The following is a 57,671-nucleotide window of genomic DNA, read 5'->3' as shown; positions in this document are numbered from 1 at the left end:
TTTTATTGTGGGTCCTTTATTACCAAACACGCGAATGTCACTCGTTATACGGCAATCCTCGCATCACGGGGAGGGGTTGCCGACCTGTGAACCTGTGGATGCACACACTGTGCCGGATAAACCGGGCCGATCCGCCTCTTTATCGACTGCTGCGAATCATAGCCGAGGCTGTCGGAGTTGTTGGCGACAGGACTTGAGGGCATTTGCGACAGAATCTGACATCCCGCCGAGCAGCGCTCACAATAATTTTCTTTTGCGGCCTCAATTTCCCTCACGCGCGGCCGAATTCATTTGAGGCAGAGGAATTTGTCCGACAATCGTTTCAAAAAAATCTTCGATGTCGCACTCAAGGAAACGGGTGAGAAATACGTTTTTCGGCTGCCAATAAACCGCGAGTCATCTGCACTGCGTGGGCCTACAAGAAAATCTGGAGCGCGGATGAACATCAAACAGAAGTTGACCTGGGCGTTTGCAATCATCGCCTGCTTGCCCGTGGTACTGGTCGCCACGCTGGTGGTACTGAACCTGCGCAGCGATGCCCGGGAAGGCTTTGTCGACAGCAGCGGACGCGAGATCCGACAGGTCAGCAACGCCATGCAGCTGTTTTTCGACGGCATCAGCCAGAACGTCGATTACCTGGCGGCGCAGCCCCTGGTCAAAAACGCCGACGGCACCGTACGCAGCCGCATGAGCGCGAACGCCGCCGATACCTCCGACGGAGAAATCGACAAGCAACTGTTTGCCCTGTTCGAAGGGCTGGCAAAATCTCACCCGGCCTACTCCTATGTTTCCTATGGTCTGAGCAGCGGCGGCTACGCCTTCTGGCCGGGCGACCCGAAAATGGCCAACTACGACCCGCGTACCCGCCCGTGGTACAAGACCGCCATGGCCAACCCGGGCAAGACCCTGCGCACCGAAGCCTATTATTGGGCCGGCGATGACGCGGTACTGGTCAGCACCGTGCGGGCAGTGGCCAACCAGTTGGGCGCCCAGGGTGGCGTGGTCAACATTGACGTGTCGCTCAAGCAACTGACCGAGATCGTCAAACAGATCAAGCTCGGTGAAAGCGGTTACCTGATGCTGATGGAAAACACCGGCACGGTGCTGGTCGATCCGAAGCAACCGGAGCACAACTTCAAGAAGCTCGACAGCCTCGGCGACGGTTACGCACAACTGGCCAAGGCCGGCAAAGGCCTGGTGGAAGTCGAGCTCAACGGCGAACGCTACATGGCCAACGTCTGGCCGTCGGAGCAATTGGGCTGGACCTTCATCGGCCTGATCAAACAGAACGAAGTGATGAGTTCCGCCACTCAACTGACCTGGCTGATCGCGATCATCGCGGCCGTGCTGGCAGCATTTTTCGCCGTCGTCGGCGCCAGTTTCGCCAGCCTGATCGTGCGGCCGATCCGCAGCGTGGCCAGCGGTCTGGAAGGTATCGCCCAGGGCGAAGGCGACCTGACCAAGAGCCTCGACATCCGTGGCAGCGACGAAACCGCGCAACTGGCCAACTGGTTCAACCAGTTCCTCACCGCGATCCGCAGCCTGATCCAGCACATCGGCGGCGCGGCCGGAAAAATCCTCGCCACTTCGCAGAGCTCGACCCGGGTCTCCGGCGACATGGCCGAAGCCGCCGGACGCCAGCGCGAAGCGGTGGATATGGTCTCGACCGCGTTCCACGAAATGGTCGCCACCGCCAACGAAGTCGCCCGCTCGTGCAGCCAGGCAGCCGAGTCGGCCGACAGCGGCCAGCGCCAGGCCCGCGAAGGTCAGCAGCAGATCGATGCGGCGGTGCACAGTGTCGACCAACTGAGCCAGGAACTGGAGCAATCGGCGCAGTCGATGCAGCAACTGGAACGCGACAGCAACGACATCCAGTCGATCCTCGGCACCATCCGCTCCATCGCCGAACAGACCAACCTGCTGGCGCTCAACGCGGCTATCGAAGCAGCGCGGGCCGGTGAACAGGGGCGTGGATTTGCGGTGGTCGCCGATGAGGTTCGCGCATTGGCCAAGCGCACGGCGGATTCGACGGCGGAAATCGACGGGCTGCTGGGCAATCTGGCGAAGCGCACCAGCGCGGTGACCCAGCAGATGCGTGCCAGTCTTGATGTGTCGCAGCAATCGGTGGCACGGATTGGTGAGGCGCGGGAGAGCTTTGGGCAAATTCGTGAGTCGGTGGATGTGATTCGTGACATGAACACTCAGATCGCGACTGCGGCGGAAGAGCAGCATCAGGTGGCCGAGGACATCAATCGGCATATCAGCCAGATTCATGGTGATGCGCAGCTGGTGGCGGAGCTGGCGAATTCGGCGCGGCTGGATTCGCAGAGTCTGGCGGGGTTGTCGAATGAGCTGGATGGGTTAGTGCGCAGGTTCCGTACCTGAATAACCTTTGGAGGCCCCTCTCCTTTTGGGGAGGGGCGTCTTGTTCTTTCAGCGCTCGATGATCGCTGTCACACCCTGTCCGCCAGCCGCACAAATCGAAATCAACCCCCGCCCCTGCCCTGCCGCATCCAGCAACTTCGCCAGATTGGCAACGATCCGCCCGCCCGTCGCGGCAAACGGGTGCCCCGCCGCCAGCGAGCTGCCCTTGACGTTCAAGCGGCTGCGATCAATCGAACCCAACGGTGCATCAAGCCCGAGCCGGGATTTGCAGTACTCCGGATCTTCCCAGGCCTTGAGCGTGCACAACACCTGAGCGGCAAATGCCTCGTGGATTTCGTAGTAGTCGAAATCCTGCAAGGTCAGACCATTGCGCGCCAGCAAGCGCGGCACCGCGTACACCGGGGCCATCAGCAGCCCTTCGGCGCCATTGACGAAATCCACCGCCGCCGCTTCACCGTCGCGCAGATACGCGAGGATCGGCAAACCACGTTCTTTCGCCCACTCTTCGCTGCCCAGCAACACCACCGACGCGCCATCGGTCAGTGGCGTGGAGTTGCCGGCGGTCAGCGTGCCCTTGGCGCTTTTCTCGAAGGCCGGTTTCAGGGTCGCGAGTTTTTCCAGGGTCAGGTCCGGGCGCAGGTTGTTGTCGCGGGTCAGGCCGAGGAACGGCGTCATCAGGTCGTTGTGCCAGCCTTCGCTGTAGGACGCCGCCAGTTTGTGGTGACTTTCGAGGGCCAGTTGATCCTGCTCTTCGCGAGGAATGTTCCAGGTCTGTGCCATCAGTTCACAGTGCTGGCCCATCGACAGGCCGGTGCGCGGTTCGCCGTTGCGCGGGAACTCGGGGATCAGGTGTTTCGGACGCAGTTGCAGGAAGGTCTTGAGCTTGTCGCCGGTGGTCTTGGCGCGGTTGGCTTGCAGGAGGATCTTGCGCAGGCCTTCACTGACGCTGATCGGCGCGTCCGACGTGGTGTCGACACCGCCGGCAATGCCGCAATCGATCTGGCCGAGGGCGATCTTGTTCGCCACCAGCAACGCGGCTTCCAGACCGGTGCCGCAGGCCTGCTGGATGTCATAGGCCGGAGTGGCCGGTGACAGACGCGAGCCGAGCACGCATTCGCGGGTCAGGTTCATATCCCGTGACAATTTCAGCACCGCCCCCGCGACCACTTCACCCATGCGCTGGCCGTGCAGGTTGTAGCGTTCGATCAGGCCTTCCAAGGCAGCGGTGAGCATCACCTGATTGCTCGCGGTGGCGTACGGGCCGTTGGAACGGGCGAACGGAATGCGGTTGCCACCAATGATCGCGACGCGGCGCAGCTGACTCATGAAAAGCTCCTTGTGAAATATCCAGTCTGAAAATCGGGCACTGAAAATCCCGTCGGGCCCCAAAAACACCGGGGGCAAACTACTCTGCTGTTCTAGCGTAGGCCTTATTGCGTGGATCGAACGATTGATTGCCCTTCGCAGTCCACACTTTGAACCCCATCTTCTGGAGAGCGTTCCATGTCTGACCGCTATATCGACTTCGCCAACTCGTCCATCGGCCACCGTCTGGTCGGGGCTTTGGGCCTGCCGTCGCCGGTGCGGCTGGAACGCTGGCAGGCCGGGCGCCTGCGACCGGTGGAGGGCGCGCTGCTGATCGGCGGCGGGGCGCTGGCTGAACGGGTCAGCGCCTTTGCCAACCGACTGACCGATGCCATTTATCGCTACGGCGATCAGCCTGCGGCCGCCACCCAATGGATTCCCGGCCATGGCCCGAAACTCAAGGCCGTGGTGTTCGACGCCAGCGATTTGCAGCACACCGACCAGCTCAAGCAACTGCGCGAGTTTTTCCAGCCATTGATGAAAAACCTCGATAGCAGCGCGCACCTGGTGATCCTTGGCCGCGCCCCGGAAACCCTGCGCGAACCGTTCGCCGCCAGTGCCCAGCGCGCACTTGAAGGTTTCTCCCGTTCGCTGGCCAAGGAGCTGCGCAGCGGCGGCACACTGCAATTGATTTACGTGGGCGAAGGCGCCGAGGATCAGCTCGAGGGGCCGCTGCGGTTTTTCCTCTCGCCGAAAAGTGCATTCGTCTCCGGGCAAGTGATTCGCCTGAACCCTTGCGCCACACCGGTAACCGACTGGACACGCCCGCTGGCCGGGCGAAAGGCGCTGGTCACCGGCGCGGCTCGCGGCATCGGCGCCTCCATCGCCGAAACCCTGGCCCGTGACGGCGCCGAGGTGATTCTGCTCGACGTACCGCCAGCCAAGACTGATTTGGAAGCCTTGGCCGCACGCCTCGGTGGGCGCGCCATCATCCTAGACATCTGTGCCGAAGACGCTGCCGCGCAACTGATCGAACAGTTGCCGGACGGCCTCGACATTCTGGTGCACAACGCCGGCATCACCCGCGACAAGACCCTGGCCAACATGACGCCCGAGTTCTGGGACGCGGTGCTCGCGGTCAATCTCAACGCACCGCAAGTGCTGACCAAGGCCCTGCTCGACAGCGGCACCCTGCGCGATAACGCGCGGGTGATTCTGCTGGCCTCGATCAGCGGCATCGCCGGCAATCGCGGGCAGACCAATTACGCGGCGAGCAAGGCCGGGCTGATCGGGCTGGCCCAGGCCTGGGCGCCGACCCTGCTGGAACGCGGCATCAGCATCAACGCCGTGGCGCCGGGGTTTATCGAGACCCAGATGACCGCGCACATTCCTTTTGGTCTGCGTGAGGCCGGGCGACGCATGAGTTCGCTGGGCCAGGGCGGTCTGCCGCAAGATGTCGCCGAAGCAGTGGCATGGCTCGCACAACCGGGCACCGGCGCGTTCACCGGGCAGGCGCTGCGGGTCTGTGGACAAAGCGTTCTGGGGGCTTAGGCATGAGCATCGAATGGCATACGCTGCACCGCGAACCAAGTCTGCCGGGGCTGTATGCCCGGGCTGCGACCCGGCGCAAAATCACCGGCACCCGTTTGCCCGACAGCGGCTTGCGCTGCGCGGTCGACATCGACGGCAAGCGTCTGGCGGCTTATCGCAAGGTCTGCGGTTTTGCCGATGACGGTCTGCTGCCGCCGACGTATCCACACGTCCTGGCGTTTGCGTTGCAGATGCAATTGCTCACGGCCAAAGACTTTCCATTCCCGCTGTTGGGGCTGATTCACCTGAGCAACCGCATCCGCATTCTGCGGCCAATGGGCGGCATCAGTCGGGCGCAGATCAGCGTTCGGGTGCACAACCTGCAACCGCATCCGAAAGGCGCGACCTTCGATCTGCTGACCACCCTCGACGATCAACTCGGCCCGTTGTGGGAGGCCGAAAGCCAGATGCTCTGTCGAGGCGTGAAACTTGAGGGCGAGGCGCTCGAACAAGCGTGGGAACCTGCGCTGCCCTTGATGCAGGTCGCGCAATGGAAAGCCCCGACAGACATTGGTCGGCAGTACGCCAAAATATCCGGCGACTACAACCCTATCCACCTGAGCGCGGCAAGTGCAAAGTTGTTCGGGTTCCCCACGGCCATTGCCCACGGTTTGTGGAACAAGGCACGTACGTTGGCGGCGCTGGCAGATCATCTGCCACGGGCCAATCTGGAAATTGCCGTGTACTTTCGCAAGCCGGTGCGTCTGCCGAGCGAAGTATCGCTGTTCGCCAGCGCTGCGGGATCCAGCGGTGAATTGCGCCTGATCGGTGCCGGGGATCTGGAGCACATGGTCGGCCACTGGCAACCGGTTGCCTGAATCGATCCACCGCTTCAGTCGCTACCCCGCTCCTGGCGGGGTACGATCCCCACGCGCGAAACATGATTAATTGTGTGTATATAACTTAAGTTTTTTCTCCCGCCATCCACTTCCTTGCCAAACACCAGGCCTTGATTCTCAAGGCTTTTTTTGGCGTGTCTATATCCTCGGCATTAGTCGTTAAGCACCAGGTTCACCGATCTATATAAAGGCGTTAATACCAAGTCGAGAATGGTGTGGATCCAGCCTTGCGATTGATATGGGCACAACGGGCGAAGGCATTGCCGGCAACAGAACCGGCGGGCCATCGAAGACAACGAACGTTGTGACAGGTGCAAGGAATTACCATCATGAAAACTCAAGTGTGGTGCAAATCGGCAACAGCGCTGGCATTGATTCTTTCTCTCGGTCTCTCCGGTTGCAGCAGCGGCGGTGGCGGCCATCACAGCAGCTCCGGCAGTTCCTCGCCGGACAGTTCCACCGCAGGCACTGGTGGAACATCGGGCACCGGTGCCGGGACCGGCACGGCGGGCACTGACACTGGAACCGGCACTGGCGGGACAGCAGGCACCGGTGGAACCGGGGGCACTGGCACCACCAATCCGACGAACCCGACCAACCCGACGAATCCCACTAACCCAACTGATCCAACTGATCCAACAAACCCGAGCACCCCTTCGCCCTTGGTCACTTCGACGCTGGTGCAGGATGTTGGCACCACCGTTGCCGGCGTCGGCAGCGGCGTAGGTCAGGTGGGTGACTCACTCAGTGGTGTGCCCGTGGTCGGCGGCGTTGTGCAAAGTGCAGCCAAGACCGCCGGCAACGTCGTGACCACTCTGGGTGACGGCGTAGCTAACGGTATCGGCAAATTGGGTACGACCGATAATGGCCTGGGTGTGACAGCCTCGGCGGTCGGCGGCGTGGTACAAGATGTCGGCAACGGCGTGTCCGATCTGAGCGGCAAACTGGCCACGGGCACAGGCAGCGTTCCGGTAGTCGGCGGCGTGGTCACCAAGGTCGCGCCGCTGCTCGATGGTGTCGGTGAAAAAGTCACCATGATCGGCGACACCCTCAGCACAGCTACGACCACCGGTCCCCTCGGATCGGTGACCAAAAACGTCGGCAACAGCCTGGTGCCAGTGATCGCCATGGTAGAAAGCACCACCGACAAACTCGGCAGCGCCACCGGCCTGGGTGCACCGCTGAACGGGATCGTTCAGAAAGTCGGCAGCACCGTCAACGGCGTGGGCAACAACGTCACCGCGGCCGGCAATGGCAATGCCCTCACCAACACCGTCGGCGGTGCACTGAGCAACGTCGGCACGACTGTCGGCAAGGTCGGCGGGGTGGTGGACAACGGCACCGGCTCGGGAACCGGCACCGGTAGCGGACTGGGCAACAATGGCCTGCTGCAGACCGTCGGCGGCGCGGTAGCCAATGTCGGCACCGGGCTGGCGGCCGGCAACGGCGCGCTCGGCGCACCCGGTGGCGTACTGGCATCGGCCGGTAATACCGTGGCTTCGCTCAACACCGTGCTTGGCGGTTCGGGCACACCAATCACTGCACCCACCACACCCCTGGCAACCCTGGGCACCAACGTCGGCGGCGGGATCGCTCCCGTCACCACCGCCGTCACCGGTCTGACCCAGAACGTCGGCAGTGCCACCGGTCTCGGAGCTCCGGTTGCCAGCGTCACCAGTCAGGTTGGCGGTGCGGTCGGCAATCTGGGTAGCACCCTTACGAGCACCAACAGCAACCCGGTTGTGACCGCTGTCGGCAACACCGTCACCGCCGTCGGTGGGCTGGTCAACGGCGGCACTGCGACCGGCGGCACCGGCGTCGGCGTCGGCGGAGGTCTGGGCGGTGTTCTGGGTGGCCTGACCGGCGCCCTGGGCGGCAACAATCGCTGAATTGCACCTGGCCGATTCGACGGCCTAACCTACAGCGCCTACGCTTGGTTGAGGGCGGAAGATTCCCACGAGTCTTCCGCTTTTTTCTTAGGAGAAACCCTGCCCGGTGCTGCGGTTTGAACATGGAGTGTCCTATGCGCGTTATGGCATCCCTGCTGTTCCTCAGTCTCAGTTCCACTGCTCTCGCCGACACCCTGCCCAGCTTTCTCAACAGCAACGAAACGATCCGCAACCTGCCGGTGCCGAACCTGCCTGCCGACGCCTACCGTCCGGGCGCCGCGCCACTGCAGGTTCCGGAACCCGGTGCCGCAGCTACCGAGCCGCTGATGATGAGCACGAAGCTCAACCTGAAAACCGTACAGATCGAAGGCGGCACGATCTACCCGCTCAACGAACTGGCAGAGATCTACAAACCCCTGATCGGCCATGAGTCCAGCCTCGCCGACCTGATCGAAGCCACCCGCAATATCACCCGACGCTATCAGAATGACGGCTACCTGCTGTCCTATGCGTTCCTGCCGCAACAGACCTTCGATGACGGCGCGGCGCGGGTAGTTCTGGTGGAAGGTTACGTGCGGGATGTTCAGGTCCAGGGTGATATTGGTCGAGTCAAAGGCCTGCTCGACAAACTGACGGCAAAGATCCAGGCCGAACGCCCATTGACCCGCAAGACCTTCGAGCGCTACACCACACTGATGACGCGTATTCCCGGCGTGACGATCCAGGCCCAGGTGCCACCGCCAGGCACCACCGACGGCGCAACCACACTGGTTGCCCAGGCCAGTCGCAAGCCGTTCACCAGCAACCTGAGCACCACCGAAGACAACCGCAACGGCACCCAGGCCTTGCTGGGTGTCAGCAGCAATTCACAGACCTCGATGGGCGAACAGTTGAGCCTCAGCGGTCTGTTTCCGCCTGGCGATGATCACGAGCATTACTATCGACTGGACTACAACCAGTTCCTCGGCGACGAGGGCACGCAACTGAGTCTGTCCGCCTCGCGCTATCGCGCCGACCCAGGCACCAATGTGCGGCTGAACAACGGTCTGGAACTCAAGCCGCACCGCGAAAACGACCGGTACTCGATCGGCTTCAGCGTGCCACTGATTGCTGCCTCCAGCGAACTGTTGACGGCCGGACCACGTCTCTACGCGGTCAACGACAAGACCCGCTACAACGTCATTGGCTACCCGCTCAGCGTCGAAGAACGCACCGACATCCGCGCCCTCGCCTTCGAAAGCGACTGGCGCAAGGCCGACGCCCGGCAACTGCGGATTCTCAGCGGTGGTGTGTATCAAGGGCTGGACAGCATGGGGGCGCACACCAACAACAGCGCCATCGATCTCAACTTCCTGCGCCTGCGGCTTTCCGGGGTGCAGAGCGACAAGTTCTTCGACAATTGGCAAGGTGTGCTGTCGGGCGCGCTCTACTGGAGCGACGACACCCTGCCCGACAGCGAGCGTGCGGTGTTTGGCGGGCAAAATTTCGGTCGCGGCTACCCCGACGATCAGGCATCCGGCGACAAGGGTTGGGGGGTGGCTTACGAGGTCAACTACAGCTTCAACCGCGACGGCAACTGGGTGCGCATCCTGCAACCCTATGTCGTGCTCGATCGTTCGCGCAGCTGGTTCAACCAGTTGCCGGTGCAGGCCAACAGTCTGTCTTCGGCAGCGGTGGGCCTGCGGTTCGGTGATGCCAAGTACTACAACATTGCGCTGGAGGCGGCCAAACCGATGTCGGATGAAGCACTGGATACCTACAACCGCCGGCCGCGCTACAGCATCAGCTTCAGCTATCAGTTGTAGCCATCGGGCGTCGGGGTGAAGTTCTTTCGCAGTGACCGTCAGCCTTGAGACCGCTGACGGTCACCGCAGCGGTCTCAGGATTCAGGAAACATTGACCCTGGGTTTGGGAAACAGGTTGTCGAGGGTTTCCAGCAGCCGCACGTGATAGATCGGCTTGCGGAACAGGTCCAGCACCTGCAGGCGCAGCATGTCACTGACGTCTTCCATGTCCGCATGCCCCGAGGTCACGATCACCGGCAGATGCTGACGCGAGGTGTGTTCGCGCAGGCGCTTGATCAGCGACATGCCGCTCTCTTCGGGCATGCGCAGATCGGTGATCACCAGGGCGATGTCGGGATGACGGGTCAGATGATGAAGGGCGAGCTTCACCGAGGTCGCGGTATGACAGACGAAGCCCTCGCCCTCCAGCAACTCCGCCAACTCCAGCAATGCGTCCTCTTCATCGTCAACCAGAAGCAACTGTTGGCGGGGCAGTGAAGAAGCAGTCATTGGTCAATCCCTGAGAAGCTGAAGGTGGAACCGAGTGTAGTGCGAGATTCGCCACCCATCGAGTCAGGGCAACTGCGTCGGCGCAGTCTGTGCCGTACCGCCCAGGGCCACGAGGATGTTGTTGAAGATCGCCAGCACCTTGGTGCCTACCGGCGTCACGAACACCACAACCACAATGGCGACCATCGCCACGACAATTGCGTACTCGATGGCCGACGCGGCTTCAGTGCTTGCCAGGAACGACCGGGCACGCATCATCAGGTAATCGAAGAGCATGGACATTCTCCTTCATGCCCGGGATTTACCGGGCACCGGAAAGCCAATGATCGGGGCAATGCCTGAACGCTCCTGCTCGGCAGCAGACAGGCATCGACAGAGGAAGAGAGCGTTCGGTCAAGGTATGCCGGGCTTGGTCGGAGCAGTGCCGCCGAGCGAGGTCAGGATCGCGCTGAAAATATTGAAGACCTTGGTGCCCATCGGCGTCACGAACACGACGACCACCACCGCCACCATCGCTACCACGATCGCGTACTCGATAGCCGAAGCCCCTTCCTCACTCTTGAAAAACAAACGGGCCCTGGCCAACAGATAATCGAGAATCATACGTTCACTCCTTTGCGCTCCCGGCGCCGATGTCGCTACAGCGGCAATGCTTCCACCGTGCCATCTGAGCATTGTCAACAAACCACCCGTCAACAACTGTAAGAACGGATTAATCCCAAAGCATTAATCGCTTCGTCTTTCTACCCATTTCGACTGCTAATTGGCCACCCCCCATACTTTCGTAGGTTATTTGCCGGCCAGTAATGGCGTTTTGGCTTGTTTCAGCTAGCGTGGAAATAGCGAAATAGTTGGATGTTCATAGCTGCCTGATTGCGATGTTCCCTTGGTTGGAAGTGCGGGCTGGTAGTGCAGCAGGAAAGGGAGAGCCGTCATGAACAGTCGTGTCACCATGGGTCTTGCCGCCGTGCTTCTGTTGGGGGCCATTGTCGTCGGCTACTGGGGCCTGGTGCTCAGCCGGCAACCGACACCGGTTGCCGAGGCACCCGCGCCTGCGGTGGTCACCGTGGAAAAGACCGTCGCCGCCGCCGAAGACCAGACCCGCCAGCCTGTGGTGGTGCTGGTGCATGACGTTCCGCCGTTCACCCCCCTCACCGCTGCCGACCTGGCCATCGAAAAACTGCGCAGCGCCCCCGCCGGCAGCCTGAGCGCCATCGATCAGGCCGTGGGCCGCACACCGTGGCGCCACCTGAGCGCCGGCACCTGGCTCAACGCTGAAAGCTTCGAAGCGGGCGGTGCGCTGGCACGCATGATCCACAGCGACGAGCGCGCGCTGGCGGTGTCGGTGGATGAAGTGATCGGTGCCGCCGGACAACTGATGCCCGGCGACTACGTCGATGTGTTGCTGTACCTGCGCCAGGACGCCAGCAACCCACAACAGTCGGCGCAGATCGCGGTGCCGGCGATGCGCGTACTCGGCGTCGGCGAACAGTACGGCCTGACCAACGATGGTCAGCCAGCCTCCCCTGCGCTGAGTGCCGATGACAAGCTCAAACAGGATCAGCGCCGGATCGCTGCGCGCACCGTGGTGCTGGCGGTACCGGAACAACTGCTGAGCCGGATGATGCTCGCCACCCAGGTCGGCACCTTGCGTCTGGCAGTGCGCAGCAGTGAGGAACAGCGCCTGGCCAAATACTGGGCCGGCGAAAACCAGGCACCGGACAAACTGGTCGCCGCCAACAGCCAGCTCTTCCAGTTCACCCAGCTTGCCCTCGGCACTGCGCCGAAAATCCCGTCCAGTGGCGAGCACACTGGGGCAGCGCGGCCGGCGGTGGAAGTGATTCGCGGCAATCAGATCACCCAACAGAATCCATGACAGAGCAAGGATCCAAGTGCATGCAGAGTCGTTTCTGGCCGACCTTCAATCCCCTGCTCCGGGCCTTGTTGTTGACGGGACTGTCGATCAGCGCCGCGCAGGCGGCCACCGGTAACTGTTCGGCCCTGAGCCGTTTGCCGCCGGTAATCGAAGTCAATGAAGGCTGGCAAAAGGATCTGCAATCGCCGGTTGCAATCACCCGCCTGGCCATCGGCGATCCGAAAATCGCCGATGTGCACGCCACCGGCAACTCGTCGTTCCTGCTCACGGGTGTAGCCCCCGGCGCCACCAGCCTGATGGTCTGGACCGGCTGCTCCAGCGAGCCGCGCCAGAGCATGGTGTTTGTCCAGGGTGCCGCCACGAACGCCCTCACCGGCGCCGGCCCGTTGCCTTCAGATGATGCGCAGCTGCCTTCGCAGGTACAGACCGATATTCGTTTCGTTGAAGTCAGCCGCACCAAACTCAAGCAGGCCTCGGCCAAACTGATCGGCACCCGTGGCAACTTCCTGTTCGGCTCCCCCGGAACACTGCCACCCATCGATGGTGTGCCGCAGCCGCGACTGCCGGTGGACAACTCGCTGTTCAACTTCTCGTGGATCGGCGGCAATACCATGGCGATCATCAACGCCCTTGAAGGCAGCGGTTTCGCCTACACCCTGGCACGGCCCAGTCTGGTGGCGCTGAACGGGCAAAGCGCGAGCTTCCTCGCGGGCGGGCAGATCCCGATTCCGGTTCCCAGCGCTGGCAGCGACAGCGTGTCCATCGAATACAAGGAGTTCGGCATCCGCCTGACCCTGACGCCCACGATCATCAGCCACGACCGCATCGCCCTGAAAGTCGCACCGGAAGTCAGCGAGCTGGACTTCAGCAATTCCGTGCAAATCGCCGGCACCACGGTGCCGGCGCTGACCATCCGCCGCACCGACACCAGCATTTCCCTCGCTGACGGCGAGAGTTTTGTCATCAGCGGTTTGATCAGCACCACCAACAGTTCCCAGGTCGACAAGTTTCCGGGGCTGGGCGATATCCCGGTGCTCGGGGCGTTTTTCAAAAGCTCGCAGATCAAGCGCGAAGAGCGTGAGCTGCTGATGATCGTCACCCCGCATCTGGTGCGTCCACTGTCGGCGGAAGCGCAGTTGCCGTCGTTGCCGGGCGAAAAACTGCGCAACTACGACCCGAATTTCTACCGCATGTTCTTCCTGGAAAATGGCAACTTCGACAAGCGCAGCGGGTTGTCCCAATGAGCCAGAACCTGAGTCAGACCTTTCTCGCCATCACCCGCAACAGCACCGATCTGGAGTGGCTGCAAAGCGCCCTCGCGCCCTTGGGCCAAGTGGTCAGCGCCGGCGCCGGCAGCCTCGATGAATTGCTCGCATTGGTGGATGTCACCTTCGCCAGCCTGGTGTTCGTCGGCCTCGATCGCGAACACGTGGTAGCCCAAAGCGCGCTGATCGAAGGCGCGCTGGAGGCCAAGCCGATGCTGGCGATCGTGGCCCTCGGCGACGGTATGGATAACCAGCTGGTGCTCAACGCCATGCGCGCCGGGGCTCGGGATTTTGTCGCCTACGGTTCACGCTCCAGCGAAGTGGCCGGGCTGGTGCGCCGTTTGAGCAAACGCATGCCGCCGGTAACCCACAACACGCAACTGGGTGGTCTGACGGTCTTGTACGGCGTGCAGAGCAGTTCCGACGGCGCATTACTGTCCAATCACATGGCGCTGGTGGTGCAAAAGAGCGGGCAGCAGACGCTGCTGCTGGACCTTGGCCTGCCCCGTGGCGACAGCCTGGCGCTGTTGGGGCTGGAGAGTTCGTTCCACTTCGGCGATGCCTTGCGTCACTTGCGCAGACTCGATGCGACGCTGATCGACAGCGCGTTCACCAGCACCGAAGCGGGGTTGCGGATTCTGGCGTACGCCGACAATGACGAACCGCTGGAGAGCACCAGTGCCGCCGAGCTGTTCATGTTGCTCAGCGCCTTGCGCCAGCACTTCCAGCACATTGTCGTGAACCTCACCGGCCAGCCTGACAGCGAAGCCCTGCGCACCTTCGTCAGCCATTGCGACAAGCTGATCTGGTACACCGACCAGAGCGTTCTGGATTGCCGGCGCAACCTGGCAGTGTTCAATCTGTGGCGGGAAAAAGGCATGAAGCTCGATCACGGACGGCTGTTGGTCGACCGCTATCTGAGCAACGTCGCGCCGGATGCGGACACCCTGGGCAAAACCTTCAATCTGGAAGTGATCGCGGTGCTGGCCTTGAGTCCGGAACTGCGCATGAACGCCAAGAACCAAGGCGTCAGCCTGTTTGATCTGGCCCCCCGGGAAAAACTCACCCAGAGCCTGCGGGCACTTGGCGAACGCCTGGCAAAACGTTCCGAAAACATGACCAATCGTTCCGAAAGCCTGGCCAAACCCAAGGCCACCTGGTTCGACCGGTTGCGAGGCACCTCATGAGTCCGGAAAAACTCTTCGGCGCCCCCGCGCAAGGCCAGTCGGGCAACGGAGATCACGAAGGCCTGAAACTGGTCCTGCATCGCTACATCATCGATGCCATCGAGGAGTCCGGGAAAAACCTGCTGGAAGGTTCGCGGCAGTTGCTCGCGCAATTCGTCACCGACAAGGTCGCCGAATACATTGCCCGTTTGCACCTGGCGATTTCACGTTACGAGATGGAACGGCTGGCGGAAGAAATCGTCGATGAACTGACCGGCTTCGGCCCGTTGGAAGTGTTGCTGCGCGACAGCGCCGTGACCGAAATCCTGGTCAACGGCCCGCACCGGGTGTTCATCGAACGCGACGGCGTGCTGCACCAGAGTGACCTGCGCTTCATCGATGCGCATCACGTCGAACGGGTCATGCAGCGTATTCTGGCGCCGCTCGGGCGACGTCTGGACGAGTCCTCGCCAATGGTCGATGCGCGCCTGCCCGACGGCAGCCGGGTCAACGCGATCATTCCGCCAATCGCCCTCGACGGTCCCTGCCTGTCCATTCGAAAATTCCGCAAGGACATGCTCAAGAGCAGCGACCTGATCGCCATGCAGACCATCGATCTGGCGATCTTCGATTGCTTCCAGGAAGCGGTGGGCAAGCGCTGCAACATCCTGATCAGTGGCGGCACGGGCACCGGGAAGACCACGTTGCTGAACATCCTCAGTCAATTGATCAACCCCCACGAACGGCTGGTGACCATTGAAGACGTTGCCGAACTGCAGCTCGGCCACCCGCACGTGGTGCGCCTGGAAACCCGGCCGCCAAACGCTGAAGGTCATGGCGAGGTCAAGGCCAGCGACCTGATTCGCAATGCCCTGCGGATGCGTCCGGACCGGATCATTCTCGGCGAAATCCGTGGCGTCGAAGTGCTCGACGTGCTTACGGCGATGAACACCGGCCACGATGGTTCGATGAGCACGGTGCACGCCAACAACGCCCAGGATGCGTTGCTGCGTCTGGAAACCCTGGTCGGCCTGACCGGTCGCACGGTGGCCGAGCGCACGTTGCGGCAAATGATCTGTGCCGCGCTCGACATGATCATCCAGTTGACCCGCATGCCGGACGGCCGCCGCTGCGTGAGCGAGGTGGTGGAAGTGGTCGGCGTGCGCGAAGACATCTACGTCACCAACACTTTGTTCCGCCTCGATCGACGCACCGGGTTCGGCTTCCTGCGCGAAGCGGTCAATCCGGCCGGCGACAAGTTGCGGCACGAGTCGAGCCTGGGCTGAGCGCATGGAGCTTTCGTCATGATGGGGCCGGTGATTCTCATCGTCATTTGCCTGATGCTGCTGGGGCTGTCGATTCGCCTGTTCCTGCATGGCGTGCGCAAGACCGCCAACGAACGGGTGCTCACGCGACTGGCTGCCGGGCAACCGCAGACAGCACCCGGCAAAACTTCGTGGACGGGGCTTGAACGCATGTTCCTGCGGGCCGGCCTGGGCCGCCCTGGCGAGCGTCTGGGGTTGTGGCTGGCGTTATGTGCCATCGCGATGTTGCTGGGTTACCTGACCGCCGAGTGGATCGGCCTGTTGATCATGATGCTGGCACCTCCCCTGGTGTTGCGCCTGTACATCGCGTGGCTCTATCGCCGCCGGCTCAACCGTATGATCGAGCAACTGCCGCAACTGCTGGACCACACGGTGCGCAGCCTCAAATCGGGGCGCACCCTGAACGACGCCGTGCTGGGTGGTATCGACTCCAGCGAGGATCCGTTGAAAACCGCAATGGGCCGGGTCCAGCGCAACGTGCAGTTGGGCGTGAACCTGCCGGATGCGGTGAGCGACTTTGCCGAGCTCTACGAACAGGATGAACTGCGCATGTTTGCTCTGGGGCTGAAGGTCAATCACCGCTACGGCGGCAATGCGAGCGAACTGCTGGAAAACCTGATCAAGCTGATCCGCGAACGCGATCAGGGCGCCCGCCAGCTACGCGCCCTGACCGGAGAAACCCGCTTGACCGCGTGGGTGCTGGGATCGCTGCCGATGATCATCGTCAGCTACTTCATGCTGACCAATCCCGGTTACATGCTCGGCATGTGGAAAGACCCCGGCGGCCAGACCATGCTGATCATCGCGGTGGTGTTGCAGGTCATCGGCAGCCTGGCGCTGTGGCGCATGTTGAGGAGCGTCTGAGATGGTGATCCTGGCCAGTCTCATGCTGCTCGGGGCGCTGTTGCTGGTAGGCAATCATTTGCTGACCGAACGTCGCCGGGTGCGTCAGGTCAACCAGCGCCTGCTGGGCCATCTGGTGCGCGAGAGCCGCTTGCGTACCTTGTTGCGAGCGCTGGGCAACAGCCGGTTCGGCCAGCGTTCGGTGAGCATGGACAGCGAAACCCAGACCCTGCTCAACCGCCTCGGCTGGCGCCGGGCCAGCGAGCGCTCGCTGTTTGCCGCGTGCCAGATCGGCACGCCGTTACTGGCACTGGGCATCGGTTTGTTTCTGCAGGAAGTGTTCTTTCCCCAGACGCCCAAGGGCTGGCTGGTGCCGATGTTCGCCACCGGCACCGGTTACCTGCTGCCCAAGCGCCTGCTGGCCTATGCCGCCGCCCGGCGGCAGAAAATCATTTCGGTGGAGGTTTCGACGTTCATTCCTCTGCTGCGCATCTTGTTCGAGTCCGGCATGGCGGTCGAACAGGCATTGCGCGTGTTGAGCATCGAGGGGCAGAAACTGCTGCCGGAACTGACCAGCGAATTGCGCCTGATCCTCGCCCGTGTCGATTCGGGGCTGGAGTTGGGCCAGGAGTTGAACAAGGCAGCGGTGATGCTGGCGGTGGATGAGTTCACCGACACCTGCGTGATCCTGCAACAACTGATTCAACAGGGCGGCGGCGCGATGAAATCGCTGCTGGCGCTCAAGCAACTTCTGGATGACCGGCGCCTTACACGCTTGCAGGAATACATCTCGAAGATGTCGGCGAAGATGTCGGTGGTCATGATGCTGTTCCTGTTCCCAGCCTTGCTGATCGTACTGGCGGGCCCCGGATTTACCGCAATCACCCGGGCGTTTGCGTCCTGACATGGAGAGGGTTTGATGAAAACACTGATGGTGGTGGCGAGCCTGTTGCTGCTGGGCGGTTGCGCAACCGATGGTCAGGCGCCGTGGACGGCCATGCTTGCGCCCACCAGTTGCAGCAAGCTGAGCGCCGAGCAGGAGTTGTCGTTGAATCTGGTGGACGATCTGGCCAATGACGGCAAGCTGCACGCCAGCCTGGCCAACCTGCAGGGCCTGCCCGACAACCTTGTAGAGGTGCGTTTGCGCAAGGCCAGGGTCTATCGCCTGCTGGGGCGCAGCGAAGCCGAACCGCTGTATCGCGGCCTGCTCGGCACTTGCCTGAGCGCCGACGCCGAACACGGTCTGGGTCAGCTGTATGCCGCCCGTGGCGATAACGGCCAGGCCCAGGCTCATCTGCAACGGGCCGTTCGACTGGCGCCGACCAATGAAAACATCCACAACGATCTGGGCGTGGTGTACCTCAATCAGCTGCGGCTCGAAGACGCGCGCTTCGAGTTCCTCACGGCCATCGAACTCAAGCAGAACAATCAATTGGCGACGCTGAACCTGATCACCTTGCTGATCTACCAGAACAACTGGCAGCAGGCCGCCGAAATCGTCAGTCGCGCGCACCTGACCCCGGAACAGTTCACCGACGCTCAGGAGCGGGCGGAAAAACTAAAGTCCCCGATCAAGGCAAAACCTGCCACCGACAATCAGGTCGCGGTGGCGGCCGACCCGCAACCGGCGACGATCAAGTGAACCTCAGGGAGGCCACATGAACATCTGCAAAACACTGTGCTGCATGAGCCTGTTGAGCCTGCCGCTCGGCGCGCTGGCCATCGACGCCGGTCCCGCCTCGGCCCAGCAGCAGGAAACCGAAGGCTGGCTGTTGCTGCAAAGCCGCAACAAGGCCGCCTCCCCCGATCCACAGGCGGCCACGGCCACCGAACGAGAGCTGGCCATGCAGCGCTGGCTGAAGAAATACAAATATGACATTCCCGACTTCTATGACCCCGACGCCGGGGGCAAGATCGAGAGGAAGAACTGATTGAAGGTGTCGACGCCCCTGGCCGCACAATGGCGACCAGGAACAAAGAACTAGTGCGCGGTAACCCGCTGCCGCAAAGCTGCGGCACTCGGCGAAAGCGCCAGCGCCAGTTGGGTGCGGTTGTGCATGTGGGTCAGGCGCAGCACCTGCGAGACGTAAAGCTTGACGGTGTTTTCGGTGATGCCCAGCTCGCAGGCGATCTGGTAATTGGTCTGCCCCTTGCCCACCAGACGCGCCACGTCCAGTTGCCGCGGCGACAGCTGATTGAAGATGGCCGGGATCTCCAGCGCATCGGTGTCACCCGATGCCTGCTCACTGACGGGAGCCGGCCCACGACGCACCTTGTCCAGATCCTGATACAGATCATCGATGGACGACGACAGGTCTTGCAGCTTCTGGTTCAGGTGCCCCAGCTGCAGGGTTTTCTGCCGTTCCTGCAGCACGGCCTCCTGACGCTGCAGGCCTTCGAGGAGTTCGTCCAGGTTGACCGGTTTCTGATAGTAGTCGGCAATCCCGGCGCGCAACGCCTTGATCACATCCTGCTTGTCGGCGCGGCCGGTGAGCATGATCGCCTCGAACACCCGCGCCTTGCCGGCCTGTCGCTGCAGTTCCTGCACCAGCTGGATGCCGTCGAGGTCCGGCATGTGCAGATCGCACAGCACCAGACCGATCGCCGGATCCTCGGCAAAACGCTCGACGGCCTCTTTGCCGGACCCGCAGGGGACACAGCGATAGCCGCTGCTCTCGAGAAACTCACAGAGCTCCTCGACGATCAGCGCCTGATCATCGACAACGAGGACTTTTACCGCAGATGTAAGCTTGTTCACGTGCCACTCCATGCCCGGGCCAAAACTGACCGTTCCTGTACTGTCAGCCGTTGGCTGTATAACCAGTTCATTAGAAAGTAGACGCACTTTCCGACTATGTACATAAGACTAGTGGCGTTTGGCGACTAATGGATCCAAGGTAGTACGAGCAGGAAACCGATCAGCACGAACGGCGCAAATGGCAGCTTTTTTGACATGGATGGCGCCATATATCGAAGACGATGCCTAAGCCCTTGACTCATATGCAGCCAGACTCTTGGCGCCAGCAGGATCCAGACGACGCTTGCGACACCGGCGCCGATAAAAATCCCGAGCAACGACAGACCGTCTGTCGCAAGGCCAAGGGCTGTCATTAATTTCACATCGCCGGCCCCCATGCGTCCCATGAAATACCCCGGCAGGGTGAACGCCAGCGCCACCAGACAGGCCCAGCCGCCCTGCTCCGCTGCGGCCCCCGTCCAGGTCGTTCCGAAATACAGCAGATAAACCAGTGCCAGGGCGCCAACGCCCAATGTCATGGCGTTGGTGATCCTTCGCTGCCGGGCATCCTGGGCCGCACACAAGGTCAACCAGATCAGAAGAACAAAGCTTTGCATCCGGTAAAAACCGTCCGTTTTGGCTGAATGATTCTATGCTGATACTACGCAGTGACTGTCAGGGTAGACGCACGGATGAAAACCGGCTCTCGGAAGGCGCAAAAAGGCGCGGTGGCGATCGAATTCGCCGTGGTGTTCGTGATCTTCTTCGCGGTGTTTTACGGCCTGGTCAGCTATGCCCTGCCGTTCGTGCTGATGCAGACGTTCAATCAGGCCACCGCTGAAGCGGTACGTCGCAGTGTGGCGGTCGACCCCACGACGCCCAACTACTCGACAGTTGTCGTCAACACCGCCAATGCCGCCCTGACGCAGCAGTTTTCAGGCCTGCCCAGCGCCCTGAACGTCGTGGTCGGCGTGGACACTTCAGCGATCTATGACACGACGCAGGGTACGCTTACCGTCAGCGTCAACTACCCCGTCAGCAAGCTCAATCAGGTCATTCCGTTTCTGGTGTTACCGGGCGTCGGCGCCGTCCCCAGCCTGCCCACCAACCTGACCGCCAGCTCGAGCCTGAAATTTTGACGTCCGGGGACAATCTGTTCGGCCGCCTGCTCAAGCGCGCGCCGCTGGCCGGCGACCTGCCGGACGTGCTCGGCTCGCCCGCGACGGGCCTGCACCTGTACCTCGATGGCGAAGGCGCCGTATTGCAGATGGCCGGCCCCTTGCGCCTGTTGCTGGCACAGCAGATTCCCTATGACAAACCGTTGCCACTGCACGATTTACTGCTACCCCACAGCACCCTGGCGATCGAAGGCCGGCCACAGGAATGGCAAGGGCTACTGCTGGACCTGGACTTCCCCGGTCTGGGCGAACAGACCCTGCACCTGCGCGGCTGGGCCCAGCCTCTGGGCAACGGCTGGCTGCTGCAACTGATCGACATTGCCGACCTCTTGTCCGAACGCCGGCAAGCCCATCAGCGCGAGGCGTGCCACAGGATCGCCGAGCAGATCAGCAAGCAGTTGCGCAGTTGCAGCCTGGGACGACTGCCGGTGGTCGTCAGCGATCAACTGCAGATCATCGCCCAGCTCTGGCAGATCCCGTGTGTGGCGCTCGCACTGCTCGATGAACAGGAACTGGGCTGGCAGATTCACTGCCAGTTCCACGCCCACGACGCGCCTGCGCTATGGCACGACGGCCAACGCCTGGGCACGCCGCTGGACAGCCTCAATGGCACCGGCCCGCAACGCCTCGGCGCGCATTATGGCCAGTATGAACACACACGGGTGCAGGGGCTGTTCGGCAATGCCGAGGGTTTCGCCGTGCCCTACAGCGACGATAGAGGCGTGATGGCGTGGCTACTCTGCGGTTTTTACGCCGTCGACAAGACCGCGCCCTATCTGACCGACAGTGACTGGTTGATGCTGGCCGGCGCTCTGGCAGGCCCGTTGCTCGGGCGTTTGCGTGAGCAGCAGCATCAACTGCAACTGGAGCGCCTCGAGTCGTTGCAGACATTGCTGGGCACCGGCTGGTGGGAAATCGGCAGCATTGGCGAACACATTCAGCTGGCCCCGACGCTGGCCGTCACCCTGCAACAGGACAGCTCGACGCTGCCCCTGGAACACTGGCTGAACCTGATCCACCCCGCTGACCGCGAAGAGGTGCGCAGCCGACTGCAAGCCCTGCAGATACATGGGGAAATCCTCGATCTGTGCGTGCGTCTGCATCGACCCGATGCCAGTCAGACGCCCGCGTGGTATCGCCTTCAGGGGCAGGTCAGCGGCACCGGCGATCACCGCCGGCTGGCGGGCTTCATGCTGGACATCAGCGACATCAAGAACCAGCAGCAACTGGCCGCTGCGGCCCATGCGCGGCTGGACAATCTGATCGCCAGCTCGCCGGCGGTCATCTATGTCCAGCACTACGTCGAAGGGGCCTTGCTGCCGGCGTTTTTCAGCGCCAGTCTGCAACCGCTGCTGGGCTGGAGCCTGGAAGACTGCGATGCCGGTGCGTTGGTGGAGCGGATACACCCGGATGATCGGCCCCTGTATTTCGAACGCACCCGCCAACTGTTGCGCGAAGGTTCGGTACGCGCCCGCTATCGCCTTCGCGACAGTCGCGGCGATTACCACTGGCTGCTCGACGAAGCCCGCCTGCTGCGCAATGACCTCGGGCTGCCGGTGGAAGCCGTTGGGCTCTGGCTGGATGTCACCGAAGCAACGTTGGCCGCCGAACAAGTCAGACAGAGTGAAGAACGCTACCGGATTCTGGTGGAAGACTCGCCAGCGATGATCTGCCGTTATCGTCCGGACCTGATCCTGACCTTCGGCAACCGTCCTTTGGCGAAGTATCTGGAATGCGCGCCCGAAGATTTACCCGGGGTCAATCTGGGCAGCTGGATGTCGGACGTACAACGTGCAGACTTCGTCGAGCGTCTGGCGTTGTTGACCCCGGAGTCCCCCGTCAGCACCGCCGAAATCAACCTGCAATTGCCGGGGCGCGAGCATGCGTGGTGGGTGTGGTCGGATCGCGGCGTGTTCGATGAGCACGGCAAACTGATCGAAGTGCAAGCCGTTGGCCGCGACAACACCGAAGTGCGCCGCTCCCAACAACAACTCACGCAAAGCGCAAAAATGGCCACCCTCGGCGAAATGGCCACAGGTCTCGCCCATGAAATCAATCAGCCGTTGAACGTCATGCGCATGGCCATCGTCAACGTGCAGAAGCGCCTGAGCAACGGCGATGTGCAGATCGACTACCTGACCGACAAACTCAACCGCATCGACGCCCAGGTCCAGCGCGCCGCGAAAGTAGTGGACCACATGCGAGTGTTCGGCCGTCGCTCGGAGATCGAACAACAGCTGTTCAACCCGGCCAGCGCCATCGAAGGCACTCTGTCGTTGTTGGCCGAAGGCATGCGCGGCAAAGGCGTGGATTTGCGCATCAGTGAAACCCCGTTCGAGGTTCAGGTGCGCGGTTACGTCGATCAGCTGGAGCAGGTGTTGATCAACCTGATGGTCAACGCCCGGGATGCGTTGCTGGGCAAGCGCGAGTCTGACTCAGGGTTCAAACCCTGGATCTCGATCTATGCCGAGCACGACGAGCAGAAGGTGCGGCTGTGGGTCGAGGACAATGGTGGCGGTATCGATCCGCGTCTGCTTGAGCGGATATTCGAGCCGTTCTTCACCACCAAACCGGTGGGTGTCGGCACCGGTCTGGGGTTGTCGGTGAGTTACGGGATCATTGAAAACATGGGCGGTCACCTCAGTGTGCGCAACTCGGTGGACGGCGCACGCTTCTGCATCGAACTGCCGATCGCCCCCGACGACTAGATCACCAAATAAGCCTTGCCGGTCTGGCCGCAGGTCATGTTGGCGCCGACGTCCACGTCCATCAGATTGATCCCCAGTCCACTGAGCAAATTGTTGAGCAGCGGATCCAGCAGAGGGCTGACCAGATTGGTGATCAGCGGTTGCAGGATCGTCGTCACATCGCTGATCAGGCTGGCAACGCCGGTGATGATCGCCCCCAGCGGGTTGCTGCCCTGCGGCTTGTAAACGATCAGATTGATCCCGGCCAAGGTGCTCGCCAGGCTGTTGACGATGTTGCTGGTGGGTGCGACGGAAATCACGCTCGGCGGCAGCTTCAGGTTGGGCGGCGTGGCAAACGGCGTGCCGCTGGAAAACACCAGATCCTGGGTGTTTTTCGCCACTTGGGTATCGACCATGATCGCAATGCCGCCGGCGCCGTATTGCACGTGGGTGCTCGGGTCGCAGGTGCCGATTCCAAGGATTTTGTGGCACGTCACGATGCCCAGATCCACCAACGGCAGCGGGGTGACCGTGGGCTCGGCAGAAGAAGAAAAGGCGTTGGTCGGGTCGATCTTGCCCAGTTTGAGATCGGCGACGGAGGTGATGGTGTGGGCCGTCAGGCTCTTGGTCCCGGTGTTACCGGTGGGGCAGCTGTAGTCGGTGACGTAACTGATGGCGCCCCCGGCATCGAGGCTGATGTCGATTTCCGGCGAGGGCAGCAGCAGTGGGTCCAATTGCTGGCAACCTGCACCGAGCAGGCAGCCCACCGAGTTCAGGGTGGCGACCAGATTCAGGCTGAGCAGTGCATTTAGTGTCGGGGTCAGGGTTCCGACCAGTCCCAGCACGGCGTTGGTCAGCCCGGCAACCCCGGACAACACCGGCAGATTCACCGAAAGCATCGTGCGGATCTGCGCGGTGCGCACGTAAATCCGGTTCGGCCCGGTGGGGTTGGCCTTGGCCAGCGCCGGATCACCGATAGCGGAGAACTGCGGCGGCTCGATGACCTTGACCCGCACCGTGACATTCGCCAGCCCCAGCACGCTGATCGGCAGGGTGGCAGCCACCGCGCTGTTGCTGTTGGCCAGCTGGATCACGCCCTGGATCAGTTGCAGCAGTTGCAGATTGGCGTCGAGCCCGGCCGCCGTGGTGCCGGTCTGCAATTGCAGGATATCGCCCAGCTTGAGTGGCGCGGCATTGATCGCCGCGACTTGCAGTTGCCCCAGCGCGGTAATCACGTCGGCGGTTGCGCCATTGAGCTGGACCACCGTAATCGCGGCCTGGATCAATTGCGTCACGGTGGTCTGGGTATTGAGCAACTGAGTGTAGTTGCCGGCGGCGACGTTGAGGTTGATCGCCAGTTGATTCAGATAACTGAGCAGATTGATGTCGGTGTTGAGCAGGCCGTTCCAGCCCACAGCCGTCAGATTCACACTGCCGCCCAGCAAGCCGGAGACCAGCGGGTTGAGAATGCTCGACTGAGCGGTGCTGATGTTGGCCAGGTTGCTGCGGATATTCAGTTGGGCCACGGTGGGCTGGGGTTGCGCGGCCACGGCCGAGGCATAGAGCACGGTGTTGAGGCTCAGCGGTGTGCCGCTGAAGAGTGACTGCACACCACCGGCGAAACTGGTGGTCACGGTGTGGTTGGCCGCGACCTTGACCGCCACCGCCTGAGTGGCGTCCACGCTGAACGCGCGCAAACCGCTGGAGGCCGTTACCAGTATGCCGCAGTCGACCACCAGCACGTTATTCGCGTCCGTGACAAAACCGTTGCGTGTCGCACTTTGCCCCGCGTAACTGGCCGCCGTGAGGCCCGGCAGGCAGTTGCCGCCACGGCTGACCGCCTCCAGCGCCGCGTTATCCACCAGACGCTGCAACTTGCGCTGTTCCATGTACAGACGGCCGGTGTCCACCACCAGCAACATCAGGATCAGCGCGAGGCTGAGGGTCGCCGCCGCCATCAAACCGATGGCCCCGCGCTGTCGGGCGGGGCCGCGACACTGCGAAAGACGCGACATGGCGCACTCCTTTGCCGGCGCACGGCCGGGCGCAAGCTCCATTGGTGGAGTCAGTGTAGACCCGGCGCAACGACACTGCTGGCAACGCGCCAGCCGTGCCTGCGAAAAAGAAAAACGGGAGCCCTTGGGCTCCCGTTCATGGCGCACACCTAGCGCGGAGGGTAATTCGACAGAATCCGCGTCACCGTTTCATGGATGGCGTTGCTGCGGTCCGCCGGGTTCGGCGTGCGGCTGAGCATCTGTTCATCGCTGCCGCGCCACACCAGTTTGCCGTCCTTGCCGTCGAGCAGGTCGATCTGAATGGTCGCGACCTTGTAGGTGATGTTGCGGGTTTCGTTGTACATCGGTGCGCCCCAGTAACCGTTCCATGGGCCACCCCAACCGCCGCCGTAATTGGTGGTGACCTGTTGCTGGCGATCCTCGACGATCAGGTAGGTCTGCACATTCAAGTCACCCTTGGTTCCCGCAGCGGCCGGACGCAGGCCGCGCTGGTCGAGTTGATCGGCGACGGACTGGCGAATCCGCTGTTCGGTCAGGTCGCTCTTGATCCGTGGGTCGTCGGGGCGGTATTGCAGGGCGGGTTCTTTCCAGCTCCAGCTACGGTAGGCGGCAAAGTCGCGGCTGGCGTCAAAGTCATGATTGACCTGGTTGGCGGCGCAGGCACTGAGCAGCGCGGCCATGGCCAGTAAAGCAAAACGGCGGAACATGGTTTTTCTCCGGTGGAAAACATGAACCTGAGGGAGCTTCCGGTTCACGGGAAGCTAACTGGGAGGATACGCCGACATGGCCTTTTCGACAGCCTCCCGGATCGCATCGGCCCGGTCACTCTGGTTGCCCTGGGTGCCGGTTTCGGCGCTGGCACTCCAGACCGGCTGACCGGTGCCGGCGTCGAACAGATCGACCCGTACCACCACGACCTGTTCCTGATAGGTGCGCACGATCGGCACTGTGTTGTACATACCGTAACCGCGGCCGTAACGGTCATAGCCACCGTATCCGCCGTAATAACCGTAATCGTCCTGGACCTGGCGCAAGCGGGTTTCCAGACTCAGGTTGGCGCTGACGAACAAGTCGGCCGGGCGATTGTCATGAAGTGGGCGCAAGCCGCGTTGATCCAGCGCACTGCTGACCGCTTCGGCCACTTGCGCCGAATCCGCCCAGGCACTCCCCGGCGGCAGGCGTCCGTTGAGCCACGCCCAACTGCGGTAGCGCCCGTAATCCCGTGGTGGCGCGGGATAAGCGCTGCGGTCGAAGGTGGTCGCGGCTTGCGGAGGCGCCGGCGGCAATGGCCGCGACTGCGCCACATAAGGGTTGCTGCCCTGGCAGGCGGCCAACCCCAGACAGATCAGCAATAACCCTGAATGACCTTTCATTTCATGCTCCGATCAGATCGGCCGGCAGATCCAGTGCAAGTAGCGCCCAAGCCCGGCGAAGCTTGGGTGACGACGGTGGGCGAGCTCCATCTCGAGCAAATCAATCAACTCGGCACGAGCCTGGAATTCCACCGGCATGTAATCGTGGAAAACCCGCACCCCGCTCTGACTTTCGACCTGCCACAACCCTTCGAGTTGCGCGGCCAGCTCCCGTGGATCGAGCGGCTGCTGCGGGGTCAGGCTCTGCTTCTCGCCGGCCATGTCGTTCTTGCGCATTTTCTTGAAATGGCCTTTGAGCAGGTTGCGGTAGACCAGCGCATCACGGTTGTAGAACGCCAGCGACAGCCAGCCACCGGGTTTGGTCAGTTGATGCAGCACCGGCAGGATCGCGTGGGGTTCGGCCAGCCATTCGAGCACGGCGTGGCAGATCACCACGTCATAAGGTTCGGTGAGTTGGCCGAGCAGCTCCTGCCACGGCGCCTGAATGAACGTCGCGGTCTGCCCGGCCTCGGCGAAACGCTGACGCGCGCCTTCGAGCATCGGTTCGGCCGGCTCGGTAAAGGTCACCTCGTGTCCGCGCTCGGCAAGCCACAACGACATGTGGCCCAGGCCGCCACCGATGTCCAGTACCCGTAACGGACGATCCGGCAAGGCTTCGGCAAGATCGGCCTGCAACACCGCAAGGCGGATCGCGCCTTTGGCGCCGCCGTAGATCTTTTCGGCGAAACGGGTCGCCAACTGATCGAAATGACGGTCGCTCATCAGCTGAACCGCCGTTCGCTGTCGGCGAGCTTGCTACGCACCACTTCATTCATGTCCAGCCCCAGCTCGCTGCACAGCAGCAACAGATAAAGGACGATGTCGCCGACTTCCTGGCCGGCGTGGGCCAGTTTGTCCGCCGGCAGTTCGCGCGACTGGTCTTCGGTCAGCCACTGGAAGATTTCCACCAGCTCGGACATTTCTACGCTGGCGGCCATGGCCAGGTTTTTCGGGCTGTGAAATTGCCGCCAGTCATTGCGGTCGCGAATGGCGTGCAGGCGTTCGGTCAGTTCAACAAGGTTCATCGGGTTCTCCTGAAGGCGTATAGCTTCGGGGGGATGCCGCACGAAGGCAAGGGGCAGCCACCACCCGGCAAACCCTCTATGCTTGCAGGGAACTCGGCCGCCCCCGGCGCGGCCCAAGGCTCAGCTCTTTCATCAGGATGCAAACATGCAGGTAGAAAGCTTTTTCGAATGGTTGGGCCAGGCGCTCGGCTCGATCATCCGCTTCATCGTCGACGGCCTGAGCGGCCTGTTCAACATCTTGGGCAATGCCGGCGGCAACTTCGTCGACGGGCTGGCGAAGGCCCTGGGCATGGACACTTCGATCATCAGCATCATCGCGCTGATCGTCGGGTTAATGCTGCTGTGGTCGGCGATACGCGCGTTCATGAATGCGTCGATCATTGCCGGAATCATCTGGTTGCTGCTGGGGTTGTGGCTGCTGAGCTGGATCATTCACTGACCCCACCCGCTACAATGCCGCTCCCCAAGGAGCCCGCATGTCCAACCTGACCGCCGACTGGCACGACCGCCCGACCCATCGCCGGGTCTGGGCCCTCGCCGCCCCCATGATCCTTTCGAACATTTCCGTGCCGCTGGTGGCGCTGGTCGACAGTACCGTCATCGGTCACCTGCCCCACGCCCATCAGTTGGGCGCGGTGGCGGTCGGGGCCAGCCTGTACACCTTTCTGGCCTGGGCCATGGGTTTTCTGCGCATGGGTACCACCGGGTTCGCCGCACAGGCTGCCGGGCGCAGCGATGGTGCGGCGCTGCGGCAGATCCTGCTGCAAGGCCTGTTGCTGGCCATGGGACTGGCACTGCTGCTGGGTGCTGTGGGCGTGCCGCTGAGCGGGGTCGCCCTGCACTTCATGCAGCCGTCGCCGGAGCTCAATCAACTGACCCGCGACTTCTTCCACACACGCCTGTTCGGGTTGCCGGCGGCCCTGGCCAGTTATGCACTGGTCGGCTGGTTCCTCGGCACCCAGAACGCCCGGGCACCGCTGGCGATTTTGCTGACGACCAACCTGATCAACATCGTGCTGAACCTGTGGTTCGTCATCGGCCTGGACTGGGGCGTGGTCGGTTCGGCCCGGGCCTCGGTGATCGCCGAATGGAGCGGCGCCCTGCTTGGCCTGGCGCTGACCCGCAAGGCCTTGCGCGCCTATCCCGGGCATATCGTCTGGGCGGCATTGAGGCTGTGGCAGAGTTGGCGACCGCTGCTGGGGGTCAACCGCGACATCTTCATCCGCAGCCTGGCGCTGCAGTCGGTGTTTTTCCTGATCACCGTACAAGGCGCACGGCTGGGTGATGCCACGGTCGCAGCCAACGCGCTGCTGCTCAACGGCCTGCTGCTGACCGCCCATGCGCTGGACGGACTGGCCCACGCGGTCGAAGCCTTATGCGGTCATGCCATCGGTGCCCGTGACCGCCTCGCGTTGCGTCGTTCGCTGGTGGTGGCCGGAGGCTGGTCGCTGCTCGCGAGTCTGGGTTTCGCCGCGCTGTTCCTTTTTGCCGGGCACCTGTTCATCGAGATGCAGACCGATATCCAGAGCGTGCGCGAGACCGCGTTCATCTATCTGCCTTACCTCGCCGTCCTGCCGTTGATTGCGGTCTGGAGCTACTTGCTCGACGGTCTGTTCATCGGCGCCACCCGCGCCCGGGAAATGCGCAACGGCATGCTGCTGACGGTCGCTCTGCTGCTGCCGTTCGCCTGGGCGTTAAGTGCACTGGGCAATCACGGCCTGTGGATTTCATTCCTGCTGTTCATGGTGCTGCGCAGCCTGACCCTCGGCACACTGGCGTGGCGACTGCAGCGCAACGACGGCTGGTTTACCGGTGCCGCTCACTGAGACGGCGTGTCCCGGATAAAACCGACAACCTGATCCAGTACCGGCGACAGCCACCTCAATGGCCGCGACAGGGTTGCTACCAACGTCGCGTGGTTGGGCCGGGCATAGTAAAAATCCTGCACCGGCACGCCGGCCTCGCGCAGCGTTCGCGCCAGCCCGCCGGTATTGCGGGTCGGATCGACCAGACTGTCCCGGCTCGCGGCTATCAGCAGTGCCGGTGGTGCTTCGGGGCTGACATGCCGGATCGGCTGCGATTGCGGCGGTGAGTCCGGCCAGAAGAACACCGGGCGTACCTCGGGATTTTTGATCGGCAGAAAATCGTAAGGGCCGGCCAGACCGATCCAGCCGCTCAGGTCTGCCGGCGACATCCCGACCGCGCCCAACAGGCGCGGGTCCAGCGCCAGCATCGACGCGTTATACGCCCCGGAACTGTGTCCCATCAGGTACAGCCGCCGGGGATTGCCGGAGTACTCCTGGATATGGGCCTTGGTCCATCCGACTGCACGGGCTCCGTCCTCAAGAAACAGCGGGTAACGAACCTGCGGGTACAAGCGATAGTCCGCCACCACCGTCACGATGCCCCGGGAGGCCAGCGCCTCGCCGACAAACCGGTAATCACCACGGTCGCCACTGTTCCAGCTGCCACCATAGAAAAACACCACCACCGGGGCGTCTTCGAGCAGATGACGCGGCACGTAGACATCGAGCTTCTGACGCGGATCCTCTCCGTAGGCGATGTCTGCGGTTTTGACGTAGCTGTTCTCAGGGGTCAGGCCATTGAGCATTTTCAGCGGCGAACAACCACTGAGCACCAACAGCAGAAAACCAGCGGGGATCGCGCAAAACCAGTGCCGTAAAGAGTGGGCCATGCGCGCGAAACCTCGTGTCAGGGTGGGTTGTTCTGCCAGCGGCGTCGCAGATGATCGAGCCGCTCTTGCTGGGTCAATCCTTGCGGCGGTTGCACCAGTTCTGCACGCGGATGCAGCAAGCGTAGCCACAGCCAGTCGTCCAGCACGGCCCGCTCGCTGAAACCCAATGTCAGGCCCTGTTCAACGTGGGAGGACAATGTGCGGTAATCGGTTCCCGTCGATTGACTCCAGCGCCAGATATGTTGCTCCAGCAGACAGCGATGCAGGCGCTCGCGTTGATGACGGGTCAGTGCCTGTTCGATCTTCAGAGGCTCGACATCCAGCCCCGGATTTCGCAGTTGTTGCCAGCCCAGGCTGCCGCTCGCCCGGTCGGCCCAGGTACCGCCGAACCAGCGCAGCCAACTGATCGGCCCGAACCAGCGACTCAACTGTCGGGCATTGCAGGCGTCGAAAAAGTAGCTGGCGGTCTGCCGGTCGTAGTAATTGAGCAGCGCACGATGATTCAGGCCAATAGAAACCGTCAGCATCCGTTGCAAATGTTCACGCAGCGATTCGGCCGTGGCATCGCTGCCCAGCAGCAACCCGCACCAGGTCTGCGGGTCGGTGTGACACAACGCCGATAGCACCGGGCAATCGCGCAGATCAACCAACAACGGTCCCTGCTCGCAAACAGGCTGGAACTCCGTGCCATCAAACAACTTCAGGCACGGCACACCCGCGAACCCTTGACGTAATACGCTCAACGCCTGCGGTGCATGCGCGACATCCAGCAAAAGCCACTGTGCACTCTGTCCCGACACCCTGCCGCTCATCGCCCATCGCCAGAGTTGAGCCCGGCGACCAGTCGACAACTGCATACCGACTCCCGACAGTGTCGATAACTGCCGCCTCCCGGCATCAGACACAACAGCATCAAAGGCTCGCGCGTACTCAACCATGGTGCCAGGCCTTCACTCTCAAGAGAGTCGGGCAGCGCTGGCGGATTGTCATCCTCATGGCTCTCGACAGTTACCGGGGGCTGCAGAACGCCGCTGATCACCGGTTGCTCGGGATCGCCTTCGAGAAAGCTCACCACCACTTCGACACCTTCACGCAATAACGTCAGCCCCGTATCCGCCAACGCGGGGGCCAGAGGCAGCCAGCAGTGGCTGGGTTTTGCACCCTCGCCCTGATAAAGCCAGTCGAACTGGACCGCGACCGGCCGCGACCGATCAGGACGCGGTTCATCGACGGTTACGACCCAGGCCCGTTGCAGACTGCCCATGCGCAACGCCGAACGTTCGACCACCGACTCACACGCCTGCCAGTGGTCGGCGGCACAGAGCCGGTTGCTGTATGAGGGGTCCAGCGTCTGATCGGCGCGGTGTTCGACTCGGGTCAGCAACCATTCTGTGTCGCACCCTGCAAACGGCCGCGGGGACACACTCAACCATCGACCACAACGCAGGGTTGGTACATCGGAATGGCCCTGCGCCGTTTGGACCCGCAGGGTGTATTCACCGGGTCCTCGGGCCTGCTCCCGCATCAGCCAGCGGCGCACCGCCGGCGCACGCCCCTCAGCCGCGAAACTCACTTTCCCCGTTTGCGGCAGCAATGCCGGATCGTCACCGAACACCAGGCAATGGTTCTCGTGCCCATGCTCGAAGTGATAGTGAATTCGCGACTGCGCGCACAAGCGCTGCACCAGTTGCAGATCTGTTTCGCCGTATTGGGTACAGAAGGCCCGAGACGGATGGTTGGCCTGTAATTCGAACCGGCGCTGGTGGCCAATGATGCCGTGCTCCCTGAGCACCTGATCGAGGATCTGCGGCACCGACCGGCCACTGAAGATTCGCTGGCTATGGCGCAGGCCCAGACAACTCAGCTTCGGGCCCATGCGCGCCCGGCACAACCTGGCGCCGTGGCCATGTTCGTGCTGGACGAGACCCTGCAACTGCCCGTGCACGCCATTGCCCGAGGGCCCGAAGCACAGGCGTGCCGAGCGGTACAGAAGGCCGCCAAGGTCGAGATGAGGATCGTCGATCAACAGATCGATTTCGAACGCAAAAGGCTCGCTGATCGCCTCACAACCAGTAAAGGCCAGGACTTCGAGCGGGGCGGACAGACCCGCGACATCGAGGCGAAACGACGACTCGTCGGCTGGATCGAACATGAGCGATTCTCTACAGGAGGGGCGGCCGGGGATTCTCGCCGAGAGCCATGGCCGAGTAGAGAGCCGAAGTACAAATTAGGAAATAGCCTACGCGAAAAGCAGACAACATCACTTTTCTCGGGTGGATGAAGGGCAATTCGCAAGCAGAAAAGAGAGAAGTCTCATCAAGTCATCTGAAACTTCCGCTGCGTGCGGAACAATTTCAGACAACCTGATGGATTCGGAACCTGACGTCAGGAAGACAGGTACGAGGAACGGGTCAGCCCCAGGCGCAATGCATCGAGGAACTGGGTGCGCTCGCTGGCGCTGATGCGGGCACTGGCGCACTTGTCGCGGTAGTGGGTCATCAGCTCTTCCGGCGACAGGTGCACGTAGCGCAGCATGTCTTCGATGGTGTCGTGGGTCTCGATCCCGGCGTGATACACGCTGCCGTCGGCGTTCTGATAGATGTTCACCGAGTCGGTGTCACCGAACAGGTTGTGCATGTCGCCGAGGATTTCCTGATACGCGCCGACCAGGAACACGCCCAGCAAGTAATCTTCACCCTCGTTCAGCCCGTGTACCGGCAGGCTGGTTTCGATGCTCTGCTCGTCGACATATTGGTTGATCTTGCCGTCGGAGTCGCAGGTCAGGTCTTGCAGCACCGCGCGGCGCAGCGGCTCTTCATCGAGACGATGCAGCGGGATGATCGGCAGCACCTGATCGATGGCCCAGGTGTCCGGCAGGCTCTGGAACACCGAGAAGTTGCAGATGTACTTGTCGGCCAGCTTGTCGTTGAGTTCGTCCAGCACCTGACGATGCGAACGCTGACGCGCCTTCAGCGAATTGTGCAGGCGACGGCACACAGCGAAGTAGCACTGCTCGGCCAGGGCTTTCTCGGCCAGGGTCAGTTTGCCGTCGGCGTACTGGGCGGCCACGTCGCTCATGTAGTGAGTGGCGCGCCAGTAGGTTTCCGTGACCATTTCGATGTCGGTCGGGCCGAGCAGATCAACCAGCCATTGCACGGTTTCCGGCAGCGACTCCTTGTTCTCGATCTGCGGCACGTCGTCGTTGTGTTTCTCGACGTCGGTCACCTGCACCACCAGCATCGCATGGTGAGCGGTCAGCGAACGGCCGCTTTCGGAGAAGATGTGCGGATGCGGCAGGCTCTGCGCATCGCAGAATTCCTTGAGCATGCCGACCACGACACCGGCGTAGTCGTCCATGTCGTAGTTGATCGAACTGGCGTTGCGCGAGTGGGTACCGTCGTAGTCGACACCCAGACCGCCACCGACGTCGATGTGATCGACCGGCAGACCCAGATTGCGCAACTCGCCGTAGTATCGAATCGCTTCCTTGAAGCCGTGCTGGTAGTCGGCCAGATTGGCGATCTGCGAACCCATATGGAAGTGCAGCAGACGGATGCCCTGATCCAGGCCGGCCGCGCGGAAACGCTCCACCACCGACAGCAGTTGTGCCGCCGACAGGCCGAACTTGGATTTCTCGCCACCGGTGTCCGCCCACTTCGACGACGCCAGCGACGACAGGCGAACACGCAAGCCGACCTGCGGCTTGACCTTGAGCGACGCGGCTTCTTCGATCACCAGACCGACTTCGGATTCTTTCTCGATCACGATGAACACGTTGTGGCCGAGCTTCTGGCCCATCAGCGCCAGACGGATGAACTCGCGATCCTTGTAACCGTTGCAGACGATGGTGCCGCCCTTCGGCGCCAGCGCCAGCACAGCCAGCAGCTCAGGCTTGGAGCCGGCTTCCAGACCGATGGAGACGTTCTGGGTGGCGATGATGTTTTCGATCACCGCTTCTTGCTGGTTGACCTTGATCGGGTACAGCGCGGTGTACTTGCTCTGGTATTCCAGTCGCTCGATGTTCGAGTCGAAAGCACCGGTCAGCTGACGCACGCGGTCTTGCAGAATGTCGGGGAAACGCACCAGCAACGGCAAGGACAAGCCACTCTTGCGCAACTGGTCGACTTGCTCGAACAGGTCGATCGGTGAACTGCTCGGACCGTTCGGACGAACTTCGACGCGACCGGCGTCATTGATCGCGAAATACCCGGCCCCCCAATGGCGAATCCCGTAAACACTGCGGCTGTCCGCAACTGTCCATTGGCTGCCATCGTCTTTGCGTGTGCGTCGTACGGACATCGAAGTCCCCTATAAAGAAGTCATAGTGCGTCGCCTGATTGCAGGCCGGCGCAGTCTAAAGAGTGAAAATGACGGTTCGTCAGCGGGGCGGTAGACCGCGCTGACAGCGTTGAGTTTAGAAACCGGTCATGAACAGGCTCTGTGAAAACCATGGAGACGACGCCGGGACTGATGACAATCAGAGCCGGATCAAGCCGCTGGTGGTTTTCACAGAGGCTGCTAGCCGCCGGACTTCTTCGCCTTGAAACCGTGCTTGATCAACTCGGCCAAGAGTAGCTCGACATGATCGCCCTGAATCTCGATGACCCCGTCTTTCAACGCACCGCCGGTGCCGCAACGCTTCTTCAGCGTCGTCGCCAGCTCTTTGAGTGCGTCTTCGGCCAGGGGCACGCCGGTGATGGTGGTCACCGTCTTGCCGCCACGGCCCTTGCTCTCGCGGCGCACGCGGGCAATGCCGTCGCCGGCCGGGATCACGGTTTGTCTGCAGATACAGGCGTCCACCGGTTTACTGCATTCCGGGCAATGACGACCTGCGTCGGTGGAAAATACCAGGCCGCCCAGGGCGGCGAAGGATGCGGCTTTTTTGGCCACCGGCAATCCTCTCGGGAGGACAAAGACTGATCGCAGCCTTGGGCAAGGCTATCGACCGCGAAGCCCCACTCAGGCAGGGGCAGCGCTACTGTGCCGGTTGCTCCTGTAAAGCAGGCCGGCACAGCTTGAAAAGGTCGCGCAGTGTAACGGCAAAAACGTCGATTGCTAAGTGCCAATCGGCGCCATTTTATGAGTTCTTTGCGACGCCGCTTTGCTGAGCCTTCAGATAGCGCTTCAGAGCGGCCAGAGAGTCCGGGCAATAAGGCTTTTGCTCGATTTCCAGCATGACCTGATCGACCGGAATGAAGCGTGCTTCGAGCACCTCTTCCGGTTGCAGGATCAACGGCCCGTCCCACACCGCCGAAAACGCCGAACACCACAGCCGATTACCGGTGTCTTCGAAGTAGAAATGGTCGTGGGCCGTCAGCTCGACGCCGCTCACTCCCAGTTCTTCTTCCAGTTCACGGGCCGCCGACTCGGCGTAGGTCTCGTTCGCCTGCACCATGCCGCCTGCCGCCACGTCCCAGTAGCCGGGATAAATGGCTTTGCTCAGGGTCCGCCGATGCACGCAGAGTTCACCGGCAGAGTTGAACAGCATGATGTAGGTGCCACGCCCGATCAGCCCGCGCTCGCGCAAGTCGGAGCGCACCAGGGCGCCGAGCAGGTTGTCCTGCTCGTCGACCCAGGCGATCTGTTCGGCATCCGAGGCCGCCCGGTGGGCAGCCTCTCTGGCATTGTCGCTCATGACTCAGCCCTGATTGAGCAGTTGACGAAGATCGATCACGGCGGCGTTGGCCCGGGAAATGTAGTTGGCCATCACCAGCGAGTGGTTGGCCAGCACCCCGAAGCCACTGCCGTTGAGGATCATCGGACTCCACACCGGCTCCTGCGAAGCCTCCAGTTCACGAATGATCTGGCGCACGCTGACCGTAGCGTTCTTCTTCGCCAGCACGTCGGCGAAATCGACTTCGATGGCACGCAGCAGGTGCGACAGCGCCCAGGCCTGGCCACGGGCTTCATAGAACACGTTGTCGATCTGCATCCATGGAGTCTCGACGACTTCCTCGTCAACCTGTGGCACTTCACCCACAGCCGGGACTTCGGTTTTCAGCGCTGTGTTCAGTTTGACGCGGCCGACACTGGCCGACAGTCGTTGCGACAGCGAACCGAGACGCGTACCGACGTCGCCCAGCCAGTTGTTCAGGTTGTCGGCGCGGGCGTAGAACAGCGCATTCTTTTGCGTCGGGTCAGACAGACGTGCCTGATAACGGCTCAGGGAGTTGATGCCTTCCTGGTATTCCGACTCGCTGGACGGCAGGATCCAGCTCTTGTTGTCGAAGTTGAAGCGCGGTTCGGCCTTGGCCAGATCAGCGTCTTCCGCCGATTGCGACTGCGAGCGGGCGAAGTCCTTGCGCAAGGCACGGGTCAGGTCGCGCACCTGGACCAGCACGCCATATTCCCAGCTCGGCATGTTGTCCATCCACAGGCCCGGCGGGAAGCGGTCGTTGGAAATGTAGCCGCCCGGCTTGTTCAGCAGGGTACCGGCGACGGTCTTGAGGGTTTCGACGGTGGTGTAGCCGACCACCATCTGCTTGCCTTCCTTCTCGGCAGCCAGCTGGGCGTTCTGCGCCACAGGGAACAGGGCCGGTTCCTCGCTCCAGTACCAGCCCAGAGCGATGGTCACCAACAGGTAAATACCAACCAGCGTGGCCAGCGCGCGGCTGAACAACAGGCCGCCCACATAGCTGCGGGCGGCGGATTTCGGCTCGGCGGCACGTTCGGGCGCGCTGCCCGCGCGATTCTTCCAGTCCAGCATGGCGATATCCTTTCAATCTTGGGTTCAACGGTTCGACAGCAACCATACAACAACGTGCCTCTGGCCCGCACCCGTCAATAATGACAGGGGACGACTCTTGGGGTCCGCCGTCGTGCGCTAAGGGATTCCCTGATACCTGTCGCCCTGAGAAAACCTTGTCGGTACCGATGGAAAAATTCGTGAACCCTCAGGTTTCCGTTTCGCGCTTTCGGCAGCACCTGTTTCTCGATTCGCCACAAAGCGCCCTGTTCACGGGGACTTTCCCGACGATCCGGTTCGAATCAAAACCCACCGGTCGGAAACTGAATGGTGACGCACCGCAGATTATTGACGTACGACACTCATGTAACCGGAAAGAGGTGCTAGCATAGAGCCACCAGTCGATCTCAGCATGCACCCTAACTAGTAGTCAGGATATGACCGAGCCAGAAGACCCCAGCCGTGAGCGCCTCAAGCACCACTTTGCCCAGCGGGTAATTCATCAGGCACGTCAGATTCTTGAGATATGGCAGCGCCTGCAACGCAGTGAGTGGTCCACTGCCGACCTCGCCGAACTGAGCGAGGCCAATCTGCGCCTGCTACGTTTTGCCGAGCGCTTTGAACAGCCCGAGCACACTCAACTCGCCCACCACATCAGCCAGTCGCTGGAAGCGGTGGATGCCAATCGCGGACGCCTGAGCAGTGGCCTGATCACTGACCTCAACCGTTTGATGCAGCGCTTGTCACGCACCGGGCTGCGCCATGGCGATCAGCTCGACCAGACCTTTCTGCCACCCCTGCGCAAACCGATCTACGTGATGCTTCAGGATCACGACCGCGCCGAACGACTGGCCAAACAACTGGAATTCTTCGGTCTCAGCGCCCAGGCGCTGGACAGTGTGTCGGCGTTTCGCTCCTCGATGGTCGAGCGACTGCCGGCCGCCATCGTCATGGACGTGGATTTCAGCGGTGCCGGCGTCGGCCTGAAACTCGCCGCCGAAGCCCAGCAAGGCCTGGAAGAACCGTTGCCACTGCTGTTCTTCAGCCTGCACGAAACCGACACCCCGACCCGCCTCGCCGCCGTGCGCGCCGGCGGCCAGGAATTCCTCACCGGCACCCTCGAAGCCTCGAGTCTGCTGGAGAAAATCGAAGTGCTGACCTGCGTCGCCCAGTACGAGCCTTATAAAGTGCTGATCATCGACGACTCCCGCGCCCAGGCGATGCACACCGAGCGCCTGCTCAACAGCGCCGGGATTGTCACCCGCACACTGATCGAGCCGATTCAGGCCATGGCCGAGCTGGCGGAATTCCAGCCAGACCTGATCATCCTCGACATGTACATGCCGGCCTGCACCGGTACCGAACTGGCCAAGGTCATCCGCCACAACGACCGCTACGTCAGCGTGCCGATCATTTACCTGTCGGCCGAAGACGACCTGGACAAGCAGCTCGACGCCATGAGCGAGGGCGGCGACGACTTCCTGACCAAACCGATCAAGCCGCGCCACCTGATCACCACCGTACGCAACCGCGCGGCGCGGGCACGCAACCTCAAGGCGCGAATGGTCCGCGACAGCCTCACCGGCCTGTACAACCACACGCACATTCTTCAGTTGCTGGAAGATTGCTCGTTCCGCGCCCGCCGCGAGAACAAGCCGCTGAGCTTTGCGATGCTCGACATCGATCACTTCAAACGGGTCAACGACAGCCACGGCCACCCCATGGGCGACCGGGTGATCAAGAGCCTGGCTCTGTTCCTCAAGCAGCGTCTGCGCAAGACGGATTTCATCGGCCGTTACGGCGGCGAAGAATTCGCCATCGTCATGCCCGACACCGATATAGAAGCCGCGCACAAAGTGCTCGACGAAATCCGCCAGCGCTTCGCCGAAATCCATTATCCGGCCCAGCCGCAGGATCTGTGGTGCACGTTCAGCGCCGGGGTGGTGGAGATGCACGACGATTCCGACAGCCTGATGATGGCCAGCCAGGCCGACGAGGCGCTGTACCGTGCCAAGGGTGAAGGCCGCAATCGGGTGCAGACCGCGCGGGACTCAAAGCAAAGTGCCACTTTTTCACCGGAATCCACCGATTCGGTCATAACCCTGTAACAGAACCGCAATAAATTCAGGCACTTACCATTTCTGCCGTTGGTAGCCGTCATGCGCCTGAAGTTACTCACCAATCTCAACACACTGTTGCTGGTCGCCGTCTGCGTGGCCCTCGGCGCCACGCTGTGGTGGTCGCAGAAAGCCCTCGAACGTCCGTATTTGTTGATGGAGCGCTACCTCGGGCTGTCCCAGCGATTTCAGAATGAAGTCGCGCGCAACGTCGAAGACTACCTCGGCAGTGGCGACGCCCTGCGCCTGAGCAGTGCCAGCCAGGCCATCGACAGCCTGCAGAAAGAACTCGGCGAACTGCCACTGGCGCTGGCCGAAACACTGCGTCCGAGCCTGTCAGGCCTCGAAGAATTCAGCAAGACCGACCTGCTGGCTGCCGGCAAACTGGCCGGGGATCCTCAGGCGTTACTGCTGCAGGCCGAGCGCGAACTGAGTGCCAGCCTCGATCAGCTCAGCACTTATGCCGGCGGCAACGTGGCGTACCTGACACCATTGCTCGCCGCCTCTCAGCACTTGGGCAAGCTGTCGCTGGCCAGGGACAAACTGGTCAGCAGCGGGCGCAGCGAGTTGGCTGCCGATGTCGAACGCGAGGTCACCAACATCCGCACCCAGGCCCAGGCAATCGATGCCCTGCCCCTGCTCGGCGTGGTCGCCAGCAGCGAATCCGGCAGCGACGATTTCGCCTCGATGATGGGCATTGAAAGCACCGAAAAGGCAGTCGCCGAAGACGCCGGCGTCGGTCTCAAACGCGAACTCAACAGCTTGCTCGGCCGCTACCCGGCAGAACTGGCCCGTACTCGCGACCAGATCCAGAAACGCACTGAACTCAGCACCGCCACCCACCAGAAAATCGCCGCCGTTCAACAAGCCATCGCCGGTCTGGAGCCAGTGGTACGCGCCCAGCACGGGAAGATCCAGAGCGAAGTACGCCTGATGCAAGGCGTGATGATCGTCCTGATCCTGTTGATCGCCCTGTTGATCGACACCTTGCAGCGACGCCTGGCCCGCACCCTCACCAATCTCGCGCCCGCATTGTCGACCTGGGCCGAGGGTGATTTCAGCCGAGACATTCAGCTGGGTAAAACCAACCGCGAACTGCACGACATCGAAGCCTCGCTCAATCGCCTGCGTGCCTATCTTGTGGATCTGGTCGGGACCATTCGCGGCAACGCCGAACAAGTGGCGGGCAGCAGTCGCACCCTTGCCGAACTGAGCAATGACCTGCACAGCGGCGCCGAACATCAGGCCGGCGATACCGCGCTGATCCGCGACTCCCTGAGCGAATTGGAAGCGACCATCCAGCAAGTAGCCGGCGATGCACGTCAGGCTGCGGACGCCAGCCGTCACGCGGGACAGGCTGTCGAGCATGGACAAAAGGTCATCGGCCTGAGCCTCACCGGCCTGCATGCGCTGGTGGAAGAAGTACAAGGCAACGCGCAGATGATCGAGCATCTGGCGGAAGAGTCGGCGACCATCGGCGGCGTGCTGACGGTGATCCGTTCGATCGCCGATCAGACCAACCTGCTGGCCCTCAACGCGGCAATCGAAGCCGCCCGCGCCGGGGAAATGGGCCGCGGTTTTGCCGTGGTTGCAGAGGAAGTTCGCTCACTGGCACAGCGCACCGCCGGCGCTACCGCAGAAATTCAAACTTTGATCGCCGGCCTGCAAACCGCCGCCCGACAATCGGTCGAAGGCATGCGCGCACAGGTGGAACATGCCGAATCCACGGCCAATCAGGCGCAATCGGCGGACGGTGCGCTGGACAGGATCGTCGGCGCGATCCAGACCATTTCCGACACGGCAGTCCGCATCGCCGACGTCACGGCGCAGCAAAGTGGCGCAGTCAGCGAAATCCGCGACCACAGCGAACGGATTCACCAATTGGGTGGGGATAATCTGCTGCGCATCAGTGAAGGACGTGAACAGGGTGAGAATCTGCTGGTATTGGGTGGGCAACTGCATACAGCGGTTCAGGCGTTCCGCGTCTGATCGCGATTGTGCCGGGTTCGGCGGTGTGAATGACCGGATCTGATCACTCAGTCACATATTTCGCGCAAACATCGGAGATCGTGCTGGCTATTGCAGAGAACTGGACAGTCACAAAGTCTTTGCGGCATAGTCGCCGGGTTCTGACGAAGGCTCACCCATAACAAGGAACACGCAGATGGCAACGCTACTGGTGCTGCACGGCCCCAACCTGAACCTGCTCGGCACCCGGGAACCCGGGACCTACGGGTCGACCACCCTGGCGCAGATCAATCAGGATCTGGAGCGCCGCGCCCGTGAAGCCGGCCATCATCTGCTGCACCTGCAAAGTAATGCCGAGTACGAATTGATCGACCGTATCCATGCCGCGCGCAGCGAAGGCGTGGACTTCATTCTTATCAATCCGGCAGCTTTTACGCACACAAGTGTCGCATTACGTGACGCGCTGCTGGGAGTGAGCATCCCATTCATCGAAGTGCATTTGTCCAACGTGCACAAACGCGAACCTTTCCGCCATCACTCTTACTTCTCCGACGTAGCGGTGGGAGTGATCTGCGGCCTTGGCGCCAGCGGTTACCGACTGGCCCTGGAGGCTGCACTAGAGCAGCTTGAACAACAAGCTATACGCCCCTGACCGACCCTTGGGAGTTGATGATTCATGGATATCCGTAAAGTTAAGAAACTGATCGAATTGCTGGAAGAGTCCGGCATCGACGAGCTCGAGATCAAGGAAGGCGAAGAGTCCGTACGCATCAGCCGCCACAGCAAGACCCCGGCGCAGCAGTACTACGCACCGGCTCCGATGCAGGCTCCGGCCGCTGCACCTGTTGCCGCTGCCGCTCCGGTTGCTGCTGCAGCAGCTCCGGCTGCCGCTGCTGCTCCAGCGCTGAACGGCACCGTTGCCCGTTCGCCGATGGTCGGCACCTTCTATCGCAAATCTTCGCCAACCTCGCCGTCCTTCGTTGAAGTCGGCCAGACCGTGAAGAAAGGCGACACCCTGTGCATCGTCGAAGCCATGAAGATGATGAACCACATCGAAGCTGAAACCAGCGGTGTGATCGAGTCCATCCTCGTCGAAGACGGCCAGCCGGTTGAGTACGACCAACCGCTGTTCACCATCGTTTGAACTGCGGAGAGCCTTTGATGACTGCGAAGTTGGAAAAAGTTCTGATCGCTAACCGCGGTGAGATCGCCCTGCGGATTCTGCGTGCCTGCAAAGAGATGGGCATCAAGACCGTCGCCGTTTACTCCAAGGCCGACAAAGAGCTGATGCACCTGGGTCTGGCAGACGAATCCGTCTGCATCGGCCCGGCTTCTGCCGCGCACTCCTACCTGCACATCCCGGCAATCATCGCGGCCGCTGAAGTGACTGGCGCTACCGCCATTCACCCAGGCTACGGCTTCCTCGCGGAAAACGCTGATTTCGCCGAGCAGGTCGAGAACTCCGGCTTCGCCTTCATCGGCCCGAAAGCCGAAACCATTCGCCTGATGGGCGACAAGGTATCGGCCAAGCACGCGATGATCGAAGCGGGCGTGCCAACCGTTCCAGGCTCCGACGGCCCACTGCCGGAAGACGAAGAAACGGCGCTGCGCATCGGTCGTGAAGTCGGCTACCCGGTGATCATCAAGGCCGCCGGCGGCGGTGGTGGTCGCGGCATGCGCGTGGTGCACAAGGAAGAAGACCTGATCGCCTCGGCGAAACTGACCCGCTCCGAAGCTGGCGCGGCGTTCGGCAACCCGATGGTCTATCTGGAAAAATTCCTGACCAACCCGCGTCACGTCGAAGTGCAGGTGCTGTCCGACGGACAGGGTAACGCCATTCACCTGGGCGACCGTGACTGCTCGCTGCAACGCCGTCACCAGAAGGTTCTCGAAGAAGCGCCGGCACCGGGCATCGACGAGAACGCGCGCAAGGAAGTCCTCGCTCGCTGCGTCAAGGCGTGCATCGACATCGGCTACCGTGGCGCCGGCACCTTCGAGTTCCTGTACGAGAACGGTCGCTTCTACTTCATCGAAATGAACACTCGTGTTCAGGTGGAGCACCCGGTTTCGGAAATGGTCACCGGTATCGACATCGTCAAGGAGATGCTCAGCATCGCCGCTGGCAACAAGCTGTCGTTCACTCAAGATGACGTGGTTATCCGCGGTCACTCGCTGGAATGCCGGATCAACGCTGAAGATCCAAAGACCTTCATGCCGAGCCCTGGCACGGTCAAGCATTTCCACGCTCCAGGCGGCAACGGCGTTCGCGTCGATTCGCACCTGTACAGCGGTTATGCGGTTCCGCCGAACTACGACTCGCTGATCGGCAAGCTGATCACTTACGGCGCCACCCGCGACGAAGCCATGGCACGCATGCGCAATGCCCTGGACGAAATCGTGGTTGACGGGATCAAGACCAACATCCCGCTGCACCGTGATCTGACCCGCGACGAAGGCTTCTGCAAAGGGGGCGTGAACATTCACTACCTCGAGCACAAGCTCGCTGGCGACAAGCACTAAGCTCAAGCCCGCACATGACAAGGCCGCCTTCGGGCGGCCTTGTTGTTTCTGCAGGTTTCATCTGCTCACACATTCCCCGCTCCCACAAAACGGTCGCGCTCGCGTAAACTTGCGCGCTTCTCGCAGGCCGCTAGGCTGCAATCAATCTTTTTCACAGGTGCCCGCCATGCCTTGGCTGCAAGTCCGTCTCGCCATCAGCCCAGAACAAGCCGAAACCTACGAAGACGCTTTCCTTGAAGTGGGCGCTGTTTCGGTGACCTTCATGGACGCCGAAGATCAGCCGATCTTCGAACCGGAACTCAATACCACCCCGCTGTGGGCGCACACCCACCTGCTGGCCCTGTTCGAGGGCGGCACCGAAGCCGCCCCGGTACTGGCCCATCTGGAACTGCTGACCGGCAGCCCGCTGCCCGAGCATCACAGCGAAGTAATCGAAGACCAGGACTGGGAACGCAGCTGGATGGACGGTTTCCAGCCGATGCAATTCGGCCAGCGCCTGTGGATCGTGCCGAGCTGGCACGCCGCGCCGCAGCCTGACGCGGTCAACCTGCTGCTGGATCCGGGTCTGGCCTTCGGCACCGGCACCCACCCGACCACCGCCCTGTGCCTGGAATGGCTGGACGGCCAGGACCTGAAAGACTGCAACGTGCTGGACTTCGGTTGCGGCTCGGGGATTCTGGCCATTGCCGCCCTGCTGCTCGGCGCCAAGGAAGCCGTCGGTACCGACATCGACGTGCAGGCGCTGGAAGCCTCCCGCGACAACGCCGGCCGCAACGGCATTGCCGATGAATTGTTCCCGCTGTACCTGCCGGAGGACCTGCCGCAGGTCAAAGCTGACGTGCTGGTGGCCAACATCCTGGCCGGCCCGCTGGTTTCCCTGGCGCCGCAACTGTCTGGCCTGGTCAAGTCCGGCGGCCGTCTGGCGCTGTCCGGGATCCTTGCCGAACAGGGCGAAGAAGTCGCCGCCGCCTACGCGCAGGACTTCGATCTTGACCCGATCGCCAATCGCGACGGCTGGGTGCGCATCACTGGCCGTCGGCGCTAGAATGACCGCCTGCTCAATCCGGATCGCCGCATGACCGACAGCTTCGTCACCCAGTGCCCGCATTGCCAAACCAGTTTCCGCGTCAGCCATGCTCAGTTGAGCGTGGCTCGCGGGGTGGTTCGCTGCGGCTCCTGCCTGCAAGTGTTCAACGCAGCCAAGCAATTGCTCGAACAGCGTGCGGGCAAGGAAGCAGTCACGCCGGTAGAGCCGGCCATCGTCGAACCAGCATCGGCAACTGAAACGCCGACCGTCGCCCAACTGCCTGAACCACCTGAGCAGCCTGAACCGACCGAGCCGCGCGCCATCAGCCAGAAGCAGTGGAGCGCCGCCGAACTGGATCTGGACAGCCTGGACCTGGATCAGGAACTGGCCCGTCTTGAGCAGCGGGAAATCCAGCCGACCACCGAATTCGGCCGCCCGCGCGAAGAGTCTCTCAGCGCTCGACGCGACAGTCATGAGCCGGAAGACGAGCCGTGGTCGGACAGCCTGTTCAGCGAACCGGCAGACGAACGAATCAGCGAACCCGAGCACGAAACCGAAGTCGTCGATCCCGAACCGGTAAAACCGGAACGCACCGAACCGTCGTTGTCACTGGAACCCGTGGACCTTGATGACGAGCCACCCATCCCGCAACTTCGCCTGCACGACCCGATCGATCATTCCGCCCGCCACGAACGCCTGTCGGCCAGTGACGAGGCGGAGGACGATCTGACACCAGTCGAGCCTCCGCGCAAAAAGCGCGAACGTAGCGAGCCCGGCGTACGTGCCGAAGTGCTGCAGGACCTGACCGACGACCCGCTACAACTGGACTGGCAGAAACGCCGCTCGCCCTGGGGCCGGCGCCTGCTCTGGCTGTTGTTGATCCTGTTGGCCGCCGGCGCCCTCGCCGGCCAGTACATCGCCTATCATTTCGATGAGCTGGCCCGTCAGGATCAATACCGCCCATGGTTCCAGCAACTTTGCCCGCAGATCGGCTGCACGGTGCCGTCCAAGGTCGATATCGCCAAGATCAAGAGCAGCAACCTGGTGGTGCGCAGCCATCCGGAGTTCAGCGGAGCACTGGTGGTCGACGCAATCATTTATAACCGCGCGCCCTTCTCGCAACCGTTCCCGCTGCTGGAGCTGCGCTTCGCCGACCTCAACGGCCACCTGATCGCCAGTCGCCGTTTCAAACCCGGCGAGTACCTCAACGGCGACCTCGAAGGCATGGCGGAAATGCCGCCGCAGACGCCGATCCACATCGCCCTGGACATCCTCGACCCGGGGGCGAAAGCGGTGAACTACAGCCTGAGTTTTCACTCGCCCGAGTGAAACGCTTCACCGCCCCCGGATTGGCGGCAGTTTTCTGACTGCGCACCGCACGACCAAACCGGCGGTAATAACAGAATAACTGTTCAGATTTTGTTCAATTCAGCCTTTATCCAGTCATCGAGAGCGGGTATCATGCCAACCCTTTTTCGAACTCTCATGATCCGGCCCCACTTCAGGGAAGTCCTATGTCGGCGGTACGCATCGGCCCATATACATTGCAGAACGGCTTGATCCTCGCCCCCATGGCGGGTGTCACCGACCAGCCCTTTCGTCAGTTGTGCAAGCGATTGGGCGCAGGGCTTGTAGTCTCGGAAATGGTCACCAGTGACATGAGCCTGTGGAATACCCGCAAGTCGCGCATGCGCATGATCCACGAAGGCGATCCCGAGCCGCGCTCGGTACAGATTGCCGGTGGCGATGCGCAGATGCTGGCAGATGCGGCCCGGGCCAACGTCGAGCTGGGCGCACAGATTATTGATATCAACATGGGTTGCCCGGCAAAGAAGGTCTGCAACAAGGCTGCCGGCTCCGCGTTGCTGAAGGATGAAGCACTGGTTACCGAGATCCTGCACGCCGTGGTGGCTGCGGTTGATGTGCCGGTGACCCTGAAGATCCGCACCGGATGGGATCGCGACAACAAGAACGGCCTGACTGTGGCGAAGATCGCCGAGCAGGCCGGGATCACGGCGCTGGCAGTGCATGGCCGCACCCGCGCCGACCTGTACACCGGCGAAGCCGAGTACGACACCATTGCCGCAATCAAGCAGGCGGTGTCGATTCCGGTCTTTGCCAACGGCGACATCGTATCGCCGGAAAAGGCCCGCTACGTGCTCGACGCGACCGGTGCCGATGGCCTGTTGATCGGCCGGGCTGCCCAAGGGCGGCCATGGATTTTTCGTGAGATCGAACACTTCCTGCGTACCGGCGAAAAACTGCCGGCGCCGGAGCTGATTGAGGTGGAACGCATTCTGCTTGAGCATCTGGCCGCCCTCCACGCCTTTTATGGGGACGTGATGGGCGTACGCATTGCCCGAAAGCATGTGGGCTGGTATCTCGCAACCTTGCCGGGCGCCAAGGAGTTTCGCGCCCGTTTCAATCGTTTGGATGGTACGGAAACACAATGCGCCAACGTTCGGGAGTTCTTCGCCGAACGTTACAAGAGCCTGACAGGGGACGGAGAAGGGGTGGCCGCATGACGATGATGACCGAGACTTTAGTGAGTGGAACAACACCCGTGAGCGACAACGTGAATTTGAAACAGCACCTCAATACCCCGAGCGAAGAAGGCCAGACCCTTCGCGGGAGTGTCGAGAAGGCGCTGCACAATTATTTCGCCCACCTTGAGGGCGCAGCCGTCACGGATGTGTACAACCTGGTGCTCTCCGAAGTCGAGGCTCCCCTGCTCGAAAGCGTGATGAACTACGTCAAGGGCAACCAGACCAAGGCCAGCGAGCTGCTCGGACTCAACCGCGGCACGCTGCGCAAGAAACTCAAGCAGTACGATCTGCTGTAAGCATTCAATCCAACCAGAAAGGCGCCCGCGTAAAACCGGTCGCCTTTTTTGCTGACTTCCCTTGCTTTTGATGGAAATTGAGATGACCGACCAGACTACCCGCCTGCCGATCCGCCGCGCCTTGATCAGTGTTTCCGACAAGACCGGGATCCTCGAATTCGCCAGGGAGCTGGAAGCCCTGGGCGTGGAAATCCTTTCCACCGGCGGGACCTTCAAACTGCTGCAGGACAACGGTGTGGCCGCAGTGGAAGTCGCGGATTACACCGGTTTCGCAGAAATGATGGACGGTCGGGTGAAAACCCTGCACCCGAAAATCCACGGCGGGATCCTCGGTCGTCGCGGTATCGATGACGCGATCATGAACGAGCACGGCATCAAGCCGATCGATCTGGTAGCCGTCAACCTGTACCCGTTCGAAGCCACCATCAGCAAGCCAGGCTGCGACCTGCCGACTGCCATCGAGAACATCGACATCGGCGGTCCGACCATGGTCCGTTCGGCGGCGAAAAACCACAAAGACGTGGCCATCGTGGTGAATGCCAGCGACTACGCCAACGTCCTGGAAAACCTCAAGGCCGGCGGCCTGACCTACGCCCAGCGTTTCGACCTGATGCTCAAGGCGTTCGAACACACCGCCGCCTATGACGGCATGATCGCCAACTACATGGGCACCGTGAATCAGGCCGCTGACACCCTCAGCACTGAAGGTCGCAGCGAATTCCCGCGCACCTTCAACAGCCAGTTCATCAAGGCCCAGGAAATGCGCTACGGAGAGAACCCGCACCAGAGCGCGGCGTTCTACGTTGAGGCCAAGCCTGCCGAAGTCGGCATCGCCACCGCGACCCAACTGCAAGGCAAAGAACTGTCGTACAACAACGTGGCCGACACCGACGCCGCGCTGGAATGCGTGAAGAGCTTCGTCAAACCGGCCTGTGTCATCGTCAAGCACGCCAACCCGTGCGGCGTGGCAGTGAGCCCGGACGCCGAAGGCGGCATCCGTCAGGCCTACGAACTGGCCTACGCCACCGACACCGAATCGGCATTCGGCGGCATCATCGCCTTCAACCGTGAACTGGATGCCGAGACCGCCAAGGCGATCGTCGAGCGTCAGTTCGTCGAAGTGATCATCGCGCCAAGCGTCAGCGCAGAAGCCCGTGAAATCGTCGCTGCCAAGGCCAACGTGCGCCTGCTGGCCTGCGGCGAGTGGTCGGCGGATCGCGTTCCGGCCTGGGACTACAAGCGCGTCAACGGCGGCCTGCTGGTCCAGAGCCGCGACATCGGCATGATCAGCGCCGACGACCTGAAAGTGGTGACCAAGCGCGCACCGACCGAACAGGAAATCCACGACCTGATCTTCGCCTGGAAAGTGGCCAAGTTCGTCAAATCCAACGCCATCGTCTACGCCAAGAACCGTCAGACCATCGGTGTCGGCGCCGGCCAGATGAGCCGTGTGAACTCGGCGCGTATTGCCGCGATCAAGGCTGAACACGCCGGTCTGCAAGTCGCAGGTTCCGTGATGGCATCGGATGCGTTCTTCCCGTTCCGCGACGGCCTGGACAATGCGGCCAAGGTCGGTATCACTGCGGTGATCCAGCCGGGTGGTTCGATGCGTGATGCTGAGGTGATTGCTGCTGCTGACGAAGCCGGTATCGCGATGGTGTTCACTGGCATGCGTCATTTCCGCCACTGATTTTCCCGCTTGATCGTGCCCACGCTCTGCGTGGGTATGCAGCCCCTACAGAATTAGCGTCATCCGAGGTTTTTGAAATGAATGTTTTGATCATTGGCAGCGGTGGCCGCGAACACGCCCTGGCCTGGAAAGTGGCTCAGGATCCGCGTGTGCAGAAGGTTTTCGTCGCACCGGGCAACGCCGGCACCGCGATTGAAGCCAAGTGCGAAAACGTCGCCATCGACGTACTAGCCCTTGAGCAACTGGCCGACTTCGCCGAGAAGAACGTTTCCCTGACCATCGTCGGTCCGGAAGTACCGCTGGTTGCCGGCGTCGTCGACCTGTTCCGCTCACGCGGGCTGGACTGCTTCGGTCCGACCGCCGGTGCCGCGCAGCTGGAAGGCTCGAAAGCCTTCACCAAGGATTTCCTGGCCCGCCACAAGATCCCGACTGCCGACTACCAGAACTTCACCGAGATCGAGCCTGCCCTGGCTTACCTGCGTGAAAAAGGCGCACCGATCGTGATCAAGGCCGATGGCCTGGCCGCCGGCAAAGGCGTGATCGTCGCCATGACCCTGGCCGAAGCCGAAGACGCCGTGCGCGACATGCTCGCCGGCAACGCCTTCGGTGACGCCGGTTCGCGCGTTGTGATCGAAGAGTTCCTCGACGGCGAAGAGGCCAGTTTCATCGTAATGGTCGACGGCAAGAACGTCCTGCCGATGGCCACCAGCCAGGACCACAAACGCGTCGGCGACGGCGACAGCGGCCCGAACACCGGCGGCATGGGTGCCTACTCCCCTGCCCCGGTGGTCACCGCTGATGTGCACCAGCGCGTGATGGACCAGGTGATCTGGCCGACCGTGCGCGGCATGGCCGAGGAAGGCAACGTCTACACCGGTTTCCTGTACGCCGGTCTGATGATCGACAAGGCCGGCAATCCGAAGGTCATCGAGTTCAACTGCCGTTTCGGCGATCCGGAAACCCAACCGGTGATGCTGCGCCTGCAGTCGAGCCTGGTGCTGCTGGTCGAAGCGGCCCTGGCCCAGGCCCTGGACAAAGTCGAAGCGCAGTGGGATCCACGTCCGAGCGTCGGCATTGTGCTGGCGGCCGGCGGTTACCCGGGCGACTACGCCAAGGGCGCGACGATCAACGGTCTGGACGCGGCAGCGAACCTGGAAGGCAAGGTCTTCCACGCCGGCACCGCGCTCAAGGACGGCAACGTTGTGACCGCCGGCGGTCGGGTCCTTTGCGCTACTGCCATGGGCACCAGCGTGGGCGCTGCCCAGGAACAGGCCTACAAACTGGCCAAGGCCATCGACTGGGAAGGCTGTTTCTACCGCACCGACATTGGCTACCGCGCCATTGCTCGTGAACGCGGCGAAACTCAGTAATAAGCTACGCTGTGTTTCCGGCAAGGACCCTTGGTCCTTGCCGGACTGTTCCGACGCTGCGCATCGTTATATTCTGGCATCAACCTACGAAGGGATTTCGCCGTGCGCTGGCTCAGGATTGCCATAGGTTTCACCGTCACACTGTTGACCTTGCTCTGCATGCTCCCGGCCCAGGCCGCGCAAGGCAGTGGCTGGTCGGTATTGCTCGACGATCAGGGCAACCTCCAGCTGAGCGACATCCGCTCCGCCCGCTACACCAATCAATTCAGCCCCATCGAGCTTGACCGCCTCACCGCGGCCGAACCCGATGGCGCGCTATGGCTGCGCTTCAGACTGGCGCCCGGCAAGCACGAACAAGTGCTGCGCATTTTCGCTCCCGACCTGTCACACCTCAATCTGTACGTGCTCGATGGCGACAGGCTGATCGAGCAACGGGAAACCGGCACCGTCCAGGCCCAGGCCGAGCGCCCATTGCCGAGCAGCGACTTCCTGCTGCCGCTGCCGCAAAGCGACAAATCCCTCGACGTCTATCTGCGACTGGTCTCCGACCACCAGTTACGCCCGTACATCACCCTGCAATCGGCGGTGATGGGCGCGGCCAATCATAACCAGACGCTGATCTACGGTTTGCTGTTCGGCTGCCTCGCCATGCTGATCCTGCACAACCTGATCCGCTACGCCTACACTCGTTCACGCAGCAGCCTGTGGCTGGCGGTGTGTGAAGGCCTGCTGAGCCTGAGCCTGTTGCTGTTGCTCAACCTGGCCGGCCCCTGGCTGCCGAACTGGCATGCGATCCAGACCCCCGGCGCCTACCTGGCCCTTCTGTTGACCGCGCCGGCCGGCCTGATGTTCGCATACCGCTTCTTCGCCCCGCTTGGCCCACACCCGCTGAACAAGCTGCTGCTGGGCGACATCCTGTTCATCGTGATCTGCAGCCTGCTGCTGTTGTTCGTCAACACCCTGCCGCTGAACATCATCACCTACGCGCTGGTGGCCCTCGCAGGGCTGAGCATGTTGCTGGTGGCGTTCTATCACTGGCAGAAAGGCTACCGCCCTGCCCGCTTGTTCGTCGCCGCGATGGTGGTGTTCAACATCGGCACGCTGATCATTCTCCCGGCCTTGCTGGGGCTGACCCTGGTGGCGCCGCAAGGTCTGATCATGACCCTGATGGGCTTCATCTGCATCAGTGGCCTGCTGATGAGCATCGCCCTCGGCGAGCGCCAGCGCAGCATCACCGAAAGCCGTTTCAGCATCAGCCGCGACCTCGCCGCAAGCAACGCCGAAATCAATGCCAAGGCCGAGTTCCTGGCCAAAATCAGCCACGAAATCCGCACGCCGATGAACGGTGTGCTGGGCATGACCGAACTGCTGCTCGGCACGCCCCTGTCGGTCAAGCAACGCGACTACGTGCAGACCATCCACAGCGCCGGCAACGAACTGCTGACTCTGATCAACGAGATCCTCGACATCTCCCGCCTCGAGTCCGGGCAGATCGAACTGGACGACGTGCAGTTCGACCTCAATGCCTTGATCGACGATTGCCTGAGCATCTACCGCGCCAAGGCCGAACAGCAGAACGTCGAACTGATCAGCTTCATCCAGCCGCAAGTGCCACGGGTCATCAGTGGCGACCCGACGCGCCTGCGCCAGACGTTGCTGAGCCTGCTGGAAAACGCCCTGAAGAAAACCGAAGAAGGCGAAGTGCTGGTGGTGGTCGCCCTCGACGAACGCAGCACCGGACCACGTCTGCGTATTGCCGTTCAGGACAGCGGCCAGCCCATGGATCAGGAAGAGCGCGACGCGCTGATGCATGCCGAGCTGCACAGCAAGCACTTCCTGTCGGCCAACCGCCTGGGCGGCAACCTCGGGCTGGTGATCGCACGGCAACTGATTCGCCTGATGCAGGGCGAGTTCGGCATCAAGAGCGGCGCCACTCAGGGCAGCACGCTGTGGCTAACCCTGCCGCTGGACCCCGATCGCCTGGAGCATCCGACCTCCGATCTCGACAGTCCGCTGCAGGGTGCGCGGGTGCTGGTGGTCGACGACAACGACACCTGCCGCAAAGTGCTGGTGCAACAGTGCAGCGCCTGGGGCCTGAACGTCAGCGCGGTGCCGTCAGGCAAGGAAGCGCTGGCTCTGCTGCGCACCAAGGCGCACCTTCGTGATTACTTCGACGTGGTCCTGCTGGACCAGAACATGCCCGGCATGACCGGTATGCAACTGGCGGCCAAGATCAAGGAAGACCCGAGCCTGAACCACGACATCCTGCTGATCATGCTCACCGGCATCAGCAATGCGCCGAGCAAGATCATTGCGCGAAACTCGGGGATCAAACGCATCCTGGCCAAACCGGTGGCCGGCTACACACTCAAGACCACGCTGGCCGACGAACTGAACCAGCGCAACCGTGGCCAGGCGGTGTTCCAGCCTCAAGCCGCCGGCCCGGCCACGGCCGTCAAAGTCCCTAGCGACTTCCGTATTCTCGTCGCCGAAGACAACACGATTTCCACCAAAGTGATCCGCGGCATGCTCGGCAAGCTCAACCTGCAACCGGACACTGCCAGCAATGGCGAAGAAGCCTTGCAGGCCATGAAGGCTCAGCGCTACGACCTGGTGCTGATGGATTGCGAAATGCCGATCCTCGATGGCTTCTCCGCTACCCAGCAACTGCGGGCCTGGGAAGTCGGCAATCAGCGTATCCGGACGCCGATCGTCGCACTGACCGCGCACATCCTCGCCGAACACAAGGAGCGTGCGCGCCAGGCCGGCATGGACGGGCACATGGCCAAACCGGTGGAGCTGTCGCAACTGCGCGAGCTGATCGAGCACTGGGTGGCCCAGCGTGATCAGCAAAATCGCACGACGGCAAGAACGTCCTGAGCTCGGCGAGCGCTCACCTTCTCGACGGATCTTGCCGTGATGACGCCAGATCCGCCTGATAGACTCCGTTCAACTTTCGTCGGCGCGAGTTTCAATCATGCTCCATGTGTTGTTCAGCGTTTACCTGAAGATGCTGGTGCTCTACAGCCCGTTCTTCGTGTTGTCCTGCTTCATCAGCCTGACCCGGGGGTATTCGCGCAAGGAACAACGGCGCCTGGCCTGGAAAGTGGCAATCGCCACCCTGGTATCGAGCGTGTTGCTGTATCTGTTCGGGCGGGTGATCTTCGACGTGTTCGGCATCACCGTGGATGCCTTCCGCATCGGGGCCGGCAGCGTGCTGTTCATTTCGGCGCTGGGCATGGCCCAGGGCAAGTCGGCGGTTCAGGCCGACAATGTGCAGCAGGACGTGACCATCGTCCCGTTGACCATCCCGCTGACTGTCGGCCCGGGTACGATCGGTGCGCTGCTGGTGATGGGCGTCAGCCAGCCGCACTGGGATGACAAACTGATCGCGATCATGAGTATCGCGCTCGCCAGTTTTACCGTTGGCGTGGTGTTGTATCTGTCGAATCGGATCGAGCGGATTCTTGGCGATCAGGGGTTGCAGATCGTCAGCCGGCTCATGGGATTGTTTGTCTGTGCGCTGGCGGCGCAGATCATCTTCACCGGGGTCAAAGGCTATCTGGTGCCTTGAACCCGGAAACGAAAAGACCGCCGACGGCAACGTCGGCGGTCTTTTTCCGTCAATGCCCGTCATTCTTCAATCGGCGGGCTCGACGGTTTTCTGTGCGTTTGCCTGATCGATGAACGCTTTCAACGTCACGCCGTCGGCGTCCACCTTGCGCCCCCTTAGCCAGCGCACCAGTTTCGACACTTGGCACGGGCTCAGCCCCCTGACCTCAAGCATCGCATCACCGCGCAACAGTGGATCACTTACTCCTGCATTCCGCACCAGCACACAGTGCTCGCTGTCGGGGTCGATGATCACCAGGTGATCGTCGACCATCGCCACCTCAAGCTTTTGCGAATCGACCGGACTCCAGATCAACCGGCTCATGACCAGTGGACGGTCCCCCAGCGGGTAACGACAGTCGATCACCATCAGGTCGAGCTTGCGCATGAGCGCCTCGGACAGGTGCCACTTCATCGAACCGCGCCCCACCCGCAGAACAAGTGTACGTACATCGTCCGGAACCAGTGGCAGTAGATCGTACGCATCCAGGCGCCCTTCGAGCACCAGCACTTCTCCTGTGCGCCGGACATAATCCAGCGGCTTGATCTGGCGCCGGCTCGGGTAGCTCCGAACGACTCGTTCCTGCGGCTCATGGAGCAGAACATTCGTGCGGCGACGGGTTCCGAGCAGCTCGAAATCCTCCGGCAGGTCGGCAGCGGGAATCTGGATCAGCCGTGCGCTGTCGGCGATGTACCACCGAACACTGGAATCTTGCGCGGCGACGGAAAGGAATGGACGATGCGCCTCGTTCGCCAGCAAGGCCTGCAAGTTGCCGATCGGATTGTCGCCATTGGCTGCCAGCCAATCGTGCTGCACACCCGTAATCAGTGGAGGTTCCTGATGCTCCAGTTGCACCACCACTCCCTCCTGCGTCGTACCCACCAGCCCGGCCCCCGCGACCTGCACATCGACATAACGCTGTGCGGTCCACTGTCGCTCTGGTTTGGGAAGCAATGATGCCTGCAATAATTGCGTGCCCTTTCCGAACGCCTGGTCGAGTTGCTTTTGATCGATAAACGCCTGGCGCCAGACCTCGCCGGTCTCGGGTTCGAACAGCCACACCGACTGATTGTCCGGTGTCATGCCGAGCAACCGGATCTGCGTCTGCTGCGCGTCACACAGTAACAAACGGTCGTCCACGTACCACGCGTGCAAACGCGCATCGCCCTGCGCATTGGCAACACCGAAAATCGGGAACTGCTCAACGGTGTATTGCCGGGCAACACCTGCAAGCGCCTGCCACCATTGCTCTCGCCTCTCGAGCCATGGCTCGGCCAGCCCGGCAAAGCGCACTTCACCGTCAATACCGATTTCGAACGTCAATCCATCCTCTGTCCGCGCCTGATAACCCTTGTGCTCGGTCGTGACGTGCGTCAAACGTTCAGGCTGCACCCAGCGGTGCGACCATTGGCTCTGTTCCTGTGCCAGGGTCCGCTGCACCCGACACAGACTCTGGAATTTCCGGTTGTAGATGACAAACACATCGCTGTCATCGGCCAGCGTCAGCAGCATCAGCTCGTTCAGGTTCTGAATCGAATCGGGCCAGCCGCGGGCATGGTGACGATGCGGCACCGGGCGCACAATCAGGTTGTCACGGGTACGAATCCAGGCCATGTCGCGGAAACGCTCCTCAAGCCTCCAGCTGATTGAAACGTAAGGCGCAAACTGCCAGTCGACCGTGGCATACCCCTTATCGGCAGAGAGCGGTTCGAGTACTGCCCACTTACCCAGTATCGGAACCCAGTCAGTCAGAGGCGTGCTGTTATCGAGCAATGACTCGAATGTCGGCTCAAGTGCACAGGTGACCGAGCTCAGCCACAGCTCACCCTCGTGAATCAAGTAGTTGAGGCGCTCAAGCGTACCGTCTTCATGGGCATACTCCTGCACCACATGCACAACACCCTGACCATCGGCTTCAACGCTGCGAATCGTGCTGGCACCTTTGAACCGCACCATCAATCGATAACGATGACTGAGCAGCCCCGTGTCAGCATCGACCTGGCAAATATCGAATGATTCCGGATCATGGTAAAACGCCGAGCCACCGACCACCACCGACAGCCTGCCCTCATCGTGGAACACCTCATCATTGCGGATGTAGAGAATCCGGTCCTGCGCGGCGTCGTACCAGCCGTTGGTGTAACGCGGCGCCTTGATGCTCTCGAACGGAATCAGGTAATCGTGAATTGGCGTATAGCGCAACGCCAGTCGATGAGCCCGGGCCAGCGCATGCAGATGGTCTTGCAGTAGCTGGTCGTCCAGCCCTTCGGGCGTCCGCTCCTGAAGCAGTTCCAGCGGATGCCATTTGCGGTCGGCGATCCTGAAGAACCGGCCGTTTTCGATCAGCAGGAGTATCTCCGGCGCGATGTTCGCTCTCACCTCGAACTGGCAGCCTTTAATGCTGAACTCCCCGCTCCTGCCGAACACAATGTCCCCCTCGCCGGCCCAGGGGGCGACGATAATCCAGCGATTCTGCTGCACGCCCACTGACACCAGCTCAACGTTCACACCGGGGTTGAGCACCAGCGTGCAGGAGCCTCCTCCACCCTGGATTCGATAGCTGATTTGCTCGTGCCATGGCTTGGGGATTACCGGAACGACCAGTTTGCGTGTCTGCCCATCGAGCGTGACGCTGATCGTGGTCGGCCGATAGTCGGGAGACATTCGATGAATGATGTAATGGCTGGGAAACGAGTAGAACGAAAACAGGAACAACCATTGACCATCCGTTTTCTTCTTCTCCAGACGCCTGGCGATGTCGAAGCCCTTGTCATGGCGTTGCGATGAGAACGGCAGGATCTGGTATTCGTAGCGGTAGCAGGTGAGCGGCGTGCACGGCAGGACAATGGCCTGTTCGGCAGGGGGAGCGAACGTCATCTGCGCCGGATAGCCCAGCTCGTTGCTGAGGTTGATGGCCCGTGAGTAGTCGACCTCGAATTCCGGCACGCCGAAATGATCGCGCAGTGGATACAGACGGGAGCTGTCGAGCAACAGTTTGCCGGTACTCAGGTCCACGCCATTGATGATCAGTGCCGGTCGCGGTAGCCAGGCATTTTGCTTATCGCTGTAGCGATACCCGGCACTCTGATGTGCCTGTTCCAGATCCGCGAAAAACAGCCCGATCGCTTTCGCTTCCTCTGCGATGGTTGCAAAGTTCTGCGCCAATGCAGTCACACCGACCGCCAGCCCTCCCAGAATCACTCCTGCACCTCCCAGCACCCCGGCTGCCGTTCCCGCACCGGCGAGTGCGGCGCCAAGTCCGGCGCCGGTCAGGGCCAGACTGCTGGCGTCAAAGGTGAGCTGGGTTGCGAAA

General features: G+C 61.8%; 49 protein-coding genes and 1 pseudogene (1 of these 50 only partly in view). 31 read left to right on the top strand and 19 right to left on the bottom strand.

Translation table 11 applies throughout. The annotated features are described in order from the left end of the window. Window positions 1–438 precede the first annotated feature (438 nt). Together CAF87_RS29735 and CAF87_RS29730 are read left to right on the top strand one after the other, a co-directional pair. Window positions 439–1,527: pseudogene (locus CAF87_RS29735) on the top strand (cache domain-containing protein); the annotation flags it as partial. A gap of 90 nt (window positions 1,528–1,617) precedes the next feature. Further along, on the top strand, window positions 1,618–2,385 hold the full coding sequence (locus CAF87_RS29730; RefSeq protein WP_371850984.1) for a methyl-accepting chemotaxis protein: 768 nt from the start codon (window positions 1,618–1,620) through the stop codon (window positions 2,383–2,385). 48 nt (window positions 2,386–2,433) lie between these two features. Here CAF87_RS29730 and CAF87_RS20175 read toward each other — a convergent pair whose 3' ends face one another. Beyond that, window positions 2,434–3,711, bottom strand: coding sequence for an acetyl-CoA C-acetyltransferase (locus CAF87_RS20175; protein WP_085732768.1), 1,278 nt, complete (start codon window positions 3,709–3,711; stop codon window positions 2,434–2,436). A 177-nt stretch (window positions 3,712–3,888) separates the two neighbouring features. Between CAF87_RS20175 and CAF87_RS20170 the strand changes: the two genes are divergently transcribed. From CAF87_RS20170 to CAF87_RS20155, 4 genes are all read left to right on the top strand, one after another. Next, the gene (locus CAF87_RS20170) at window positions 3,889–5,241 is read left to right on the top strand and encodes a 3-oxoacyl-ACP reductase (protein ID WP_085732767.1); all 1,353 of its coding nucleotides are present in this window, start codon (window positions 3,889–3,891) and stop codon (window positions 5,239–5,241) included. Between the two features lie 2 nt (window positions 5,242–5,243). Next, window positions 5,244–6,098, top strand: a complete 855-nt coding sequence (locus CAF87_RS20165) for a MaoC/PaaZ C-terminal domain-containing protein (RefSeq protein WP_085732766.1) — start codon at window positions 5,244–5,246, stop codon at window positions 6,096–6,098. Window positions 6,099–6,448: 350 nt separating this feature from the next. Then, window positions 6,449–8,008: a collagen-like triple helix repeat-containing protein gene (locus CAF87_RS20160; RefSeq protein WP_085732765.1), complete on the top strand. Its 1,560-nt coding sequence runs from the start codon at window positions 6,449–6,451 to the stop codon at window positions 8,006–8,008. Window positions 8,009–8,142: 134 nt separating this feature from the next. Then, a complete protein-coding gene (locus tag CAF87_RS20155; RefSeq protein ID WP_085732764.1) occupies window positions 8,143–9,813 on the top strand; it encodes a ShlB/FhaC/HecB family hemolysin secretion/activation protein in 1,671 nt (556 codons plus the stop codon). Between the two features lie 81 nt (window positions 9,814–9,894). Here CAF87_RS20155 and CAF87_RS20150 read toward each other — a convergent pair whose 3' ends face one another. From CAF87_RS20150 to CAF87_RS20140, 3 genes are all read right to left on the bottom strand, one after another. Continuing rightward, a complete protein-coding gene (locus CAF87_RS20150; protein ID WP_085732763.1) occupies window positions 9,895–10,302 on the bottom strand; it encodes a response regulator in 408 nt (135 codons plus the stop codon). A gap of 63 nt (window positions 10,303–10,365) precedes the next feature. Further along, window positions 10,366–10,578 carry a Flp family type IVb pilin gene (locus tag CAF87_RS20145; protein WP_085732762.1) on the bottom strand — a complete coding sequence of 71 codons (213 nt, stop codon included), beginning with the start codon at window positions 10,576–10,578 and terminating at the stop codon, window positions 10,366–10,368. A 117-nt stretch (window positions 10,579–10,695) separates the two neighbouring features. Then, window positions 10,696–10,905 (bottom strand): Flp family type IVb pilin, encoded by a 210-nt coding sequence (locus CAF87_RS20140; RefSeq protein WP_085711257.1) that lies wholly within the window; start codon window positions 10,903–10,905, stop codon window positions 10,696–10,698. 331 nt (window positions 10,906–11,236) lie between these two features. Between CAF87_RS20140 and cpaB the strand changes: the two genes are divergently transcribed. The 8 genes from cpaB to CAF87_RS20100 are packed head-to-tail and all read left to right on the top strand — an operon-like array spanning window position 11,237 to window position 18,708. Continuing rightward, window positions 11,237–12,178, top strand: coding sequence for a Flp pilus assembly protein CpaB (cpaB, locus tag CAF87_RS20135; protein ID WP_085732761.1), 942 nt, complete (start codon window positions 11,237–11,239; stop codon window positions 12,176–12,178). 20 nt (window positions 12,179–12,198) lie between these two features. Further along, window positions 12,199–13,422, top strand: coding sequence for a type II and III secretion system protein family protein (locus CAF87_RS20130; protein WP_085732760.1), 1,224 nt, complete (start codon window positions 12,199–12,201; stop codon window positions 13,420–13,422). Beyond that, complete coding sequence (locus CAF87_RS20125; protein ID WP_085732759.1) at window positions 13,419–14,630, top strand: pilus assembly protein; 1,212 nt, start codon at window positions 13,419–13,421, stop codon at window positions 14,628–14,630. The genes CAF87_RS20130 and CAF87_RS20125 overlap by 4 nt, the downstream gene beginning before the upstream one ends. Beyond that, window positions 14,627–15,895 (top strand): CpaF family protein, encoded by a 1,269-nt coding sequence (locus CAF87_RS20120; protein ID WP_085732758.1) that lies wholly within the window; start codon window positions 14,627–14,629, stop codon window positions 15,893–15,895. The genes CAF87_RS20125 and CAF87_RS20120 overlap by 4 nt, the downstream gene beginning before the upstream one ends. Before the next feature lie 18 nt (window positions 15,896–15,913). Beyond that, window positions 15,914–16,798 carry a type II secretion system F family protein gene (locus CAF87_RS20115; RefSeq protein WP_085732757.1) on the top strand — a complete coding sequence of 295 codons (885 nt, stop codon included), beginning with the start codon at window positions 15,914–15,916 and terminating at the stop codon, window positions 16,796–16,798. Between the two features lies 1 nt (window position 16,799). After that, window positions 16,800–17,681, top strand: a complete 882-nt coding sequence (locus CAF87_RS20110; RefSeq protein ID WP_085732756.1) for a type II secretion system F family protein — start codon at window positions 16,800–16,802, stop codon at window positions 17,679–17,681. A gap of 15 nt (window positions 17,682–17,696) precedes the next feature. Then, the gene (locus tag CAF87_RS20105; protein WP_085732755.1) at window positions 17,697–18,419 is read left to right on the top strand and encodes a tetratricopeptide repeat protein; all 723 of its coding nucleotides are present in this window, start codon (window positions 17,697–17,699) and stop codon (window positions 18,417–18,419) included. A 16-nt stretch (window positions 18,420–18,435) separates the two neighbouring features. Further along, complete coding sequence (locus tag CAF87_RS20100) at window positions 18,436–18,708, top strand: DUF3613 domain-containing protein (protein WP_085711249.1); 273 nt, start codon at window positions 18,436–18,438, stop codon at window positions 18,706–18,708. Between the two features lie 50 nt (window positions 18,709–18,758). Here the strand turns inward: CAF87_RS20100 and CAF87_RS20095 are convergent, their stop codons facing one another. Together CAF87_RS20095 and CAF87_RS20090 are read right to left on the bottom strand one after the other, a co-directional pair. Next, window positions 18,759–19,535: a response regulator transcription factor gene (locus CAF87_RS20095; protein ID WP_085732797.1), complete on the bottom strand. Its 777-nt coding sequence runs from the start codon at window positions 19,533–19,535 to the stop codon at window positions 18,759–18,761. 125 nt (window positions 19,536–19,660) lie between these two features. Continuing rightward, complete coding sequence (locus tag CAF87_RS20090; RefSeq protein ID WP_085732754.1) at window positions 19,661–20,131, bottom strand: prepilin peptidase; 471 nt, start codon at window positions 20,129–20,131, stop codon at window positions 19,661–19,663. 75 nt (window positions 20,132–20,206) lie between these two features. On the opposite strand from CAF87_RS20090, the gene CAF87_RS20085 reads away from it, so the two are divergent. Both CAF87_RS20085 and CAF87_RS20080 read left to right on the top strand, forming a co-directional pair. Continuing rightward, a complete protein-coding gene (locus tag CAF87_RS20085) occupies window positions 20,207–20,653 on the top strand; it encodes a TadE/TadG family type IV pilus assembly protein (RefSeq protein WP_085732753.1) in 447 nt (148 codons plus the stop codon). Next, the gene (locus tag CAF87_RS20080) at window positions 20,650–23,400 is read left to right on the top strand and encodes an ATP-binding protein (protein WP_085732752.1); all 2,751 of its coding nucleotides are present in this window, start codon (window positions 20,650–20,652) and stop codon (window positions 23,398–23,400) included. The genes CAF87_RS20085 and CAF87_RS20080 overlap by 4 nt, the downstream gene beginning before the upstream one ends. On the opposite strand, the gene CAF87_RS20075 is transcribed toward CAF87_RS20080, so the two are convergent. The 5 genes from CAF87_RS20075 to CAF87_RS20055 all read right to left on the bottom strand — a co-directional run bounded on the left by CAF87_RS20075 (window position 23,397) and on the right by CAF87_RS20055 (window position 27,831). Next, window positions 23,397–25,394: a pilus assembly protein TadG-related protein gene (locus CAF87_RS20075; protein ID WP_085732751.1), complete on the bottom strand. Its 1,998-nt coding sequence runs from the start codon at window positions 25,392–25,394 to the stop codon at window positions 23,397–23,399. The two genes, CAF87_RS20080 and CAF87_RS20075, sit on opposite strands and share 4 nt — an antisense overlap. 149 nt (window positions 25,395–25,543) lie before the next feature. Further along, window positions 25,544–26,101, bottom strand: a complete 558-nt coding sequence (locus CAF87_RS20070; protein ID WP_085732750.1) for a DUF4136 domain-containing protein — start codon at window positions 26,099–26,101, stop codon at window positions 25,544–25,546. Between the two features lie 54 nt (window positions 26,102–26,155). Beyond that, window positions 26,156–26,767 (bottom strand): DUF4136 domain-containing protein, encoded by a 612-nt coding sequence (locus CAF87_RS20065; protein WP_085732749.1) that lies wholly within the window; start codon window positions 26,765–26,767, stop codon window positions 26,156–26,158. 12 nt (window positions 26,768–26,779) lie between these two features. Then, on the bottom strand, window positions 26,780–27,529 hold the full coding sequence (locus CAF87_RS20060) for a methyltransferase (RefSeq protein ID WP_085732748.1): 750 nt from the start codon (window positions 27,527–27,529) through the stop codon (window positions 26,780–26,782). Beyond that, a complete protein-coding gene (locus tag CAF87_RS20055; RefSeq protein WP_011332275.1) occupies window positions 27,529–27,831 on the bottom strand; it encodes a MazG-like family protein in 303 nt (100 codons plus the stop codon). The genes CAF87_RS20060 and CAF87_RS20055 overlap by 1 nt, the downstream gene beginning before the upstream one ends. A gap of 145 nt (window positions 27,832–27,976) precedes the next feature. Here CAF87_RS20055 and CAF87_RS20050 point away from each other — a divergent pair, with 145 nt between their 5' ends. Both CAF87_RS20050 and CAF87_RS20045 read left to right on the top strand, forming a co-directional pair. Then, window positions 27,977–28,270, top strand: coding sequence for a hypothetical protein (locus CAF87_RS20050; RefSeq protein WP_085732747.1), 294 nt, complete (start codon window positions 27,977–27,979; stop codon window positions 28,268–28,270). A 37-nt stretch (window positions 28,271–28,307) separates the two neighbouring features. Next, on the top strand, window positions 28,308–29,657 hold the full coding sequence (locus CAF87_RS20045) for an MATE family efflux transporter (RefSeq protein ID WP_085732746.1): 1,350 nt from the start codon (window positions 28,308–28,310) through the stop codon (window positions 29,655–29,657). On the opposite strand, the gene CAF87_RS20040 is transcribed toward CAF87_RS20045, so the two are convergent. The 7 genes from CAF87_RS20040 to CAF87_RS20010 form a co-directional block, all read right to left on the bottom strand. Next, window positions 29,651–30,526, bottom strand: coding sequence for an alpha/beta hydrolase (locus tag CAF87_RS20040; RefSeq protein ID WP_085732745.1), 876 nt, complete (start codon window positions 30,524–30,526; stop codon window positions 29,651–29,653). The two genes, CAF87_RS20045 and CAF87_RS20040, sit on opposite strands and share 7 nt — an antisense overlap. A gap of 17 nt (window positions 30,527–30,543) precedes the next feature. Then, window positions 30,544–31,338 carry a DUF4123 domain-containing protein gene (locus CAF87_RS20035; RefSeq protein ID WP_085732744.1) on the bottom strand — a complete coding sequence of 265 codons (795 nt, stop codon included), beginning with the start codon at window positions 31,336–31,338 and terminating at the stop codon, window positions 30,544–30,546. Beyond that, complete coding sequence (locus tag CAF87_RS20030; RefSeq protein ID WP_085732743.1) at window positions 31,335–32,678, bottom strand: type VI secretion system Vgr family protein; 1,344 nt, start codon at window positions 32,676–32,678, stop codon at window positions 31,335–31,337. Before CAF87_RS20030 ends, CAF87_RS20035 begins: the two co-directional genes overlap by 4 nt. Window positions 32,679–32,911: 233 nt before the next feature. Beyond that, the gene (gene speA, locus CAF87_RS20025; RefSeq protein WP_085732742.1) at window positions 32,912–34,825 is read right to left on the bottom strand and encodes an arginine decarboxylase; all 1,914 of its coding nucleotides are present in this window, start codon (window positions 34,823–34,825) and stop codon (window positions 32,912–32,914) included. A gap of 219 nt (window positions 34,826–35,044) precedes the next feature. Continuing rightward, window positions 35,045–35,416: a translation initiation factor Sui1 gene (locus CAF87_RS20020; protein WP_085732741.1), complete on the bottom strand. Its 372-nt coding sequence runs from the start codon at window positions 35,414–35,416 to the stop codon at window positions 35,045–35,047. Window positions 35,417–35,603: 187 nt separating this feature from the next. Next, a complete protein-coding gene (locus CAF87_RS20015) occupies window positions 35,604–36,161 on the bottom strand; it encodes an NUDIX hydrolase (RefSeq protein ID WP_085732740.1) in 558 nt (185 codons plus the stop codon). A gap of 3 nt (window positions 36,162–36,164) precedes the next feature. Next, window positions 36,165–37,232: a DUF2333 family protein gene (locus CAF87_RS20010; protein ID WP_085732739.1), complete on the bottom strand. Its 1,068-nt coding sequence runs from the start codon at window positions 37,230–37,232 to the stop codon at window positions 36,165–36,167. A 416-nt stretch (window positions 37,233–37,648) separates the two neighbouring features. Between CAF87_RS20010 and gcbA the strand changes: the two genes are divergently transcribed. From gcbA to CAF87_RS19945, 13 genes are all read left to right on the top strand, one after another. After that, entirely contained in the window at window positions 37,649–39,319 is a 1,671-nt protein-coding gene (gene gcbA, locus CAF87_RS20005) for a diguanylate cyclase GcbA (RefSeq protein ID WP_085732738.1), read from the top strand. Between the two features lie 1,449 nt (window positions 39,320–40,768). Further along, window positions 40,769–41,317, top strand: coding sequence for a methyl-accepting chemotaxis protein (locus CAF87_RS29725; RefSeq protein WP_371850983.1), 549 nt, complete (start codon window positions 40,769–40,771; stop codon window positions 41,315–41,317). 175 nt (window positions 41,318–41,492) lie between these two features. Beyond that, a complete protein-coding gene (gene aroQ, locus CAF87_RS19995; protein ID WP_065260261.1) occupies window positions 41,493–41,948 on the top strand; it encodes a type II 3-dehydroquinate dehydratase in 456 nt (151 codons plus the stop codon). A 24-nt stretch (window positions 41,949–41,972) separates the two neighbouring features. Further along, window positions 41,973–42,440, top strand: coding sequence for an acetyl-CoA carboxylase biotin carboxyl carrier protein (gene accB / locus CAF87_RS19990; protein WP_085732736.1), 468 nt, complete (start codon window positions 41,973–41,975; stop codon window positions 42,438–42,440). Window positions 42,441–42,457: 17 nt separating this feature from the next. After that, window positions 42,458–43,816 (top strand): acetyl-CoA carboxylase biotin carboxylase subunit, encoded by a 1,359-nt coding sequence (gene accC, locus CAF87_RS19985; protein ID WP_085711231.1) that lies wholly within the window; start codon window positions 42,458–42,460, stop codon window positions 43,814–43,816. Window positions 43,817–43,982: 166 nt separating this feature from the next. Continuing rightward, complete coding sequence (gene prmA / locus CAF87_RS19980) at window positions 43,983–44,861, top strand: 50S ribosomal protein L11 methyltransferase (RefSeq protein WP_085732735.1); 879 nt, start codon at window positions 43,983–43,985, stop codon at window positions 44,859–44,861. Window positions 44,862–44,891: 30 nt separating this feature from the next. Beyond that, window positions 44,892–46,172, top strand: coding sequence for a DUF3426 domain-containing protein (locus tag CAF87_RS19975; protein ID WP_085732734.1), 1,281 nt, complete (start codon window positions 44,892–44,894; stop codon window positions 46,170–46,172). Between the two features lie 185 nt (window positions 46,173–46,357). Continuing rightward, window positions 46,358–47,368, top strand: a complete 1,011-nt coding sequence (gene dusB, locus CAF87_RS19970) for a tRNA dihydrouridine synthase DusB (protein WP_085732733.1) — start codon at window positions 46,358–46,360, stop codon at window positions 47,366–47,368. Continuing rightward, window positions 47,365–47,685 (top strand): DNA-binding transcriptional regulator Fis, encoded by a 321-nt coding sequence (gene fis, locus CAF87_RS19965; protein WP_003186237.1) that lies wholly within the window; start codon window positions 47,365–47,367, stop codon window positions 47,683–47,685. The genes dusB and fis overlap by 4 nt, the downstream gene beginning before the upstream one ends. Window positions 47,686–47,767: 82 nt before the next feature. Continuing rightward, window positions 47,768–49,375 (top strand): bifunctional phosphoribosylaminoimidazolecarboxamide formyltransferase/IMP cyclohydrolase, encoded by a 1,608-nt coding sequence (gene purH / locus CAF87_RS19960; protein WP_085732732.1) that lies wholly within the window; start codon window positions 47,768–47,770, stop codon window positions 49,373–49,375. Between the two features lie 77 nt (window positions 49,376–49,452). After that, window positions 49,453–50,745: a phosphoribosylamine--glycine ligase gene (gene purD, locus CAF87_RS19955; protein ID WP_085732731.1), complete on the top strand. Its 1,293-nt coding sequence runs from the start codon at window positions 49,453–49,455 to the stop codon at window positions 50,743–50,745. Between the two features lie 102 nt (window positions 50,746–50,847). Further along, window positions 50,848–53,625: a hybrid sensor histidine kinase/response regulator gene (locus CAF87_RS19950; protein WP_085732730.1), complete on the top strand. Its 2,778-nt coding sequence runs from the start codon at window positions 50,848–50,850 to the stop codon at window positions 53,623–53,625. Between the two features lie 97 nt (window positions 53,626–53,722). Next, on the top strand, window positions 53,723–54,319 hold the full coding sequence (locus CAF87_RS19945) for a MarC family protein (RefSeq protein WP_085732729.1): 597 nt from the start codon (window positions 53,723–53,725) through the stop codon (window positions 54,317–54,319). A gap of 66 nt (window positions 54,320–54,385) precedes the next feature. Here CAF87_RS19945 and CAF87_RS19940 read toward each other — a convergent pair whose 3' ends face one another. Then, on the bottom strand, window positions 54,386–57,671 hold the final stretch of the coding sequence (locus CAF87_RS19940; RefSeq protein WP_085732728.1) for a TcdA/TcdB pore-forming domain-containing protein. It continues 3,848 nt past the right edge of the window; only the last 3,286 of its 7,134 coding nucleotides appear in the window; its start codon lies beyond the right edge, outside the window; its stop codon occupies window positions 54,386–54,388.

It is taken from the genome of Pseudomonas sp. R38(2017), from assembly GCF_002112395.1.
GTDB lineage: Bacteria > Pseudomonadota > Gammaproteobacteria > Pseudomonadales > Pseudomonadaceae > Aquipseudomonas.
This window is presented reverse-complemented; position numbering and strand designations above follow the sequence as displayed.

What these genes read in the sequence shown, in the direction of transcription:
- CAF87_RS20085 (WP_085732753.1), top strand. Translation starts at nt 20,207, where the DNA reads ATGAAAACCGGCTCTCGGAAGGCGCAAAAAGGCGCGGTGGCGATCGAA.
- CAF87_RS20075 (WP_085732751.1), bottom strand. Translation starts at nt 25,394, where the DNA reads ATGTCGCGTCTTTCGCAGTGTCGCGGCCCCGCCCGACAGCGCGGGGCC.
- gcbA (WP_085732738.1), top strand. Translation starts at nt 37,649, where the DNA reads ATGACCGAGCCAGAAGACCCCAGCCGTGAGCGCCTCAAGCACCACTTT.
- purH (WP_085732732.1), top strand. Translation starts at nt 47,768, where the DNA reads ATGACCGACCAGACTACCCGCCTGCCGATCCGCCGCGCCTTGATCAGT.
- CAF87_RS20010 (WP_085732739.1), bottom strand. Translation starts at nt 37,232, where the DNA reads ATGCTGGACTGGAAGAATCGCGCGGGCAGCGCGCCCGAACGTGCCGCC.
- CAF87_RS20150 (WP_085732763.1), bottom strand. Translation starts at nt 10,302, where the DNA reads ATGACTGCTTCTTCACTGCCCCGCCAACAGTTGCTTCTGGTTGACGAT.
- CAF87_RS20125 (WP_085732759.1), top strand. Translation starts at nt 13,419, where the DNA reads ATGAGCCAGAACCTGAGTCAGACCTTTCTCGCCATCACCCGCAACAGC.
- CAF87_RS20145 (WP_085732762.1), bottom strand. Translation starts at nt 10,578, where the DNA reads ATGCTCTTCGATTACCTGATGATGCGTGCCCGGTCGTTCCTGGCAAGC.
- CAF87_RS20090 (WP_085732754.1), bottom strand. Translation starts at nt 20,131, where the DNA reads ATGCAAAGCTTTGTTCTTCTGATCTGGTTGACCTTGTGTGCGGCCCAG.
- CAF87_RS20160 (WP_085732765.1), top strand. Translation starts at nt 6,449, where the DNA reads ATGAAAACTCAAGTGTGGTGCAAATCGGCAACAGCGCTGGCATTGATT.
- dusB (WP_085732733.1), top strand. Translation starts at nt 46,358, where the DNA reads ATGTCGGCGGTACGCATCGGCCCATATACATTGCAGAACGGCTTGATC.
- CAF87_RS19945 (WP_085732729.1), top strand. Translation starts at nt 53,723, where the DNA reads ATGCTCCATGTGTTGTTCAGCGTTTACCTGAAGATGCTGGTGCTCTAC.
- CAF87_RS20065 (WP_085732749.1), bottom strand. Translation starts at nt 26,767, where the DNA reads ATGAAAGGTCATTCAGGGTTATTGCTGATCTGTCTGGGGTTGGCCGCC.
- accC (WP_085711231.1), top strand. Translation starts at nt 42,458, where the DNA reads ATGACTGCGAAGTTGGAAAAAGTTCTGATCGCTAACCGCGGTGAGATC.
- CAF87_RS20140 (WP_085711257.1), bottom strand. Translation starts at nt 10,905, where the DNA reads ATGATTCTCGATTATCTGTTGGCCAGGGCCCGTTTGTTTTTCAAGAGT.
- accB (WP_085732736.1), top strand. Translation starts at nt 41,973, where the DNA reads ATGGATATCCGTAAAGTTAAGAAACTGATCGAATTGCTGGAAGAGTCC.
- CAF87_RS20175 (WP_085732768.1), bottom strand. Translation starts at nt 3,711, where the DNA reads ATGAGTCAGCTGCGCCGCGTCGCGATCATTGGTGGCAACCGCATTCCG.
- CAF87_RS20035 (WP_085732744.1), bottom strand. Translation starts at nt 31,338, where the DNA reads ATGAGCGGCAGGGTGTCGGGACAGAGTGCACAGTGGCTTTTGCTGGAT.
- CAF87_RS20115 (WP_085732757.1), top strand. Translation starts at nt 15,914, where the DNA reads ATGATGGGGCCGGTGATTCTCATCGTCATTTGCCTGATGCTGCTGGGG.
- purD (WP_085732731.1), top strand. Translation starts at nt 49,453, where the DNA reads ATGAATGTTTTGATCATTGGCAGCGGTGGCCGCGAACACGCCCTGGCC.
- CAF87_RS29730 (WP_371850984.1), top strand. Translation starts at nt 1,618, where the DNA reads ATGGCCGAAGCCGCCGGACGCCAGCGCGAAGCGGTGGATATGGTCTCG.
- prmA (WP_085732735.1), top strand. Translation starts at nt 43,983, where the DNA reads ATGCCTTGGCTGCAAGTCCGTCTCGCCATCAGCCCAGAACAAGCCGAA.
- CAF87_RS20165 (WP_085732766.1), top strand. Translation starts at nt 5,244, where the DNA reads ATGAGCATCGAATGGCATACGCTGCACCGCGAACCAAGTCTGCCGGGG.
- cpaB (WP_085732761.1), top strand. Translation starts at nt 11,237, where the DNA reads ATGAACAGTCGTGTCACCATGGGTCTTGCCGCCGTGCTTCTGTTGGGG.
- CAF87_RS20130 (WP_085732760.1), top strand. Translation starts at nt 12,199, where the DNA reads ATGCAGAGTCGTTTCTGGCCGACCTTCAATCCCCTGCTCCGGGCCTTG.
- CAF87_RS20105 (WP_085732755.1), top strand. Translation starts at nt 17,697, where the DNA reads ATGAAAACACTGATGGTGGTGGCGAGCCTGTTGCTGCTGGGCGGTTGC.
- CAF87_RS29725 (WP_371850983.1), top strand. Translation starts at nt 40,769, where the DNA reads ATGATCGAGCATCTGGCGGAAGAGTCGGCGACCATCGGCGGCGTGCTG.
- CAF87_RS20015 (WP_085732740.1), bottom strand. Translation starts at nt 36,161, where the DNA reads ATGAGCGACAATGCCAGAGAGGCTGCCCACCGGGCGGCCTCGGATGCC.
- speA (WP_085732742.1), bottom strand. Translation starts at nt 34,825, where the DNA reads ATGTCCGTACGACGCACACGCAAAGACGATGGCAGCCAATGGACAGTT.
- CAF87_RS20155 (WP_085732764.1), top strand. Translation starts at nt 8,143, where the DNA reads ATGCGCGTTATGGCATCCCTGCTGTTCCTCAGTCTCAGTTCCACTGCT.
- CAF87_RS20055 (WP_011332275.1), bottom strand. Translation starts at nt 27,831, where the DNA reads ATGAACCTTGTTGAACTGACCGAACGCCTGCACGCCATTCGCGACCGC.
- CAF87_RS20045 (WP_085732746.1), top strand. Translation starts at nt 28,308, where the DNA reads ATGTCCAACCTGACCGCCGACTGGCACGACCGCCCGACCCATCGCCGG.
- CAF87_RS20110 (WP_085732756.1), top strand. Translation starts at nt 16,800, where the DNA reads ATGGTGATCCTGGCCAGTCTCATGCTGCTCGGGGCGCTGTTGCTGGTA.
- CAF87_RS20170 (WP_085732767.1), top strand. Translation starts at nt 3,889, where the DNA reads ATGTCTGACCGCTATATCGACTTCGCCAACTCGTCCATCGGCCACCGT.
- CAF87_RS20070 (WP_085732750.1), bottom strand. Translation starts at nt 26,101, where the DNA reads ATGTTCCGCCGTTTTGCTTTACTGGCCATGGCCGCGCTGCTCAGTGCC.
- CAF87_RS20040 (WP_085732745.1), bottom strand. Translation starts at nt 30,526, where the DNA reads ATGGCCCACTCTTTACGGCACTGGTTTTGCGCGATCCCCGCTGGTTTT.
- CAF87_RS20050 (WP_085732747.1), top strand. Translation starts at nt 27,977, where the DNA reads ATGCAGGTAGAAAGCTTTTTCGAATGGTTGGGCCAGGCGCTCGGCTCG.
- CAF87_RS20030 (WP_085732743.1), bottom strand. Translation starts at nt 32,678, where the DNA reads ATGTTCGATCCAGCCGACGAGTCGTCGTTTCGCCTCGATGTCGCGGGT.
- fis (WP_003186237.1), top strand. Translation starts at nt 47,365, where the DNA reads ATGACGATGATGACCGAGACTTTAGTGAGTGGAACAACACCCGTGAGC.
- CAF87_RS20120 (WP_085732758.1), top strand. Translation starts at nt 14,627, where the DNA reads ATGAGTCCGGAAAAACTCTTCGGCGCCCCCGCGCAAGGCCAGTCGGGC.
- aroQ (WP_065260261.1), top strand. Translation starts at nt 41,493, where the DNA reads ATGGCAACGCTACTGGTGCTGCACGGCCCCAACCTGAACCTGCTCGGC.
- CAF87_RS20060 (WP_085732748.1), bottom strand. Translation starts at nt 27,529, where the DNA reads ATGAGCGACCGTCATTTCGATCAGTTGGCGACCCGTTTCGCCGAAAAG.
- CAF87_RS20100 (WP_085711249.1), top strand. Translation starts at nt 18,436, where the DNA reads ATGAACATCTGCAAAACACTGTGCTGCATGAGCCTGTTGAGCCTGCCG.
- CAF87_RS19975 (WP_085732734.1), top strand. Translation starts at nt 44,892, where the DNA reads ATGACCGACAGCTTCGTCACCCAGTGCCCGCATTGCCAAACCAGTTTC.